Origin of the sequence: Emticicia sp. SJ17W-69, assembly GCF_051209875.1 — a bacterium.
In the GTDB taxonomy this organism is placed as follows: Bacteria; Bacteroidota; Bacteroidia; order Cytophagales; family Spirosomataceae; genus Emticicia.
Window position 1 is genome coordinate 3,517,960 of sequence record NZ_JBNTQY010000001.1, and the last position, 57,671, is coordinate 3,575,630.

44 protein-coding genes (2 of these 44 only partly in view) are annotated in these 57,671 nt (G+C 34.2%); 32 read left to right on the top strand and 12 right to left on the bottom strand.

What is annotated here, in order from left to right:
* The 3 genes from ACQUQZ_RS14340 to ACQUQZ_RS14350 form a co-directional block, all read left to right on the top strand.
* On the top strand, nucleotides 1-753 hold the 3' portion of the coding sequence (locus tag ACQUQZ_RS14340) for an OmpA family protein (RefSeq protein ID WP_435355687.1). Its footprint begins 483 nt before the window's first position; the window shows 753 of its 1,236 coding nt (coding positions 484-1,236); its start codon lies off the left edge, out of view; the stop codon is at nucleotides 751-753.
* Nucleotides 754-828: 75 nt separating this feature from the next.
* On the top strand, nucleotides 829-1,560 hold the full coding sequence (locus tag ACQUQZ_RS14345; RefSeq protein ID WP_435355689.1) for a carbon-nitrogen hydrolase family protein: 732 nt from the start codon (nucleotides 829-831) through the stop codon (nucleotides 1,558-1,560).
* Between the two features lie 17 nt (nucleotides 1,561-1,577).
* Nucleotides 1,578-2,057 carry a GyrI-like domain-containing protein gene (locus ACQUQZ_RS14350; RefSeq protein WP_435355690.1) on the top strand — a complete coding sequence of 160 codons (480 nt, stop codon included), beginning with the start codon at nucleotides 1,578-1,580 and terminating at the stop codon, nucleotides 2,055-2,057.
* 26 nt (nucleotides 2,058-2,083) lie between these two features.
* On the opposite strand, the gene ACQUQZ_RS14355 is transcribed toward ACQUQZ_RS14350, so the two are convergent.
* Nucleotides 2,084-3,601: an NAD(P)H-hydrate dehydratase gene (locus tag ACQUQZ_RS14355; RefSeq protein ID WP_435355691.1), complete on the bottom strand. Its 1,518-nt coding sequence runs from the start codon at nucleotides 3,599-3,601 to the stop codon at nucleotides 2,084-2,086.
* Nucleotides 3,602-3,680: 79 nt separating this feature from the next.
* Between ACQUQZ_RS14355 and ACQUQZ_RS14360 the strand changes: the two genes are divergently transcribed.
* The 8 genes from ACQUQZ_RS14360 (at nucleotide 3,681) to arsM (ending at nucleotide 10,423) form a co-directional block, all read left to right on the top strand.
* Complete coding sequence (locus tag ACQUQZ_RS14360; RefSeq protein ID WP_435355693.1) at nucleotides 3,681-4,376, top strand: TIGR04283 family arsenosugar biosynthesis glycosyltransferase; 696 nt, start codon at nucleotides 3,681-3,683, stop codon at nucleotides 4,374-4,376.
* A gap of 73 nt (nucleotides 4,377-4,449) precedes the next feature.
* Nucleotides 4,450-5,496, top strand: a complete 1,047-nt coding sequence (locus ACQUQZ_RS14365; RefSeq protein ID WP_435355694.1) for a VOC family protein — start codon at nucleotides 4,450-4,452, stop codon at nucleotides 5,494-5,496.
* A gap of 148 nt (nucleotides 5,497-5,644) precedes the next feature.
* Complete coding sequence (locus ACQUQZ_RS14370; RefSeq protein WP_435355695.1) at nucleotides 5,645-5,944, top strand: DUF952 domain-containing protein; 300 nt, start codon at nucleotides 5,645-5,647, stop codon at nucleotides 5,942-5,944.
* 79 nt (nucleotides 5,945-6,023) lie between these two features.
* A complete protein-coding gene (locus tag ACQUQZ_RS14375; protein WP_435355696.1) occupies nucleotides 6,024-6,701 on the top strand; it encodes a DUF2064 domain-containing protein in 678 nt (225 codons plus the stop codon).
* Nucleotides 6,702-6,809: 108 nt separating this feature from the next.
* Nucleotides 6,810-7,799: a phosphotransferase gene (locus tag ACQUQZ_RS14380; RefSeq protein WP_435355698.1), complete on the top strand. Its 990-nt coding sequence runs from the start codon at nucleotides 6,810-6,812 to the stop codon at nucleotides 7,797-7,799.
* A 44-nt stretch (nucleotides 7,800-7,843) separates the two neighbouring features.
* On the top strand, nucleotides 7,844-8,179 hold the full coding sequence (locus tag ACQUQZ_RS14385; RefSeq protein WP_435355699.1) for an arsenosugar biosynthesis-associated peroxidase-like protein: 336 nt from the start codon (nucleotides 7,844-7,846) through the stop codon (nucleotides 8,177-8,179).
* Between the two features lie 109 nt (nucleotides 8,180-8,288).
* Nucleotides 8,289-9,350, top strand: a complete 1,062-nt coding sequence (gene arsS, locus ACQUQZ_RS14390) for an arsenosugar biosynthesis radical SAM (seleno)protein ArsS (RefSeq protein WP_435355700.1) — start codon at nucleotides 8,289-8,291, stop codon at nucleotides 9,348-9,350.
* A gap of 101 nt (nucleotides 9,351-9,451) precedes the next feature.
* On the top strand, nucleotides 9,452-10,423 hold the full coding sequence (gene arsM, locus ACQUQZ_RS14395; protein ID WP_435355701.1) for an arsenosugar biosynthesis arsenite methyltransferase ArsM: 972 nt from the start codon (nucleotides 9,452-9,454) through the stop codon (nucleotides 10,421-10,423).
* Nucleotides 10,424-10,485: 62 nt separating this feature from the next.
* Here arsM and ACQUQZ_RS14400 read toward each other — a convergent pair whose 3' ends face one another.
* The 5 genes from ACQUQZ_RS14400 to ACQUQZ_RS14420 all read right to left on the bottom strand — a co-directional run bounded on the left by ACQUQZ_RS14400 (nucleotide 10,486) and on the right by ACQUQZ_RS14420 (nucleotide 17,429).
* The gene (locus tag ACQUQZ_RS14400; protein ID WP_435355703.1) at nucleotides 10,486-11,418 is read right to left on the bottom strand and encodes a dihydrodipicolinate synthase family protein; all 933 of its coding nucleotides are present in this window, start codon (nucleotides 11,416-11,418) and stop codon (nucleotides 10,486-10,488) included.
* A 49-nt stretch (nucleotides 11,419-11,467) separates the two neighbouring features.
* Entirely contained in the window at nucleotides 11,468-12,844 is a 1,377-nt protein-coding gene (locus ACQUQZ_RS14405) for a DUF3748 domain-containing protein (protein ID WP_435355704.1), read from the bottom strand.
* A gap of 16 nt (nucleotides 12,845-12,860) precedes the next feature.
* Nucleotides 12,861-15,086, bottom strand: coding sequence for a hypothetical protein (locus tag ACQUQZ_RS14410; RefSeq protein WP_435355705.1), 2,226 nt, complete (start codon nucleotides 15,084-15,086; stop codon nucleotides 12,861-12,863).
* Between the two features lie 71 nt (nucleotides 15,087-15,157).
* A complete protein-coding gene (locus ACQUQZ_RS14415; RefSeq protein ID WP_435355706.1) occupies nucleotides 15,158-16,342 on the bottom strand; it encodes a sialidase family protein in 1,185 nt (394 codons plus the stop codon).
* Between the two features lie 7 nt (nucleotides 16,343-16,349).
* Nucleotides 16,350-17,429 carry a polysaccharide deacetylase family protein gene (locus tag ACQUQZ_RS14420; protein WP_435355708.1) on the bottom strand — a complete coding sequence of 360 codons (1,080 nt, stop codon included), beginning with the start codon at nucleotides 17,427-17,429 and terminating at the stop codon, nucleotides 16,350-16,352.
* A gap of 168 nt (nucleotides 17,430-17,597) precedes the next feature.
* Here ACQUQZ_RS14420 and ACQUQZ_RS14425 point away from each other — a divergent pair, with 168 nt between their 5' ends.
* From ACQUQZ_RS14425 to ACQUQZ_RS14460, 8 genes are all read left to right on the top strand, one after another.
* On the top strand, nucleotides 17,598-18,488 hold the full coding sequence (locus tag ACQUQZ_RS14425) for an alpha/beta hydrolase fold domain-containing protein (protein ID WP_435355710.1): 891 nt from the start codon (nucleotides 17,598-17,600) through the stop codon (nucleotides 18,486-18,488).
* Nucleotides 18,489-18,879: 391 nt separating this feature from the next.
* A complete protein-coding gene (locus ACQUQZ_RS14430; RefSeq protein WP_435355711.1) occupies nucleotides 18,880-19,419 on the top strand; it encodes an RNA polymerase sigma factor in 540 nt (179 codons plus the stop codon).
* Between the two features lie 281 nt (nucleotides 19,420-19,700).
* Nucleotides 19,701-23,114: a SusC/RagA family TonB-linked outer membrane protein gene (locus ACQUQZ_RS14435; protein WP_435355712.1), complete on the top strand. Its 3,414-nt coding sequence runs from the start codon at nucleotides 19,701-19,703 to the stop codon at nucleotides 23,112-23,114.
* A 23-nt stretch (nucleotides 23,115-23,137) separates the two neighbouring features.
* Nucleotides 23,138-24,778, top strand: coding sequence for a SusD/RagB family nutrient-binding outer membrane lipoprotein (locus ACQUQZ_RS14440; protein ID WP_435355714.1), 1,641 nt, complete (start codon nucleotides 23,138-23,140; stop codon nucleotides 24,776-24,778).
* A gap of 70 nt (nucleotides 24,779-24,848) precedes the next feature.
* On the top strand, nucleotides 24,849-26,132 hold the full coding sequence (locus tag ACQUQZ_RS14445; RefSeq protein ID WP_435355716.1) for a hypothetical protein: 1,284 nt from the start codon (nucleotides 24,849-24,851) through the stop codon (nucleotides 26,130-26,132).
* A gap of 153 nt (nucleotides 26,133-26,285) precedes the next feature.
* The gene (locus tag ACQUQZ_RS14450; protein WP_435355718.1) at nucleotides 26,286-27,668 is read left to right on the top strand and encodes a PhoPQ-activated pathogenicity-related family protein; all 1,383 of its coding nucleotides are present in this window, start codon (nucleotides 26,286-26,288) and stop codon (nucleotides 27,666-27,668) included.
* 60 nt (nucleotides 27,669-27,728) lie between these two features.
* Nucleotides 27,729-27,917: a hypothetical protein gene (locus tag ACQUQZ_RS14455; RefSeq protein ID WP_435355720.1), complete on the top strand. Its 189-nt coding sequence runs from the start codon at nucleotides 27,729-27,731 to the stop codon at nucleotides 27,915-27,917.
* Nucleotides 27,914-28,789: a glycerophosphodiester phosphodiesterase gene (locus tag ACQUQZ_RS14460; RefSeq protein WP_435355721.1), complete on the top strand. Its 876-nt coding sequence runs from the start codon at nucleotides 27,914-27,916 to the stop codon at nucleotides 28,787-28,789. Before ACQUQZ_RS14455 ends, ACQUQZ_RS14460 begins: the two co-directional genes overlap by 4 nt.
* A 2-nt stretch (nucleotides 28,790-28,791) precedes the next feature.
* Here the strand turns inward: ACQUQZ_RS14460 and ACQUQZ_RS14465 are convergent, their stop codons facing one another.
* Together ACQUQZ_RS14465 and ACQUQZ_RS14470 are read right to left on the bottom strand one after the other, a co-directional pair.
* Nucleotides 28,792-29,955, bottom strand: a complete 1,164-nt coding sequence (locus ACQUQZ_RS14465) for a CPBP family glutamic-type intramembrane protease (protein ID WP_435355722.1) — start codon at nucleotides 29,953-29,955, stop codon at nucleotides 28,792-28,794.
* A 14-nt stretch (nucleotides 29,956-29,969) separates the two neighbouring features.
* A complete protein-coding gene (locus tag ACQUQZ_RS14470; protein WP_435355723.1) occupies nucleotides 29,970-31,256 on the bottom strand; it encodes a photosystem II biosynthesis protein in 1,287 nt (428 codons plus the stop codon).
* Nucleotides 31,257-31,476: 220 nt separating this feature from the next.
* On the opposite strand from ACQUQZ_RS14470, the gene ACQUQZ_RS14475 reads away from it, so the two are divergent.
* Nucleotides 31,477-34,146: a glycosyl hydrolase 2 galactose-binding domain-containing protein gene (locus ACQUQZ_RS14475; RefSeq protein ID WP_435355725.1), complete on the top strand. Its 2,670-nt coding sequence runs from the start codon at nucleotides 31,477-31,479 to the stop codon at nucleotides 34,144-34,146.
* Between the two features lie 5 nt (nucleotides 34,147-34,151).
* Here ACQUQZ_RS14475 and ACQUQZ_RS14480 read toward each other — a convergent pair whose 3' ends face one another.
* The 3 genes from ACQUQZ_RS14480 to ACQUQZ_RS14490 are packed head-to-tail and all read right to left on the bottom strand — an operon-like array spanning nucleotide 34,152 to nucleotide 37,425.
* On the bottom strand, nucleotides 34,152-35,309 hold the full coding sequence (locus tag ACQUQZ_RS14480; RefSeq protein WP_435355726.1) for a substrate-binding domain-containing protein: 1,158 nt from the start codon (nucleotides 35,307-35,309) through the stop codon (nucleotides 34,152-34,154).
* A 10-nt stretch (nucleotides 35,310-35,319) separates the two neighbouring features.
* Nucleotides 35,320-36,573, bottom strand: a complete 1,254-nt coding sequence (locus tag ACQUQZ_RS14485) for an MFS transporter (protein ID WP_435355727.1) — start codon at nucleotides 36,571-36,573, stop codon at nucleotides 35,320-35,322.
* A gap of 24 nt (nucleotides 36,574-36,597) precedes the next feature.
* The gene (locus ACQUQZ_RS14490) at nucleotides 36,598-37,425 is read right to left on the bottom strand and encodes an ROK family protein (protein WP_435355728.1); all 828 of its coding nucleotides are present in this window, start codon (nucleotides 37,423-37,425) and stop codon (nucleotides 36,598-36,600) included.
* A gap of 765 nt (nucleotides 37,426-38,190) precedes the next feature.
* Between ACQUQZ_RS14490 and ACQUQZ_RS14495 the strand changes: the two genes are divergently transcribed.
* Together ACQUQZ_RS14495 and ACQUQZ_RS14500 are read left to right on the top strand one after the other, a co-directional pair.
* Entirely contained in the window at nucleotides 38,191-42,576 is a 4,386-nt protein-coding gene (locus tag ACQUQZ_RS14495; RefSeq protein WP_435355730.1) for a 3-coathanger stack domain-containing protein, read from the top strand.
* 368 nt (nucleotides 42,577-42,944) lie between these two features.
* The gene (locus ACQUQZ_RS14500; RefSeq protein WP_435355732.1) at nucleotides 42,945-47,813 is read left to right on the top strand and encodes a T9SS type A sorting domain-containing protein; all 4,869 of its coding nucleotides are present in this window, start codon (nucleotides 42,945-42,947) and stop codon (nucleotides 47,811-47,813) included.
* Nucleotides 47,814-47,857: 44 nt separating this feature from the next.
* Here ACQUQZ_RS14500 and ACQUQZ_RS14505 read toward each other — a convergent pair whose 3' ends face one another.
* Entirely contained in the window at nucleotides 47,858-49,573 is a 1,716-nt protein-coding gene (locus tag ACQUQZ_RS14505) for a GMC oxidoreductase (protein WP_435355733.1), read from the bottom strand.
* Nucleotides 49,574-49,960: 387 nt separating this feature from the next.
* Here ACQUQZ_RS14505 and rlmF point away from each other — a divergent pair, with 387 nt between their 5' ends.
* The 10 genes from rlmF to ACQUQZ_RS14555 all read left to right on the top strand — a co-directional run.
* Complete coding sequence (gene rlmF / locus ACQUQZ_RS14510) at nucleotides 49,961-50,935, top strand: 23S rRNA (adenine(1618)-N(6))-methyltransferase RlmF (protein WP_435355734.1); 975 nt, start codon at nucleotides 49,961-49,963, stop codon at nucleotides 50,933-50,935.
* 95 nt (nucleotides 50,936-51,030) lie between these two features.
* A complete protein-coding gene (locus ACQUQZ_RS14515; RefSeq protein ID WP_435355735.1) occupies nucleotides 51,031-51,351 on the top strand; it encodes an ArsR/SmtB family transcription factor in 321 nt (106 codons plus the stop codon).
* A gap of 49 nt (nucleotides 51,352-51,400) precedes the next feature.
* Nucleotides 51,401-51,871 carry a DUF6428 family protein gene (locus ACQUQZ_RS14520; protein ID WP_435355737.1) on the top strand — a complete coding sequence of 157 codons (471 nt, stop codon included), beginning with the start codon at nucleotides 51,401-51,403 and terminating at the stop codon, nucleotides 51,869-51,871.
* A 63-nt stretch (nucleotides 51,872-51,934) separates the two neighbouring features.
* Nucleotides 51,935-52,354, top strand: coding sequence for an arsenate reductase ArsC (locus ACQUQZ_RS14525; RefSeq protein ID WP_435355738.1), 420 nt, complete (start codon nucleotides 51,935-51,937; stop codon nucleotides 52,352-52,354).
* Nucleotides 52,351-52,989 carry an MIP/aquaporin family protein gene (locus ACQUQZ_RS14530; RefSeq protein ID WP_435355740.1) on the top strand — a complete coding sequence of 213 codons (639 nt, stop codon included), beginning with the start codon at nucleotides 52,351-52,353 and terminating at the stop codon, nucleotides 52,987-52,989. The genes ACQUQZ_RS14525 and ACQUQZ_RS14530 overlap by 4 nt, the downstream gene beginning before the upstream one ends.
* Nucleotides 52,990-53,194: 205 nt before the next feature.
* Entirely contained in the window at nucleotides 53,195-53,551 is a 357-nt protein-coding gene (gene rplS, locus ACQUQZ_RS14535; protein WP_435355741.1) for a 50S ribosomal protein L19, read from the top strand.
* 212 nt (nucleotides 53,552-53,763) lie between these two features.
* A complete protein-coding gene (gene dapF / locus ACQUQZ_RS14540) occupies nucleotides 53,764-54,528 on the top strand; it encodes a diaminopimelate epimerase (protein WP_435355742.1) in 765 nt (254 codons plus the stop codon).
* Between the two features lie 147 nt (nucleotides 54,529-54,675).
* A complete protein-coding gene (locus tag ACQUQZ_RS14545) occupies nucleotides 54,676-56,223 on the top strand; it encodes a maltokinase N-terminal cap-like domain-containing protein (protein WP_435355744.1) in 1,548 nt (515 codons plus the stop codon).
* Between the two features lie 103 nt (nucleotides 56,224-56,326).
* The gene (locus ACQUQZ_RS14550) at nucleotides 56,327-56,767 is read left to right on the top strand and encodes a DinB family protein (RefSeq protein WP_435355745.1); all 441 of its coding nucleotides are present in this window, start codon (nucleotides 56,327-56,329) and stop codon (nucleotides 56,765-56,767) included.
* Between the two features lie 36 nt (nucleotides 56,768-56,803).
* A protein-coding gene (locus tag ACQUQZ_RS14555; RefSeq protein ID WP_435355746.1) for a threonine ammonia-lyase crosses the window boundary here: on the top strand, nucleotides 56,804-57,671 show its 5' portion. 80 nt of this gene lie beyond the right edge of the window; 868 of the gene's 948 nt are visible here — the first part of the coding sequence; its start codon is at nucleotides 56,804-56,806; its stop codon lies off the right edge, out of view.

The following is a 57,671-nucleotide window of genomic DNA, read 5'->3' on the forward strand; positions in this document are numbered from 1 at the left end:
TTAGTAAAAAAACCTATTACAGCCCCTCCAGTTGAGAAGAAAGAAGAAGTTTCTAACGATGAAGAAGTAGTGGTGACTATTAAAGGTAAAATTTTAGATGCTAAAACCAATAAACCAATTGCTGGAAAAGTTTTGTATCGTTTTGATTATGATGTACAAAAAACTGATTCTGTAAAAACCAATAATTTAGGCGAATATTCATTTAAAATAAAGCCAGATGCCTACACATTTATTGCCTCTGCTAATGGTTATGAAAACTCTCAGGAAAGTATGGATTTATCAAAAATCAGTAAAAATCAGCAGTTTTCGCAGAATATTTACTTAAATCCTGCTGCAAAAAAAGAAGAGCCTAAGATAGAAGAAAAGAAAGAAAAAGAAATTATAAAAACAGAAACTTCACCCCTCAAAATAGAAGAAAATAAATTTAGGCTTGATAAAGTTTTCTTCGAAATCGGTGAATCAAGACTTTTGCCTGATTCGTATGAACAGCTTGATGGGCTTTTGAAAATGCTTAAAGACGATCCAAAAATGACTATCATAGTTGAAGGACACACCGATAACGTGGGCGATCCAACACAAAATAAACGCCTTTCGCTTGAACGTGCCTATAATGTTCGTGAGTATTTGATAAGTAAAGGTATTGCAGGCTTCCGAATTCAATTCAAAGGTTATGGAGATACGAAACCTATTGCTGACAACAACACCGAAGAAGGTCGCAAAATGAATCGTCGAGTTGAGTTTGTAATCTTGTAAAAATTAAAATAATATTTTACTTTAGCTTCCCGAATGTATTTATTCGGGAAGCTTTTTTATATAAACTTATGAACAATGAAATTATGCTCTGCTCAAATACAAGCAATCAAGGGTGATATTGAAGGTAATATTCAAAAACATATTAATTTCATTAATTTAGCTGCGGAAAATGGTGCTGAACTAATCTTTTTTCCAGAACTTTCATTAACTGGCTACGAACCAAAACTCGCTAAAAACTTAGCAACGACGCAAGAAGATAAACGTTTTGATATTTTTCAAGAAATATGCGACACAAAACAGCTAATTATTTGTGTTGGAGTTCCAACAAAGCAAAGTATGGGTATTGCTATAAGCATGGTTATTTTTCAACCACATATTCCAAGGCAAACTTATTCTAAACAAATCCTGCACTCCGACGAATATCCTTATTTTGTTGGTGGAGATAATCAAGTTTTTATTTCCTTCAATAATCATCAAATAGCTCCTGCAGTTTGTTTTGAATCACTTCAAATGACACATTCAACTAATGCTTCAGCAAATGGGGCAAATATTTATTTAGCAAGTGTGGCAAAATCGGCAAAAGGTATTGAAAAAGCGAAGGTGCATTATCCTGAAATTGCCAAGAATCTAAGTATGACCGTTATGATGTCAAATTCGATAGGTATTGCAGATGACTTTTTAAGTGTAGGAAATTCGGCCGTTTGGAATAATGAGGGAGTTTTAGTGACTCAACTTGAGCAATTTGAAGAAGCCATTCTTATTTATGATACAGAAACAAAAAGCAGTCAATTTTATTATTTCAACTAAATTATCCTTTTTAGCCCATGACCCCAAGAATTGAATTATTAACCGAAAAAAAACTGATTGGCAAAAAACTGGAGATGTCTTATGCTAATAATAAAACGCCTGAGTTATGGCGAAGTTTTATGCCAAGAAGAAATGAAATTAGCAATAATATTGGTACAGAACTTTTTTCATTACAAGTTTTTGAAACATCACATTTCGATAATTTTAATCCCAATAAAAATTTTGAAAAATGGGCTTTGATTGAGGTTTCAAACTTTGATATAGTACCGACAGATATGGAAACCTTTGTATTAAAAAGTGGTTTATACGCTGTTTTTTTTTATAAAGGCTTAAATACTGATACTAGCATTTTTCAATATATCTTTACTTCATGGCTACCAAATTCAAAGTATTCTTTAGATGAAAGACCTCATTTTGAGATTTTAGGAGAAAAATACAAGAATAATGACCCAAGTTCGGAAGAAGAAATTTGGATACCCATCAAATTAAAAGAATAAGTACAATTATTAGATAATATCAGAAGTCAAAACCTTATATACTCGACAATATCACTCGCAATCATATTCGTTATACTTCTATTTTCGGCAGCTTTATCACCTGCCGAACCATGTTGATAAACACCAAAAATGGCTGCTTCTTGTGGTGCATATCCTTGAGCCAAAAGAGCTAATATCATACCAGTGAGTACATCACCGCTTCCAGCAGTGGCCATCCCGGCATTTCCTGAAGAATTAAAATGTATTGTTCCATCGGGTAAAGCAATAGCTGTATTTGCACCTTTTAGGCAAACAATAACTTCCTGATTTACAGCAAATTGCACCAATAAGGACAACTTTTCGTAGTCATTTTTCCAAGTTTTATTAATTAACTTTTGGAATTCTTTTGGGTGAGGTGTAAGGATAGCATTCTTAGGGATTTTCTTCATGACATCTCTGTTTTCTGCATTAGAAATATTATTAAGAGCATCTGCATCAATAACCATGGGAATTTTCAATTCATAACAAACTTCAAAAAGTTTTTCGACACCAATTTTTATATCTTGATGTACTCCTATTCCTGGGCCAATTCCAACAGCCTGATAAGGTGCAAGTATTTCTCTATCCCAAGATTTTGTGGCAATAAAATTATTATTTCCCAAAGACTCCCAATACATCGCTTCAGGCAAAAGCATTTGCATGATTTGTAAACCAGTAGGAACTGAATGAACAGTAAGTTTGCCAACCCCCGATCGCATACATGCACGTGCCGCAAGCACCGCTGCACCCATCATTCCATAGCTTCCTGCAATCAGTAAACCATGTCCAAAAGTCCCTTTATGAGAAAACTTTTTTCGAGGCCTAACTAATTTCTCAACTTCTTTTGGTGTAGAATAAAAGTATTTTGTTTCAGCATTTTGAATGAAATTTTGGTCTAAACCTATATCAACAAGATGCCAATCACCCACAAATTCGGCATTTTGAGGAAGCATAAAAGCTAATTTGGGCAATTGAAAACTAATCGTATGTGAAGCATGAATAATCACATCAGCAACATTATTTGATTGATCAGCAAATAACCCTGTTGGCATATCAACTGAAATAATTTGAGCTTCACTCCTATTTAATTGATCGACAATCCTTTTTACTAAACCTTCTAAAGGCCGAGATAAACCCGAACCAAAAATAGCATCAATGATCAAATCACTTGGCAATAATTCAACCCCAATTGCCTCACTATCAATTACTTGCACATTTAATTGTCGTTCTAATCTTCCAAGATTTATTTCAAAATTTTCTGATTTTTTTTCTGAGTACCTCACTACAAAAACTTCCAAATCATAACCTAATGGATGCAACATTCGGGCAATTGCCAGACCATCACCACCATTATCGCCAAGACCACAAAAGATTTTAATTAGCTGATTTCTATCTGTGAAGTTTTCACAAAACCAATCAACAAAAGCCCTTGATGCCCTTTCCATCAAAACAATCGAAGCAATTGGTTCGTTTTTAATCGTAAAAGCATCTGCTTCTCGAATTTGTTCAACGGATAATATTTTCATATATATTTGTTCAAAAAAATAATTTGTACTTACAAATAACACCATTCAAGTCATTGTTTTACTTAAATTATATAAATCATTGAAAATTAGTGTTATTATTCCTACCAAGAATGAAGCTCAAAATATAGCTATTTTAATCGAATCTTTAAAAAAATATGGTGGTGCAAATTTGCAAGAAATCATCGTCATTGATGCTCCCGATTCGATTGATCGTACCTTTACTATCGCTGAAAACTTAGGTGTTAAGGCTGTAAAATCCCCCCAAACTGGGCGGGCTACTCAGATGAATTATGGAGCTGATATGGCTAAAGGCGATATTCTATATTTTGTTCACGCCGATACTCAAATCCATCCTGATTATTCGTTTGATATTTTGCAAGCGTTAAAGCAAGGTTACGATTTTGGTTGTTACCGTTATCAATTCGATTCAGCTCAATTTTTACTTAAAGTAAATGCTTTTTTTACTCGATTTCCATTTATTTGGTGCAGGGGTGGCGATCAAACCCTCTTTATTCGGAAAAAAGATTTCATAAAGATAGGATGTTTTCGGCAAGATTTTCAAATCATGGAAGATTATGAATTCATAATGAGAGCAAACAAAAGTTTAAAATTTAAGATAATACCTAAAAATGTAATTGTTTCTGCCAGAAAATACAAAACAAATTCATATCTTCGGGTTCAAAAAGCAAATTTTACTATCATGCAAATGTTTCTAAGAGGAAATGTTTCTCAGCAAAAAATGGTAGAAACTTATCGCAAAATGTTAAATCCTTAATTTTATAAATAGGGGTTTATATGATTTAAATTGTCGTCAAAATAAATCCCAAAAATCATTACACACATTAAATATGTCAGAATTAATAAGTGGTATTCAGCAAGTAGGAATTGGTGTAAAAAATGCACAAGATGCATTTAGTTGGTATAATCGAACATTTGGCTTAAATGTGCCTCTTTTCGATGATGTTGCCGAAGCAACTTTAATGACTCGCTACACCAAAGGAAATATTCGTCAAAGAAGAGCAATTTTAGCACTGAATATGGCTGGAGGTGGTGGTGCAGAGATTTGGCAATCGAATAGTCCAGCACCTCTTGCAGCCAATTTTGAACCTCAAATCGGCGATTTAGGAATCTTTGCTGTAAAAATAAAATGCTCAAATATCGAACAATTTGCTGATAAACAACAAATTAAGACCAGTATTTCACCTGAAAATAAAACTTTTTCTTGGATCAAAGATAGCTACGGCAATCAACTACAAGTCGTACAAGACGACTCATGGTTTCGTCCAAAAGGCAGTATAACAGGTGGTGTTTTGGGTGTTGTCATTGGCGTAAGTGATATTGACAAAGCATTAAATTTGTATCAAAATGTGTTACAAATCAGTGAGTTGGTTTATGATAAATCAGGCATTTTTGAAGATTTAAAAGAATTAAACGCTGATAAAAAACATTTTCGTAGGGTTTTACTACGTAAACCAATGAATAATAATGGTGCTTTTAGCCGTTTGCTTGGGAATGTTGAAATTGAACTTATCCAAGCACTTGACAGTACACCAAAAACAATATTTGAAGATAGAAGCTGGGGCGATTTAGGTTTTATTCATGTGTGTTTTGATACACTCGACATGGATGCTTTGAAACAAAAATGCACTGAAAATGGTTTTCCATTTACTGTTGATAGCAAAGTGAATGGTGAAACCTTTGATATGGGTGAAGCTGGCGGAAGATTCACGTATTTAGAAGACCCTGATGGTACGCTCATTGAATTTGTAGAAACGCATAGAGTGCCTATTTTGAAAAAAATTGGTTGGTATTTAAACCTTAAAAAGCGTAAGACACAAAGACCACTACCCGACTGGATGGTATCAACAATGGGTTGGGGCAAAGTGAAAGCATGAGTGGGAATTTTGAATGACAAGGTACAGCTTATTGGTAACTGAGCGTAACCGAAGTTATGAGATAAAAGAAAAAAAACGTCCATTTTGGACGTTTTTTTGTAACACAAAACTCCATTTTGTGCATCGTTGAAGAATAAAAAACAATAAAATGGCAATTATTTATCATATTACGAGCAAAGATTGGTGGCAAAAATGGGAAAATGTCGATTATTATGAAAGTCCAACCCTCCACCAAGAAACATTTATTCACCTAAGTACCGCCGAGCAAGTGGATGGTGTCTTAGCACGTTATTATGCTGGCCAGACCAATTTATTGAAACTTCATGTCAATACAGAAGCATTGACTGCTGAATTGAAATACGAATTAGCAACCAACAATGAACTTTTTCCACATTTATTTGGGAGGTTGTATAAAGAAGCTATACTGAAAGTTGAAGATATAGGTTAATTTATTTTTGTATGTATTATTTTTTATTTGCATCCAAATAACGCTAATAATCGTATATATGTGAAAACTTACTAATTGTTTGAAAAACGCTACTTCCATATTGATTTTTATCCAAGATGTGTCGAAAGATGCTTCTCTAAAAACGCTTACTCCTTCCAAAAACACAGGAGTTAATCGTTTGGTATTCAATCAATTAAATAGTTTTGTTGGGCGAACCGCTCGTTCTACAGGCTTGTCAGTTTTTTATTCCAACCAATTAATTGATGATCATAAAAATGGCTTTGGTAAGCAACTTTCATTATCCATTCAAGCAGTTTTTGAGAAAGGCTTTGAATATGTAATTTGTATAGGGAATGATTGCCCCGCACTTAGTAAAGTACAAATTCTAGATGCGGCCGAAAAACTTAAAACGGTCAATACTGTTCTTGGTCCCGACCAACGTGGTGGTGTATATCTACTCGCTGTATCAAAAAATACTTTTGATGCCCAAGTCTTTGAGAATCTTGCTTGGAAAAGTGGAATGATGTTGACGAGTTATCTCAAACAATTTGCTCAACAAAAAATCTTTTTTCTTGAATCCCTCTCTGATATTCATACTTTTGAAGAATTACAAAACTATTCTTTATCAAGGTATTTTATTAGATTTTTACTTCAACTTATTGAAAAATCTACTGCAAAAAAAATATCCATATTCTCCTACTTATTTGACAATCAAGTAATTAGACTGTCATCTCTTAGAGCTCCCCCGGCCTATTGATATTTTAGATTAACAATTCTTAAAATTTTCGATCATTATTGGTTAGGCACAACTTGCCTATTCCAGTTTGAGGCGTGGTATGTTTTATTTTTTTGACAAATACCTCTAATGTTACTATCCGATAATTTAAATATACTCAAAACATATCTTCATTCTAAAAACTGGATTTCGGAAAATGAAGAAGTGATCAAAGCAGAAAAGCCTGGCAATGGGAATATGAACTTTACACTTCGGGTTTATATATCAACAGGTAAAACTTTTATTATCAAACAATCAAGAGATTATGTAGAAAAATATCCTTCGATTGCTGCTCCAGTCGAAAGAGCCATAACCGAAGGCAAATTCTATGAATTTACTCAAACGAACAAAAAACTACATTCTTTTATGCCAGACATTTTTGGCATAGATGAAGTGAATAATATCATCGTCACGCAAGATCTTGGTTTAGCAAATGACTTTACAAATTTATACAAGTCCAAGCAGCAAATTTCAACAGATGAGATTACTTCAATAATTGAATATCTCAGTGAATTACATCGCAGTTTTAGAAGTGAAACTCCGAATCCGATATTTGCGAATCGGGCAATGCGTGCCTTAAATCATGAACATATTTTTATCTATCCATTGATGGAAGAAAATGGTTTTGATCTTGATAATATATTAAAAGGCTTGCAAAAAGTAGCAATGGAATATAAAACCGATAGAGATTTTAAGAATATTGTAAAGAATTTAGGTGAAGTTTATTTGTCTGATGGCAATTACTTATTGCACGGCGATTATTATTTAGGAAGTTTTTTGAGATCCAATCGTGGAGTAAAAATAATCGACCCAGAATTTTGTTTTTATGGCTACGCAGAATTTGATTTAGGTGTTTTGATTGCTCACTTAAAAATGAGTGAACAAAGCCAAAAAACGATTGAATTGGCAATTACTAATTATAAAAAATCGGATGATTTTAATGAAATACTACTAAATCAATTCATCGGAGTAGAAATCATGCGAAGAATTATAGGTATAGCACAATTACCACTAACTCTTTCTCTTGAGAAAAGAGTTGATTTATTAAAAGAAGCAAAATCACTCATAACAAATGCTTAATAGAAGCATTTAAAATAACTCAAAAATATCTAAAAAAAACACTTATGAACACATATTATAACCCTGAAGATTTAGCGAAGTTTGGTAAAATTGGCGAATTTGGTGGCAAGGATTTAGCAGCAAAATTTTTCAATTACTATGGAGAAACCTTCAAAGATGGAGCATTGAGCGAACGAGAAAAATCTTTGATTGCCCTTGCCGTAGCTCATGCTCTTAAATGTCCTTATTGTATTGATGCCTATACAGCCGACACTATTTCAAAAGGTTGCTCGGAAGATGAATTGATGGAAGCTGTTCATGTAACCGCTGCACTTGCTGCTGGTGTAACACTCGTACATAGCGTCCAAATGATCAACAAGGCTAAAGAATTGATGATGTAAAAAAATATTTTTTTGATGAGTCAGTAATAGAATGAATAATAAAATTCGCCACAGTTAAAGAACAATTCTATTTCAAGTTTTCACTTATTCTATCATTCAACATTAATTAATGAATCCAGTAAAATCACTTAAAGCTCAAAAAAATGAATTGGGCGACTCGGCATTTCAATTAAAAATATTGAATGACGATGAAAAAATTGGCAAGAAACTACCGCTTTTTCGTGAAAAATTAGAGGATATTGGTTTATTTCCATTAAAACCAACAAAACTGGAGATTTTTCAGATAAACGTTGGCAAAATGTGTAACCAAGTTTGCAAACACTGCCACGTAGATGCTGGGCCTGACCGCAAGGAAATAATGACACAAGAAACGATGCAACTTTGCATTGACATTTTGAAAAAACACAAGTTTACAACCTTAGATTTGACTGGTGGAGCTCCTGAAATGAACAATGATTTTCGTTGGTTTATTGAAAATATTCGTGCGGTTGATAATGAGATTAAAATTATTGTTCGTTGTAATTTGACTATTATTTTGGCAAATCCAAAGTATCATGATTTACCTCAATTCTTCAAAAAACACAAAATAGAAGTGGTTTCTTCTTTACCTGCCACAAGTGCTTCTCGTACTGATTCTCAACGTGGTGATGGTGTTTTTGATGACTCAATTAAGGCTTTGCAAATGCTCAACGAAGTAGGTTATGGCAAAGAAGGAAGTGGGTTGATTCTCAATTTAGTTTATAATCCGTCGGGTGCTTTTTTACCTTCTGGGCAAGCTGGTTTGGAGAAGGAATTTAAAAGAGTTTTGAAAACCAAATTCAATATCGAGTTCAATTCACTTTTTGCAATTACCAATATTCCTGTCAGTCGTTTTCTCGACTATTTGCTTGTTAGTGGCAATTATGGGGCTTATATGGACAAACTTGTAGAAGCCTACAATCCTGTGGCAGCGGCAAATGTGATGTGCCGAAATACCCTTTCAATTGGTTGGGATGGCTATCTTTACGATTGTGATTTCAATCAAATGCTTGATTTGAAAGTAGATGCAAAAGCCAAACATTTAAGAGATTTTGACTTCGATGAACTTAGTAATCGTTCGGTAATAATCAATCAACATTGTTATGCCTGTACGGCAGGAGCAGGAAGTTCTTGTGGTGGTGAAGTAGCTTAAATGCTGTTAGCTTTTAGCGATTGGCTATTTGAATCACTTTAAATAAATTATTATTCTAAAAAAAGCTAATAGCTAAATGCTAAAAGCCTAAATCTAATAAAATGGAAAGTTATTTAGAAACAACTATTGATGTTTATAAACAAGCAGCCGAAAAGCCAGATGTAGGTTTGTGTTGCACTACTACTCCTGTTTGGGCATTACCAGGTTTGACAATGCCTAAAATTATGGAACAAATGAACTATGGTTGTGGTAGCACGGTCAATCCTCGTGATTTGGTCAATAACCCAACTGTATTATATGTCGGTATTGGCGGAGGGATGGAATTATTACAATTTTCTTATTTTAGTCGCCAAAAAGGTGGTGTTGTAGGAATTGACATTGTGGACGAAATGTTGGCGGCTTGCAAAGAGAACATGAATGAGGCTGAACGTTTGAACGACTGGTTTAGCAAAGATTTTATTGATATTCGCAAAGGAAATGCTCTTCATTTGCCAGTAGAAGATGAAACAATTGATGTAGCAGCTCAAAACTGTTTATTCAATATTTTCAAGACCGAAGATCTAAAATTAGCTTTAGCAGAAATGTACAGAGTGTTAAAGCCACGAGGAAGGCTTGTAATGTCTGACCCAATCTGTGACTATGAAATGTCTGATGAACTTCGCAACGATGAACGATTGCGAGCTTTGTGCCTCACTGGCTCAATTCCCTTAAAAGATTATATTAAAATGATTACAGATGTAGGCTTTGGTACAGTTGAAATTCGGGCCAAACGTGCTTATCGTGTCCTTTCGCCTAATCATTATCCAACTAACGAGTTGATATTTATCGAATCAGTAGAAGTTTGTGCCATCAAAGACCCAATGCCTGATGATGGCCCTTGTGTATTTACTGGTAAAACCGCTATTTATTTCGGCAATGAAGATTGTTTTGATGATCAAAAAGGGCATATACTACTTCAGAATCAACCATTGGCAGTTTGTGATAAAACCGCTGGTGCATTAGCCGCTTTGAGCCGTGACGATATTTATATTTCCAATTCTACTTGGTTTTATGATGGTGGTGGCTGTTGTTAAAAAAGTTGATGAAATTGAGAAGAATATTGCGAGATATTCTTCTCAATCTCATCAGCCTACTTTTATAAAACCAACTTAAAATCATACATTTCAGCCAATGCTTTGAAAGAATCCATCAAAGCATTTATTCGAATATTATCTACATTGGTCAAAGTTTCCGTTGGAATACGAGTATTTGTTTCGATTTTTAAGCCTCTTTTTTGCAAGAAAAGCTTGGCAGCGTAAGGGTAAAATGAATGCGTAACCCTATCCATCATGGTTAAAAATGCGTGTAAACGATTCAATTCTTTTGTTCGGCCATTAGTAAAATATTCTTTCAATAAATAAGAATAAGGCTCAGGGTAAAAATTTGCTGAAATGGGTGAAATACCCCTCGAACCAGAATCCAGCGAATCAAGTGCTGTGGAAGTATCGGCATTATAAACACCAAAGTTAGTACCCTCAACAGCAGAAGCTTTTTTTGCTAATGATAGAGAATTACAACTGGTATCTTTATGGTAAATAAATCTTTCAGTAGAAGCCATCCATTGCATGATTGCTGGGCTTAACAATCGTTTATAAGGCACAGGACATTCATAAACTCCTAAAGGAATATTGCCAGTTTCGGCCATTATTTGCTCCAAACGAGCCTTCAAAATATCCTCATTTTCATCAGGTTCTACTAAAAGACTGGTGATTAAAATAACAGCATCTACACCTGTATCGTAAATTTTTTTAATAAATTCGCTATTTGTAGTAATATCTCTACTGAATGTCCCTGTGGCAACAACTGGCACTTTGTCTTCACATAACTTTACCACATTACTTGTCAAAAACAGGCGTTCTTCGGAAGTAAGTTGGTACATTTCACTCGACAAACAATTGGCAAACATACCATTAGCACCTGCTTCCAAATACATATTTGTCAAGCTTTCTAAACCTTCTAAGTCAATGTGATTACTTGTGGTAAAAGGCGTAATCATTACCGGCCATAATCCTTTGGGTAATTTGTTCATGTAATAAATTTTTATAATTAAGGCTGAATATTACTACTTTAAAAATGTACTATTTAGACACGTCTACAACAAAGATTTGCTTTGATGTTTTATTATTGTCAATGGTTAGAACTCGATTAAATGCGATTATTTTACCATCATGCGAAACAACTAAGTTAGATGGAGCAGGAATGCTTGGCTTAGTAATTTGCTTAAATCTTTTTTCAAAGGTTTCGTTTCCAATATCACAACGATTGATACTCCCATTCCAAATATAAAATACACTTTTGCCATTTGGATGCCAACGAATACTTCCATCCACATCAGTTCGATGAAAAGTAAGCTGAGTTAAACCTTCGCCTTTTGGAGATATTGTAAATACTTGCCGAATGCCATATTTGTCTTTGGCAAGAAAAGCTAACAAATCACCATCAGGTGATGAACGAACAATTCCTACGCAACCCGCTTGTGGCGTTTCGGCAGTAAAAGTAAGCCTTTGCTGACTTGCACCTTTGGGTGGCATTGGCAAATCTGTTTTTGTTCCTTCCAAAGCTCCAAAATCGCCTTCAATTTCTATTTTTTCTGGAATGTCAACAATATAAACTTCATCAACACTTTTGCCATTTTTATCTCTTACTGTTCCTATAAATGCTCTGGCTATTTGTCGAGTGCCATTTTCTTTTAAATAACCATTTTTCCCAACCCAACTATCGCCTGCCGCATGGCTAATTTCATCCGAACCTAATTTTGGATTTGCTACAACTCGAACAACCAAAGCACTGAACCATTCTCCTGAAACTTTCTCACCATTTTCGTCTGATTTTACATTGACTTGGCTTATTTTTTTTGAAACACCAATGGTTCGTAAATTATGCTTTTCACGAGTAGAATCTTCCAAGGCTTTCATAATGGCATCATTGTAGGTAAAACCAATCCATTTGCCATCTCCACTAAATTCGTGACGGTGCGTACCTCCACGCAAAGCTCCTCTGATATAGGGAAAATCAATATCACGAGCATCCATGAAAATAGGCTTTTCAATATTGGTTTCATCAATAATTACGCCTGTACGTCGCCATTGTTGATAAGGATTTTTCTCTGTGATATTTTTTAATCCATGAATAAAAACTACCGCATTTTCAACGGGTGAATAACTCACCGCCCCTACTCCTGGCCCCCAAATTTGATTGTTTTTGATTTGATAAAGTACTTTTTTTTCACCTGTTTTGATGTTTACTTTCTCAATTTTAGCTGATGCAGCTATTCCCTCATCATCGGTACGAGTATCATAGACCAACCATTGATTATCAGGCGAAAAATTATCATTATTATCTAAATCATGGTTATAAGTCAAATCATGTGTGATTTGCTTTTCTGGAAACTCTTTCATTGTTTTACAGCCAAAAATCAAAAATTGAAAAGCGATACCTAAAAGTACATATTTCATTGTTTTATTAAAAAAATCATTTCATCGGTGGACTGATAACACCTAAATATCTTCCGAGCCAATAAGGTAAAAGCCAAATATCACCAGCACTATGTTCGGAAGTACCATTGCTTCCTTTACGGTCTAAATTAAACATGTTTCCATTATGTCGCTGAATCGGTCTTTCATCGGGTGGCAAAACTTCTCTGATGGTTTGACTACGGAAATTAGTGACTAATTTATCAATATCTTTGCGATGGCTATTCATAATTTGCCAATCAATCAAATCGAGGGGATGCTCACGCAAATACCAAGCAGCTTCGTTTAAATCAAAATTGTTTGTTCCTGTCAATGCCGTGAAAATATTCCACGCCCCTTCTTTTTCTGGGCGTTCAGCCTCCCAATGATCAATAATGGCTTTTTTGAAATGTGCTTTGAGCGTATCATTCAAAGCATAACGATATAAGCCCCAATAGCCTACAAAATACATTTCATCATCAGAATGATTCCAAGCATCTGACATTTTTTTGCTATGTTCATCGGCGTCGGCAGGAGCATAACCAATTTGTTTCATCGAACGCATTAAGTTTTCAAAATAGCCGTATTTTTTCATTAATTCAAAAGCTTTCTCTTTATAAATTGGCTTTTTAGTAAAATGATAGGCCGTTTGGAGCATCGCAATAATATTAGAAGAATTGAGTTTTCGGTCGCCCACGTTGGTTGGGAAAGCATTCACATATTCAGGATTCCAACGCCCCCAAGTAGTTGGTTTTCCATCATAATCAATCATGTAATAATTGTTTTTGACAATATGAGCCATCAAAGTATCAATCAGAGTAATCGAGCGTTTTTTAATGGTTGGGTCATTGATTAATTCTGCCATTGCTCCAAAAGCAAAAATATGTCCGATTACCTCATCACTACTGGTCGTAGATTTCCAATCCCATTCGCCTTCAGGTGAATGTTGCCAACGCTCAGGGTCAGAAAGTTTCTCAATAAATCCTCTTCTTTCAAACGACCTTGAAGGGAAGCCAGGAATGCCATTCACAGTATAAAGTCGCTCCATCGCATCCAAAGCTTCACGGCAATTTTGCAAGGCATCAGGTTCTTTTGTAACAGCATATCTAAAAATTTCACCACCCAAGTACATGGAAGTCCAAAGGCCATCATTGTCCGAATCAGCCAAATAGCCTGTTGAAAGATTCCCTTTTTCCATATTATCCAAAGAAGCATTGAATCCATTTCTGATATGCCTACTTCTTACCTGTTCTTCAAAAAACATTGCTTTTTCATGAAGTGTCATACTTTTGAAGTTAATTTGAGCCAAACCTGCTTTTGTCAAAATCAAAACTGAATTATTTGGTCCTTCTGAAATATGTTTTACTTTATTGCTTGGCAACCAACGTTCGCCATTGTAATAATCAAATTTGCCATCAGTCCGCAAAGCAAAAGCACCATTGCTTGTGCCAAACCAAACTTTATCATTGATCGTTTTTATAGCTGTTATTTCGGTCACTGGAAGTTTTAGATGCTTCTCCCCTATTTGTTTTTTTGTGGTAATATCGAATTCTAAATAACCATCTTTTGTACCTATAAGTGCTTTTTTATTATCAAAAGAAAGGTCAAATGCCGTTAGATTTGAGCCTTCAAACACTTTTGTGATTTTTTGAGTAATTGGAGAAAAACTGTAAAGCGATTGTTTTCCTAAAACCCAGAAAAGATTAGCAGATTTTTGAAATCTAATTTCTTGTATCTCATCGCCCGACAAATCACCATTCCAAAGTGTTTTAGAATCTTTTAATAAATGAATACTTTTTCCATCTGAAATTAAAAAGGTAAAGTTTTCGCCACCAACAAAAAGTTTTGCACTGGGCAATTCATGCTTTGAAAACAATGTCCCTGCCCAAGCATTGCTAAAAACTGTTTTATTGTCTAAAAACACAAATTGGTTTTCATAACTACCAATCGAACTTATTTTTTTGTCCTGAATAGTACGATAAGTTTTATCAGGAAGCAAAGTACCAGCATATAAAAACTGTCCATCATGCGGGACTAATAAACCTGCTGATGAATAGATTTTAATATTTCCATTTCGGTCAGCATAGGCTTCATTTAATTGAGTATTGACATCTTTTGAGTAGTATTTTATGCTAAAATCTTGTAAATATGGCTTATCTTGATAAACGGGTTGCTTGGTTTGCCCGAAAGTTTGACTAAGAGCAACACATAATAAGATAATTAATTGGTATTGAGCGGTTTTCATTCTTGTAGCTATGATGATAGTGTATTTTTAAATCTTGCAATTGAACAGATTCGAAAATCCGTTCTACTTTATTATTCTACTTCAATTTTTTGAGGATTTACTACGACATATTTAATAGATTTTTTATCTTTTTCGGCATGATACGAGTAAGTGATATGCAGCAACCCATCTTTTGTTTGAATCAAACATGGGTAAGAAAAACTACCCTTATTTGGCTCTACATTTTCGAGACGAGTTTTCCATTTCCACGTTTTACCTTCATCATCAGAAAGAAAAAGGCTCAAACGATAACGTCCATCATCAATATCATTTCCCAGAAAAGCCCAACGACCATCTTGTAAAACTAAGAGTTCTACACTCGCTGTATTTGGAATTGTTGTTTTTGTTGTAGCCGACCAACTTTCACCTTTATCGCTTGATTCACTATAATGTACCCGAGAGGGTTCATCACCACTGTCTCGCATCAGTGCAACCAAATTCCCATTCTTTTTCTGAACAACTGCTGGCTGAATTGGGCCACGTCCAACAACAGGTAAACTTGGTCGCCATGAAATTCCATTATCGTCAGAAATGGCCATCAATGACATATTAAAACCATCAGAATACAATGGTAAAACAATTCTTCCATTCTCCATTAAAAGAGGCTTTATTCTTGTCATCCAACCAATACTTCTTTTGGTTGCATCATTGGAAGCTGTAATAATCATATCATCATATTTTTGTGCATAACCAGCCCAACCTTTCTTGCTTTCTGGTAAGTCTTTGAATTTTTTGGTTACTTCCTTACCAAAATTATCTTCGGGTTTGAGCAAAATATTGTCTTGCCAATTCCAAACTGGGGAGCCTGATTTCAAATAATCAGTTGAAGTTCTGAAACGTAAAATAGATTGTTCCCATTTATTTGCTTGTACAGCAATCCAAACCAAGAAAAGTTTATTTTCTTTATTCAAAAAAAGTACAGGATTACAGTCAGGAATATTGGGTGTATCGGCCATCAAAAAAGGTTCACTCCAAGTAGTTTTACCTTTTTCGAGTCTTGCTCCCATCAGTTTTACATCATCAGAAGTTCGTTCACCACTGCCATAAAACCAAACTGTCAAAAAATCTCCATTAGGCAAACTCACAATACTACTGGCATGAACATGTTTTTCTTGGACAGGAAAAATAAGTATTGAATTAATAATTGCTTTGTTTTGAGCAAAAATGACTGGTAAAGTCAACAAATGAATGATTAAAATTAAAAATATTTTCTTCATAATGTCTTTATTTAACGTTTTTACGTCTTTCCATCAATTCACGGAAAGTTGTAAGAATGATTCCTTCTGATTCAATATATGCTTTCAATTCAGGGTTGAGCATCGAATTCATATCGGCCAATCGTGAGCCTCCCGAAGCACTGATTTGCTTGAATTCTTCGGTAATATCGCTGCTATGTACAATCATCATTGCTACACCAGGTTGCATACTTTTGAGTGTTTCAATAAATTTTTGAGCTTTATATTTTCCCCATTCTTCGGGAGTTGGATTTCCTTCTGGTCTCCAATCTCCACTAATCGAATGCAAATCATCGAGAACTGGCAAACCCGCATTCCATAACCTTTCGCCAATTTTCTTTGATTCCGTAGCCATATTTGTCAGTCCATAAGAAGTTTGTGGCAATTTCATGCCTTCTACCCATTTGCCTTCAGCTTTCATTTTTTTTATAAAAGGCTGATTGATACATTCATACAATAATTTATTATTTCCACCGGGAAACATCACAGGTATGCCATATTCAATGCCAACTTTAATATATTTTTCAACAAAAGGTGGATAGGCAAAAAGTGTCCCCATGTGCGAATCAAGGTGTGTTGGTTTTAGGCCCATTCGCAAAGCTCGTTCTACCTGCGTTCTAATTTCTTTCTCAATTTCATCAGGATTCGAGTTTTTGATAACTTCTTCAACTCCACGCCACATACAACCTTCTTTATCGCAAAGTCCTGGCACATTCATAAAACCTGAAAGAGGCGTCCAACGATATTCTTTCCATTCAGAAGTTAGTGTTAGATGAAGTCCAGCATCGGTATTAGGTCTATTTTTTTGAATATAATTGATAAAACTCGCTGCCCACGGACAAGGCATCATAATGCTACATGAGGTAGCGATGCCTTTTTCAAGCGATTTGATTGCACCTTGATTAGAAGAATATGACATTCCGCAATCATCTACGTGAAAAATGACAACCTTTTTTCCTTTAGGAAAACCTAATTTTTCGGCATAGGTTTGTTCGGTTTGTGCTTGAACTTGCCAAGATTTGAAAATAAACAGAACAACTATTAATAATTGTAATTTAAAGCTTTTCATTGATTAACTGTTTATAAGATTAAAATTGTAAGGTGTTTTTATAAATACTCAATTTTAATGATTCAGTACTATTGAGTGAAAATAATTTATTAAATAAATCTGAGCCATCAGTAGTACAAAGTAAGATTTAGTAAGTATGATTTTTGAATTCATTTAGAGCATTGACTTATGAAAATTAATTTATCCAAAGTAGCAATAATTATCGTCTTAGTATTGTTTTTTCTCAGTAATTCGGCGTATTGTTTAAATACTTCATTAAAAAATAAGTGTTTACCAGATTCTCTTTATGATTCATACCTCAACCTTTCCTATGGAAATGCTTCAGAAAATGCTAATTTATTAGACATTTATCTACCTAAAAATCATAGTTCTTCAACAAAACTTATTATATTCATTCATGGTGGTTTTTGGAGTAAAGGTGGTAAAAATCAATTACCCAAACCGTTGATAAATATGTTAGTTACTCAAAAAGGATATGGTATGGTTTCAATCAATTATCGCTTAGTGAAAGAAAATGACAACCGTTTTCCTGCTCAAATCGAAGATGTATCAAAAGCCATTGAGTTTTTAAGTAAAAAAGGAGACAGTTTAGCTTATAATCAAAACGAATTTGCCTTATTGGGGGCAAGTGCAGGAGCTCATTTGGCATTGCTTTATGCCTATGCGTTTGATACAAAGAAACAAATCAAAACAGTTATAGATATTGTTGGGCCAACTGATTTGTCTGATTCGCTTGTTCGGAATAATAATGAGTTGGCAAATATAACAATTACCAAATTTTTGGGAGAATCGAATCCAAAAGCCAAAATCGCCCATGATGCCAGTCCCATTTTTCAATTAAGTAAAGAATCAGGTGTTCCTACTATCATTTTTCATGGTGAGAACGATGAAGTTGTGCATGTCAATCAAGCTAAAGCTTTGTACCAAAAGCTAACTTCTTTGGGAATCCAAACCCAAATAGAATTATATCCCAATGAAACCCACGAAATGAAGAAAAGCTTAATGAGTGTATTTTCAACAATGAGTCAATGGTTAGAAAAAGTTTATCCTGCAAAATAATATTCTCCTAAACTTCTGTCAAAAAAGCAAATCTTAATAAATTCAGTTTTTTTTGCATATGATTTTATCAAATCATTACCAATTCAAGGTCTAATTTAAGCTAAAAGTTAATATTTTAAGCCTTTGCGTGATTTGAGGATTATTTTACGTAATATGCGAATGTTGTCTAAATAAAATCCCTGTATATTTATTTCATAATTATATACAAATGTATTTTTTGCATATAATTGCTTCCAATCAAAGATTCAGTTTTCCAGCAATCAAGCTTTTTCAAAAATTAACGAATACGAATTGGAAGGATTTTAGTATTTTAATTTTTGCACTATTAGATGATTTATTTAAATTATTAAACGATTTCTCTTTTTCAATAACCAACTATTTTATATTACTCATGGAAGCATTAGACAATATCATTGCAAAAGTAGCCCAAGGTGATAGTAATGCCTTTACTCAACTATACAATTATTATAAAGAGCCAGGTATTAGATTCACGATGTCTATTGTAAAAGATGAGGAAGAAGCTGAAAATATGCTTCATGAGGTATTTATTAAGATTTGGAATCGTCGTGAACAAATTAAACCAGAATTAAATTTTAATTCTTATTTATTTACCTGTCTAAGAAACATGGCATTCGACCATTTGAAAAAAATAGAGCGTAGTCAACAAATGCAGGTTCACTATTTACAACAAATGCAAAATCATGATGATCATGAGTCTGACGCTGAAGAAGTAAAAATTCTTTTGCTCAGAACAGCAATGGCAACACTTCCTGCAAAACGTAAAATGATTCTGAAACTTAATGTTGAAGAAGGTAAATCATACCAAGAAATAGCCGAAATGATGCGAATATCAAAAAATACTGTAAAAAATCAATTAGTGAAAGCAAAGCAGTTTTTGCGTTGTAGAGTTGATTTATCTTTAACACTTTGAAATAAATTTAAAAAATAACGTTCAAAAGTAAGTTCCCAAGTTTTAATTGATTTCCTGTAAGTAAGCGGAAGTATTTATTTGATAATATTAAAAAAAACTTAATATTAAAAGACACTTGTAATCAAATAATTAATTACCCGCTTTTCTTTACATTATTCAATTTTACATTAATTTACCTATCTACATTCACAATCCACACGATTTATTTTTTCTAAGAAATAGCCTATTCTTTCAATCTTTTAGTATTAGCATTACAAACAATCCTTTAATTATTAAAAACCATGATAATAAGCTTTACTCTTCATCGAATGCTGCGGCGTTTACTAACAACTGCTGTAGTGATAGGATTATGTTTTTCAACGGTTTTGGCACAAACTCGAACTGTAAAAGGTAGAATCACCTCAAAAGAAGATGGTTCTGCTATTCCAGGTGTCAATGTTGTGTTAAAAGGTTCACAAAAAGGTACAGGTAGCAATGCTTCGGGAAATTATACAATTGAAGTCAGTGGTACTAATCCTGTCTTGATTTTTTCTTTTGTAGGTTTTGAGGCTCAAGAAGTGCCAGTTGGTGCTCGAAGTGTAGTAGATGTCTCATTGGCTTTGAGTACCGAAACATTGAACGAAGTAGTAGTTACTGCTCTTGGTATCAAGAGAGAAGAAAAATCGCTTGGATATTCGGTTGCAAAAGTTGAGGGCAAAGAGCTGAATCGTGTTGCCCAAGAAAACGTTCTGAATGCGATGGCGGGTAAAATGGCAGGCGTTAGCATAAGTTCGACAGGTGGAACAGGCTCTTCAGTGAGTATGGTTATTCGTGGAGCAACTTCATTGAGTAGCGATAACCAACCACTTTTTGTGGTTGATGGTGTACCAATTGCCAATACACTCAATAATATTAGTCAAGTAGGAAATGATAACCGAGCTGACTTTGGTAACTCGATTTCCAACCTAAATCCTGATGACATTGAAAATGTTTCAATTTTGAAAGGACCAAGTGCCGCCGCTTTATACGGATCACGTGCAGGGAATGGCGTGGTGCTAATTACTACTAAAAATGGTTCTAAAGCTAAAAAAATGACAATTTCTGTCAATTCAAGTACTGTTTTTGATAAACCTTACAAGTTTTTGAAATGGCAAACCAAATTTGGGCCAGGTCAATTTTCTGCAATTCCAGTTTCTATTACTGGTAATCCATTATCGAATGCTTTTGGAAAATTGATTCAAGAAGAAGTGGGTGCCACTTACGGAGCTGAATTAGACAAAGGCTATTCAGAAGTACAATGGAATAGTCCACTCGATGCCAATGGTAAACCCATCGCCATGCCTTTGGTTTCTCATCCAAATAATGTTAAAAACTTTGTTCAAACGGGTATCACCACCACCAACGGTATTTCATTGGCCAATAGTTCTGATATTTATTCATATCGTTTGTCATACTCAAATATGCAAAATAAGGGTATAATTCCTAATGCAGATTTATTCAGAAATACCATCAATTTGAATACATCCATCAAAGTAAATAATAAACTTCGCTTGAGTAATAGTCTTGATTTCAGCCGTTCAAACTCTAACAATCGTCCTGCTGGCAATCGTGGAACAAATCCATTGCAATGGGCATACAATGTTTCACCACACATTGATATTCTTGAATTAAAAAATTATTGGTTGCCTGGTCAAGAAGGTTTACAACAACGTACCCAGTCGAAAGGAGTATATAACAACCCTTATTTCTTGGCAAATGAAGTAAATAATAGTTTTGTAAGAGATCGTATTTTTGGAAATATCAGAGCCGATTATCAAATTACTCCTGCATTTAGCTTGATGGGACGGTATTCATTAGATACGTATAATGAAACCCGTGAAATGAAAATAGCCAATAGCTATACCAATGACCCACGTGGAGCTTATGGAATCATCAAACTTGCCAACTTTGAAAGCAATGCTGATTTCTTGGGAACATATAAAAAAGATATTAGTCATTTTAGTGTATCGCTCTCGGCTGGTGGAAATGCTCGTTATCAAAGGGGTTCAAATATTACAACTGCAAGCAAAAGCGGCACAGGTCTTATCGTTCCAGGAAGTTTCAATATTCAAAACATTGCTCCTGCCAATTTAGATTATAATAGCACATGGTTTCAAAGAGCTATTTATAGTGTTTATGGTTTAGCCAATTTTGGTTTCAAAGACATGATATTTTTGGATGTTACTGCTCGTAATGACTGGTCAAGCACGCTTCCTGCGGCAAATCGCTCTTATTTTTACCCATCTGCATCCTTGAGTTTATTGGTCAATGAAATGGTCAAATTGCCTAATCAAGTAAATATGCTGAAATTAAGAGGCGGTATTGCACAAGTAGGTAATGATGCGAATCCTTATCAATTGCTCGGAACGCTCGGTAATGCTGGAACTTGGGATGGAATTCCTCGCCTTTCCACACCTGGGACATTGTTAATTCCAGACTTAAAACCTGAAATTGTCACTTCTTATGAGGCTGGTTTAGACTTAACTATGTTTAAAAATCGTCTTCGCTTTTCAGGGACATATTATATGGTAGAGAACAGAAACCAGATTTTAAGCACCAAACTTCCGCCATCATCAGGGTATTCTTTAAAAAACATCAATGCTGGTTTATTGGTTAGCAAAGGTTGGGAATTTAATTTAGGTGGTACGCCAATTAGTACACCCAATTGGCGATGGGATATCAATGCCAATTTAACTCGTAACCGAACAACGATTAAAGAATTATCAGACGACCTTCCTTATTATACACTTTGGCAAGATGCCAAAGGTGGAGCTTGGACTTATGTTGGTGACCAAATTGGTGACATTTACGATGCAAAAATTGTAACAGTTGAAGACAAAGAATCACCTTACTATGGTTATCCGATTTTGGATAAAACAGGTAAATGGCAATCAATTGATGCAATAAATACAAAAAATAAGATTGGAAATTTCAATCCTAAATTTGTAATGGGTATGCAGACTTCTATTTCTTACAAAGGATTTAGCTTAAATATGTCGTTCGATTGGAGGAACGGTGGTGATTTTGTATCGCAAACTTACCGTTATGGCGAAGAAGATGGTCGTTCACAATTATTCTTAGATAAACTCATCAATCCAAATGGTTTAACAGGTGCAGCTCTTCGTGATTATTTAGTAGAAAATCAAGAAAAGCTAATCAAAATCACAGGAAATTATTTCCCGTTGGTGGGTGGTCCTACACCTGAATATGGCCCTTATGGATTCGTTTATGGCCCTTATACTTTTCCTCATGGTGGCGTATTTATTCCAGGCGTAATTGCGACTGGTTTTGATGCACAAGGCAAACCAACTGGTTATAAAGAAAACTTAGGAGGTCCTGGCACAACAACATTGCCATTTGCAGGAAGTACCGCTTGGTCGTTTACAAGAGCTTTTACTTATGATGCTTCATATCTAAAGCTTCGTGAAATTTCTTTGGGAATGGATTTACCACAAAAATTCATGAAAAAATTGGGTATTCAGAGTGGTAATCTTTCAGTTTATAGTAGAAACTTTATTCTTTGGACAAAAGCAAAAATTAATATCGACCCTGAAACTGCTTTCCAATTAGAGTCAAGTTTGCAAGGTGGTGGTTCGCAGTTCAAACAAGGAATCGAGCGATATAATGTAACTCCTTGGGTTATCCCTGTTGGTGTGAAACTTGGTTTAACTTTTTAAGAAATTTTAAACGAAATAATTTTATGAAGAATAATCAATTCAAAATATTCAGCTTAATTGTTCTCTTTTCTTGTAGTGTTTTTTCTTGCAAGGATTTAACCGAACTAAACGCTAATCCCAATGGCGTAAACCCATTGACAGCTAATCCAAACTTAGTTTTATCAACAGTTTTGACTGAGGCTGGAAAAGTGTTTGTTACCTTAGGTTATCAAGACATGGCTGGTGTAATGCAGCATACGCAAAAAGATGGTTTTAGCGGTAGTCATAATAGCTATGAATGGGGTGGCAGTCAAAGTTGGGCAACGCACTATGATATTTTGCGTAACAATCAATATGTATATGACCGTGCAGTTGAGTTAAACCTCGAATTGCATCAAGGAATTTCATTGGTGATGAAATCAATGATGTTTGGACTCATCACTGATCTTTGGGGCGATGCACCCTATACGAGTGCATTGAAAGGTGCGGTAGGTGGAGCAAACAATACATTCCCATCTTATGATTCGCAAGAAGCAATTTATACAGGTATTTTGGCAGATTTAGAAAAAGCAAATACTTTGCTTTCAAAAAATGCAGTCGAATATACAGGAGCTCCAGGTACAGCCGATGTATATTATCAAGGAAATCCAGCTAAATGGAGAAAATTGGCAAATTCGCTCGCCTTACGTTATTATATGAGAATTTCGAGCAAAAAGCCAGATGTTGCCAAAGCAGGTATTGAAAAAATTGTTGGTAATGCCACATTATATCCAATCATAACAGCCATTGCTGATGATGCTGCAATGCCATTTGCAGGAAATAGTAACGACGATTCTTGGCCAGCCAATGCAGTTTATGATGCCAGTGCCACCAATTATAGAAGACTAAAAATGTGTGCAACTTTTGTCAATAAATTATTAGATTTGAAAGACCCACGTATTGGCGTTTGGGCGAATAAAGTACAAATCCCATTGGTCATTGATGCGAATTTACCCAAAGGAACTGACAAAATTGAAAATGGCAAGCGTTATTTATCGCCCGATAAAGTGCTTGGAAAAGAAGTAAATACAAACCCTGATTATGTGGGCCTTCCAGTGGCTATTATTGGCGGAGCAACGTATAATTTGAGTCCAACGGCTGAACAAGCAGCCAATAATCCGCACGTTTCGTGGCTTAATGATATTTATAAACAAGCCAAAGGCCCTTTATTAAAATCTCGTTTGATGTCAGCAGCAGAAGTACGTTTCATCTTAGCCGAAGCAGCTTGGAAAGGCTGGGCAGTAGGTGATGCAAAAACGCATTATGATGCAGCTATAAAAGCATCATTTGATACATGGGGAGTTGGTAGTAGTTATGCAAGTTATATCACTGGAAAAGATGTTGTTTATAACGGAACACAAAAACAAATCATTGAACAAAAATGGATTTCAAGTTGGACAGCCGCTGCTGAAGCTTGGTTTGATTACAGACGAACAGGTTTTCCTGAGCTAACAACTGGGCCAGCTTCTATCAGAAAAGTACTTCCTGTAAGATTCTACTACATGCTTGATGAAAGAAACCTCAACAGAATTAATGCCGAAGCAGCGATGGGAAAACTTGAAACAACAACTTATTCAGAAGCTGATGGCAAAAATAGTCCTTGGTCAAAACCTTGGGTTTTGCAAGGAACTGGTAAGCCTTGGTAATATAAATTTCAATTAGAAAAAGGATATTTATTTAAGTATCCTTTTTCTTTCAACCCTCTCTGATTGTAACATGAAAAGAAAAGTCGTTTTACTACTTACACTACTAATATCCACATTATCAATTACTTATGCTCAAACTTTGAAAGTCGGAGCAGCCATTCGAGTCATCACCCCCAATCCATTATTGCCTGTATCTGGGGGTATCGGAACACCCAAAGCCGTGCAAGAAAAGAAAGGCGATTTATTTGCCAGAGCAATGGTTTTTGAGCGAGGTAATACCCGAATTGCCATTGTCAATGTTGATAATTTAGGTTGGTCATCAATTTTAGGAAATAAATCACGGGCTTTAATCAAAGGTATTCCTCCTGAAAACATTCTCATCGGAGCAACGCACACACACAGTGCTCCTGATGCTTACGGTTTTCCTGATATGTCGGGCAAATCATTTGCAGATCTGAATTATTTAGATTGGTGTGTCAAACAAATTGCAGATGCAGTTAATGAAGCCACGTCAAAATTAGAACCAGCTTCTTTAAAAATTGCCGTTGATGAGGCCAAAGGGAAAATAGCTTATAACTATTACGCTCCACAGCTTTACGACCCTCGTTGTGGTGTCATACAGGCAGTGGCAACAAGTGGAATTAATAAAGGAAAGCCGATTGCTACTTTAGTCAATTATGCCATTCATCCAGAGGTATTAGGTTCGGGAAGAGGAATTCTAAGTCCAGATCTAATTGGGCCATTATACGACAGAATTGAATCAAAAGTAGGTGGTATTGCTCTTTTCATGAATGGAGCTCAAGGTGGAATGGTAACTGCTGACACCCGACTAGAATTGGGTAAAGAAGGCATGGGCGGTAAAGAAGACAATACATGGAATGAATGTATCAGGATTGGTGAATTATTGGCCGATGAAGCTCTGAGAATCATCGAAAAAGCACCTATTCTTGAAAATCCACCAATTTATTGTACTTCTCGCAACCTTGAATTACCTATTGATTCAGAGATTATGCGGTATATTCTTAAAAAATCTCCTTTGAAATATGAATTCAAAAAAGAAAATTATGTAACTACGCAACTCAATTTGTTGAATATTGGGCCTGCTCAAATTCTAACAATTCCTGGGGAAGCTTTGCCCAATATTGGTTTCTATGTCAAACGCAATATGCCAACAAAATTTCCTTTCTTGTTTGGGCTTACCAACGATGCTTTTGGCTATATGCTTACCAAAGTTGATTTCAATAGCTTTAAAAGATATGACTATGTAAGTCGAACAAGTTTGGGAGAAATGACTGCTGAAATTTATATGGAACAAGCTCTGAAATTAGTAAAAGAAAGTCCAAAACCTGAATAAATTACGAATTTGGAATGATGAGTTAGGAATGACGAATATAGAATTACATATAAAAATCAATTACAAATTACTGATAATCAGATATTTAAATAAAATATAATTAAAAAATAGTGTTGCAATCAACTTCATTTAATAAAACTAAATACAAAATCTATGAAAAGTAGTCTATTAAAATTCGTAATAATCTGTGCAACTTTTTTTGTAACAAATTCATTCGCTCAAAAATCGGTAGCTCCAACAAAAGCAGTTTCAAAAACTGTCATCACTCCCGAAACGGCTTTGAAAAGTTATATTTCAAACGGGGATGCCAGTTATCAATGGGAATTGAAAGATTCAACGATGGTGGGCGATGTAATGGCCTACCATTTACTGCTCACTTCCCAAAAATGGAGAGAATCAATTTGGAGACATCAATTGACCATTTTTGTTCCGAAAGAAAAAATTTATGACGGTGCATTATTGTTTATTACTGGTGGTTCAAACAAAAACGAACAACCCAATTGGAGTAAAGAAGATGGTTTATGGCCAACATTGGCTGGAGCCGCCAAGAAAAACAAAGCAATTGTAGCTTTAATTAAACAAGCACCTAATCAGCCATTGTATGGCAATTTGACTGAGGATGCTTTAATTTCTTATACACTTCATCAATTCAAACAAGACAAAGATTATAGTTGGCCTTTGCTTTTCCCGATGGTGAAAAGTGCAGTAAGGGCAATGGATGCTGTGCAAGAATTTACCAAACAAAAAATCAAATATGATGTTAATAGTTTTGTGATTTCGGGTGCATCAAAACGTGGTTGGACAACTTGGCTTTCAGCAGCGATTGATGACAAACGTGTAAAAGCTATCGGACCAATGGTAATTGACATGCTAAATATGCCTGCAACTCTCAATTATCAATATACAACTTATGGCGAATACAGCATTCAGATTGAAGATTATGTAAAATTAGGTATTCCACAAGGTACTGATACCGAAGATGGAAAAGCCATTACTGCCATGATTGACCCATATTCGTATCGCAGTAAATTGACCGTACCAAAAATTATTTTTATCGGTACAAATGACGAATATTGGACAGTTGATGCTATTAAGCATTATTATGACCAAATTCCTGGAAAAAATATGATTCATTATGTACCAAATGCTGGACATAATTTAGCAGGTGGAAAACAAGCATTTGAAGCTTTGAGTGCTTTTTTTGCAAATACAATCATGAACAAAGAATACCCTGTTTGTACTTGGAATATGGTTGAAACAAGAATCTCTGCTGACCTAACTATTAATGCCAACACCACTGATTTGGTAGAAGCAACGCTTTGGACAACTACTTCTTCAGATAGAGATTTTAGAAATAATTTATGGCTAAGTAGAGGAATAAAATTGAAAGATTTACCACAAATTAAGATTTCACAAGCATTTCCTGCTAAAGGTTATCAAGCGTTTTATGTGGATTTAAAGTACAAAGACCCAAATGGAGGCACATATACAGTTAGTACAAGGGTATTTACAACAGATACAGGAAAAGTGCTATAATTTTAGCATTTTTAGGAATTTTGAGCATATTTTGATGAAAATACTTACCTAAAATTTAAAATGTCAAGCTCACGTCCTGAATATTTAATGGATAAATTAATCAAAAATACGCTCACGAAAGATGAGTTGGAAGAACTATTGGCGGGCATTGGTGAAAATGAAATGTCAAGCGATTATTCCGAAATTCTTGAGCGTTTTTTTAAGCAATTATTAATAGAAAATTCTGTAAAAAAAGATTTGTTTCAATGAAATTTAACACAAAATCCTCACACTTTTTAATTCTTTCAATTTTACTTATTGAAATATCTTCTTGTAAAAGTTCCTCTTTTTCTCATAAAAACAGCTTTGAATCAAAAGTCGATTCAAACGCTTTATTAAAAGAAAAATTTCATCTCGCAGTTTCGGCACATCGTGGTAACTCTAAAATTGCTCCAGAAAATACGCTTGCTACTTTTCAGAAAGTTTTAGAAATAGGCGTTGATTATATCGAAATTGATGTACGTACAAGCAAAGATGGACAATTACTTATTTTGCATGATGGAACCCTCAACCGAACAACAAATGGCATGGGAGCAATGAAGAATTTCAATTTGGCAGAACTCAAAAACTTATCTGCAGGAAAAGGTTTTGGAGAAGCATTTCAAAATGAAAAGATACCTACGCTTGAGGAAACACTTGTGCTAATTTCTGAGTGGAATGCTAAGCATCAAAGAAAAACAAACTTATATGTTGATTGCAAAGATGTACAAGCGAAACCTCTAATTGAGCAACTTTCAAAACATCAAATGCTCAAAAATGCCGTTTTTTATGGCTCGGATGATTTCCTTTTTTCTTTGAAAAAAATCTATTCAAAAGCAAAACTTTTGCCTGCCCTTGATAGTCCAAAAGAGATAATTACAAAGGTAGAAAAGCTAAAACCTTATGCTTTTGATGTACGCTGGACAATTATTAATGATTCTTTAGTAAATGTCATTCACCAACAAAAAATCAAAGTTTTCTCAGATGTTTTAGGCTTTATTGATACTCCTCAAACTTATCAAAAAGCAGTAAAAATGAAAGTTGATGTCATTCAAACGGATCATGTAAGAAAAGTTTATCAAACGCTTTTGAAAGAAAAATAATCTTATTTCAAACCATCCAAAACAAATAAAAACTCACAGGTATTGACCAAAGTATGTACCAAAGCAGCATAAAAAACATTCTTTGTCTTGAGATATGTAAAACCATAAGCCCAACCGGCCACACTGGCTAAACCTACAAAAATAATCGAACCTGCATGGTAATGCACCAAGCCAAAAAAGATACTTGTGATTGCCATTGCAGTATAAATTCCATAGTTACTTACTTGTTTTTTCTCAATAAAGTATGCTGCTGCAAATAAAAGGATGCAAATTAGACTGGGAAACCAAAAGAGTTCTTTGTTGAGGGCATAGCCAGTAATCAATGATAAAATTAAAAAAATACCTAAACCTACGAACCAATATTTTTGCCAATTTCCTTGTTGACCAATCTTTTTTGCCAACATATTTTGTATCAAACCTCTAAAAAAAAGTTCTTCAAATAAGGCCGTTCCGATAAAAACTCTAATCAACTCTTTCACAGCAGAAGGAATGCCTCCGACCGAAAAAGACTCAAAAGGATTTGGGACGATAAAATCATAGACTAAGCCAATAATAAAGACAAATCCTAAAAAAGAAAGCCATGAAAAAACAGCAATTCCGAGAAATTTTAGATTAAAAATTGGATAAAATCCAATGTCTTGAATTCTTCTGACAACCCCAAAAGCATAAGCGGCAGAAAGTATCAAAGTAATTTTGTAAATCGAACTGAAACCATTGCCTTTGTATGGAAGGCTTGTATTTCCTTTGTAAGAAACAATTGTTGCGGGAATCAAGAAAAGCAATAAAATCACGAAATCTGACCAAACAATTTTTGTTTTTTTGAAGGAAAGAAACATTAAAACTGGAAACAATAATAGAAAGGCAAACAAACCAGCAGAACCTTCAAAAGGTGTTTCTCCATGAATGATTAGGTAAGAAAACAATAAAAAAAGCAGAAAAACAGGAAAAATCAAGACTTTTTCATTGCCTAAATGCAAATATTCACGGATATGTTGATTAACTTCAGGCTGCCCTAAATTGAAAATCAAAAAATAAATAACAATAAAATAAGGTGTTGCAATCAACAACTCACAGGTGGATTCTTTCCAATTAAAAAAAAGAAAAAATACCAAAAAAACAGTGGTCAAAGCACTACCAAACAATAGCTGTCGAGTAAGGGTTTTCATAAGATTAGGGTCTATTATTGGGGTGTAACAATGTCATTATTAAATCTCTTATTTGCTCCTTTTAGTTCGCCATGAGAATTTACAGCAATGATTGCTAAAATTGCAATTATTGCTATTACAGCAGCCATATGTAGTGACCAATTTTTTGGTAAGCTACTAACATTTAAAAACTTAGGCTCAGTTTTTCTAATAAAATAGAGAATAAGGATAAAATTGACCACATATAAATACTGTTCGATACGATAGGTACTTAAAAATGCTCCAGTGATGAGGAAACTAAAAACAATGTAAAGTAAAAAAAGTCCAACAAAAAGCATTCGTATTTCTACTAAAGAATTGACATTATCATTATTGTATTTCATTACAGAAAATCCTGCCAAAATAACCACTAAAAACAACGCTCCCCATCGAGTAAAATTTAAAGTGTTTTCATTAAAAACTTCAATTTTGTTGAGCATTTCAGTAATACGTTCAACTTCAAATGTTTGTTGCCAAACAATAAAAGGAATAATCAAAACAAGCATCAATAGCGGGAAAAGTTGGCTTAATTTAGGCTGAGAATTTACATCCTCTTCCCATTTTGAAGTGAGTGTTCCATAAGCCATTCCAATTCCGCCAAAAAATCCCAAGGAATATTCCATGACATTCCAGAAATTGAAATGAATTTCTGAGACTTGCCCTAAAACTTGTAAAAAATTACCAAATGCAAAGCCAAATCCACCACCGATACCTGAAAAAATGGCCACTCTTAAAGCAGATAAGTGCTTGTTTCGTATCATATTCCAAGTAAGTGCAACGGCCATTCCGAAGCAGCCTGCCCATACTTCCGAGCGTGGAGGTGTCATTAACCATTCAAATTCTTCAATCAAAAAATAATAGAAAATCAATCCACCAACGACCATTTCTATTATCAAACTATGCCATTTTATAGGATTTTTTGCAGTATTTGTCAATGAAAGTCCAAAAAGACCACCACCGATAAAACCATATAATCCACCAATGACAAACAACATCAATAAGCCATAATAAACATTTACAAAATCGGACGCTCGACCATATCCTACAACCATTCCGTAGCTCATAATGCCACCTATGCCCCAACCCAATGCTCCTGCTAAGGTTACACTGATTGCTTTAGATAGCCAATCTGCTCTTTTTACGACCAATAAAACGCTTAAAGAACCAATTGCACCTGCCCAAGCAGCTCCTTGCTCATGTCCGAATTGACCTCTAATCGCCCAAGCCGTTCCCATCGAAATTGCTACCATGAGCATACTAAAATATAATTGTCTATTTTTCATTAAAATTTATATGGGAATATCATTTGACAAGCCTACATTTGATATATTACTTGGATTGCTTTTAGAAAGGCTATTTTTTATCTAAGATTTTATTTTTTGAAGTAGTCAGTTGTTTTCTTTTTTAAGTATTAAATGTGGCACCTCTGACATATTAATTCAAGATTCAAGTAATCCAAAAGACTTGCCACATTATTTACGCTTTTTTTGAAATTTAATTAACATGAATAAAGTTATAACCGCTTTTATTACCCTGATAATCAGTTTGTTACTATCAAATTGTAGCTCTAAGATAAAAGTTGAAGAGCAAGTTTTAAATCAAAATTGGCTGATTGCCTCATCGAAAGACTTAAAAGAGGATGCAAAAATGATTTCATCAGAAAGCATCAATCTTGATAAATGGACTAAAGCGTCAGTGCCTACAACCGTCTTGGGAGCCTTGGTTGAAGCAGGTGTTTATAAAGACCCATTTATGGGGAATAATTTAGAGAAAATTCCAAGAAAGCCTTTTGAAAATACTTGGTGGTTTAGAAATAGTTTTGATATGGATGGTTTTGATGAAGCTAAAGAAAACCTGAGTTTATTGATTGATGGTGTAAATTATCGGGCAAATTTTTGGTTAAATGGTAAACAAATTGCTTCAAAAGATACTGTTTTTGGTGCTTTCCGACAATTTGAGTTAAATATTACAAATGCTGCAAAAAATGGCAAAAACATCCTTTTAGTAGAAGTCTTTCCTCCAAAAGTAAGAGATTTTTATATGGGTTTTGTGGATTGGGCTCCAACCCCACCCGACCATTATATGGGAATTTATAGAGAAATTCGCTTAAAAAGGTCTGGAAAAATATCAATAAATGCCAGTTTTGTTGCTCCTGATGTCGATACAAAAGATTTAACGAAAGCTACCTTAATTATCACTACCGAGCTTACAAATCATCACAATGAAACCAAAACTGTGGAAATTATCGGTCAAATTGAAGAAATTAAGTTTTCTAAAAAAGTTACGATCGCTCCTCATCAAAAAATCGAGATTAAGTTTTCTCCTTCTGAATTTAAACAGTTGAATATTAAAAATCCAAGATTATGGTGGTCAAATGGTTTGGGTAAACCTAATCTTTATACCTTAAATTTAGAAGTAAGAGAAAATGATATTTCGCAAGATAGGCAAGCAACAAAATTTGGAATCAGAAAGATAGAAACTTATTTAAACGCAAAAAATGTCAGAGGGTATAAACTCAATGGGCGAGAAGTTTTAATCAAAAGTGCAGGCTGGGTCGATGACCTTTTCTTGCGATATATGCCTGAAAAAGATGCGGCACAGATTCGATATGTAAAAGAAATGAATCTTAATTCTTTGCGTTTTGAAGGTATTTGGGGCAATAATCAGCACATTTATGACCTTTGTGATGAAAATGGCATTTTATTGATGATTGGTTGGAGCTGTCAATGGGAATGGCCAGATTATTTGGGTCAAGAACTCAAAATAAAACCTGGCGATGAAAATTTACCAATCAATGTTGGCGTAGATTTGTATGCCGTAAAACTTACGCCTTCAGAAGAAACATTACTTTCAGACTATTTTAGGGATCAAGTAAAATGGTTGCGAAATCATCCAAGTATTTTTACTTGGGCTGGTGGAAGTGATGCCATGCCAAAACCTTCTTTAGAAAAACGTTATTTAGAAACGCTCCAAAAATATGACCCTACTCGGCCATTCTTGACTTCTTCGGGGGAATTTGAAAGTACTTTAACTGGCAAATCGGGGATGAAAATGAACGGCCCTTATGAATATGTACCACCAGTTTATTGGTATGAAGATAAAAAATTAGGTGGAGCTTATGGTTTTAATTCAGAAACGGGGCCTGGCCCACAAATTCCACCGATAGAAGGCATCAAGAAAATGATTCCTACCGCAGAACTTTGGCCACCTGAAAATAAAACTTGGAATTACCACTCTGGACGAAAGGATTTCAATACAATGGGTATTTATTTGAAAGCTTTAAATACTAAATATGGCACGCCTAAAGACTTGGAAGATTTAGCTTTTAAAGCTCAATTGATGAATTACGAAGCAATCAGACCCATGTTTGAAGCTCACGTTATTAATCGACCAACTTCAACTGGCGTAGTTCAATGGATGCTCAATTCGCCGTGGCCAGAGTTTTATTGGCAATTGTACGACTATTATTTAATGCCAACTGGAGCCTATTATGGCACTAAAAAAGCAGCAAATCCAATCAATATTATCTATAATTATTTTGATAATTCTGTTCATTTGAGCAACGATACCCGTGAAAAATTGAAGCATTTTAAAGCTGAAATCAAATTACTCGACCAAAATTCAACAGTAGTTTTTGAGAAAACTACCAACATTGATTTGGCAGAAAACGCCACCAAAGAATGGTTAAAACTTCCTCAATTGAAAGACAAGAATCAAGTATATTTCTTAGATTTAAAACTTAAAAATACTTCAGGAACAATCATTGCCGACAATTTTTATTGGTTGTCAACCCAGACAGACAAATTAGATTGGTCGAAGTATTTTTGGTTTTATACACCACAAAAACAATACGCTGATTTTACGCCGCTCAATCATTTACCAACTACAAAAATCAAGGCTGAAAAAAGTATAATATCATCAGAAAATGAGTATGAAATCACTTTAAAATTAAGTAATTTTTCAGAAAAGATGACATTTTTTATTGAAACTGAATTAGCTAATTCAAGTACTGACACAGCTATTTTACCTGTTTTTTGGTCAGATAATTATGTTTCACTTTTGCCACATGAGAGTAAAATATTGACAGTAAAATGTTTTAAAAAAGATGCAGGAAATAAAGAGCCAATTATCAGAATTAGAGGTTATAATCTTTCAGAGAAAATGAAGTTGTAGAAAGGTTAAGCCAAAAATTGATTACGATATTCGATAGGCGTACAACCTTTGATTTGTTTGAATTGCCGAGCAATATTTTTACTATCGGTCAAGCCCATTTCGAGGGCAATTTCAAAAACTGTCAAGTCAGTTTCTAAAAGTTTTTGACTCAATTTTTCGATACGAAGATTGAAAATATATTTGTAAATGGGGTAACCGGTGATGTCCAAAAAGCGTTTTTCCAAAGCCCTTCTGGAAAGAGGGACTTGTTTGACAACATCATCAACTTGAAGATTTTTATCAATATTCTGATGAATATACTTCAATGAAGTGGCAATATAAGCATCATTGGTAGCATAAATATCGGTCGATTGCCTTGTAATGACTTGCGTAGGTCGCACAATAATGTCATAAAAATCGGCTGTGCCATTTTTAATCATTTCGTGGAGCAATTTAGCAGCATCATAGCCACCTTTTTCGGCATCTTGACCAATACTTGATAAGGGTGGGTCAGAAAATTCACAAACCATTTCGTCATTATCAACTCCCAAAACAGCCACTTCTTCGGGAATTCTGATTTTTGAATGACGGCAAGCCTCAGTGATATGCTGACCTTGGTTATCATCGCATGCCATCAAAGCAATAGGTTTGGGCAATGATTTGAGCCATTGACTTAGTGAACTTGGCTTATAGTACCAAATTTCAGTCGAACGAGCCATGACATGTTCAAAATAATGCACTTTATGCCCTGCTTTAGCAATTCGTTCTTCAAAACCTTCTGCTCGCTCTCTCGACCAAACTATATCTTTGAATCCATAAAAGGCAAAGTTTTTAAAGCCTTTCTTCAAAAAATAATCTGCACCCATTTCGCCAGCTTCTTTATGAGCACCTGTAATATTAGGTACTTCCTTGAATCGTTCTTTGAAATCTTGAGCAATCACTGGAATACCCGCTTCAATGAATTTTTCAATGCCTGCATCGTTATAAAGCTGCCCGATGATTCCATCTGCCCCCCATTCCAAAGCCCACTCCAAAATTCCATCCAAACCAATGGTTTCTCTCTGAAAAAGAGGCATTCGACAGAATATCCAAGGGCCATGTTCCTTTGAATATTTGGCGATACCTTTCAAGAGAGCCTTGCTGTATTCCTCAGCAAAATCAATGAGTAAAATGATTTTGTACATTTTTTAGAAATTATTGAAACAACTCTTTCCAGCTTTTAATAGTCGCATTTGTTACCAAAGGCTTTGCCCAAATTCCGATGCTCAATATATAACCTAAAGTTATCAATAAAAATAGCATTGCCAACCTAAGTCCGAAAATTTCACCCAAACCACCAATAATCAAAGGCACAAAAGCTCCGCCAGCGATGCCTGTACATAAGATTCCTGAAAATGTTCCGTGATGATTTTTTACTGAATTGAGGGCTAAAGAAACAATGATTGACCACATGACAGAAGCAAAAAAGCCAGTAAGAGGAAAAGCTATCAAAGCCAATTGTAGAGAGCCAAACAAACCAATCAATAAAGAAATGATTGCTCCAACGGTAAATATAATTAGCACCCAACGGCTATCGAATATTTTTAGTAGAATTAGCCCTAAAAAGCAACCAATTGTTAATAAACCCCAAAAATAAGAAATGATTGAGGCTCCAAGTGTTGCTGGGTCAACGCCATGATAAACTTGTAAGAATTTTGATGTCCAGTTAGCAATGCCTTGTTCTGTCCCAACATAAGCAAATATTCCGAGGAAAAACAAAAGCACGTATTTGTTTTTCAGCAATTCACTGAATGATTTTCCTGTGTCGATGCGTTCATCTTCTTTGAGTTCTACTTCTGGAAATTTCACCATTTTTATAATCAAAACCATCAACAAAGCAACTAAGGCAAATACCCAATAAAGCGATACCCATTTCAAAGATTGTGGTACAATTTTATTCATTATTTCGATTATAAAATTGGAAGTTTTTCCGGAATGAACATTAATCACAAAATAACTATACAGCATCGGACTTAGAAAAGAGGCTCCGCCAAAGAAAAGTTGAGCTAAAACCGAATTGAAAGCAAAATTTGTGTCTCCGCCAGCTACTCGCAACAATGGATTAATTACCACTTGTAGCATTGCCATACCAATTCCGATGATAAATAAGGATAGCAAAGCAACCGCAAAAGTTGGTATGAAGGCAAAAAGTAAAGCTCCAACAAAAGCCAAGGAAAAAGCTAAAAGAAGGATTCGTTTTTCATGGTATTTTTCAACCAAAACACCCGATGGAATTGACGCAACACCATAAGAGACAAAGAAAGCAAATGGTAGAAAACCAGCCAAACCTATGCTCAAATCAAAACTATTGAGAATATCAGGAATGATTGGTCCAAGAATATTGCTAAGAAAAGAAATGACAAAAAAGATAAAAAAAATAAGAATTACGATAAAAGTATTGCTTTTCATATATGGTTTAGAGAAAAAATTTTCTTATGAATTTAATGCTGCTGCTCCCAGAATCGAAATATTATTATCTTGAGATTGAAAGATTTTAAGGCGTTTCAAAGATTCAGGAAAAGCAAAATCACGCAAAGATTCAAACATTGATGCTTGAAAATATGGGTAAGCTTTGCTTATTGAACCACCTAAAATAATGGTTTCTGGGTCATAAACATACATAATTGCTTTGATAGCAGCACCTAAATGTCTGCCAAATTCATCCCAAATTTCCAATGCTTTAAAATTTCCATCAATTGCAGCTTCATTGGTAGCTAAAGCACTGACACCAAATTGTGTTTCAAAAAAACTATTACTGACAAAATATTCAAAGTTTTTGTCTAAATAGGGTAAAAGTCCAATTTCTCCAGCTCCACAATTGTGTCCGACATACAATTTATCGTTGATGATAATTCCAGCCCCCAGCCCTGTTCCGATTGTAACACCAACAACTGAATTAAAGCCTTTAGCCAAACCAAAACGATGTTCGCCTAATGTAAAGCAATTGACATCATTATTGACAAATGTTGGCAAGTTAAACTCCTCTTCCAGAATATCCTTTAGAGCCACTTCTTTCCAAGATGGAATATTGGTTACATTATAGACAATTCCTTTTTCAGTATCAACCACCGAAGGAACACCAATACCAATTCTATTGACCGAATAAGAGATGAGTGGTCTTATAAGCTCAATTAATTGGTCTAAAGTGGATGTTAATGATTCTTTTTGTTGTAGAAAAGTCGTATTTTGCTTTGTAATCAAACCATTTAGTTCGATACCAGCCCTTATTTTAGTCCCGCCCAAATCAACCCCTATATTCATAAAAATTATTTTATTTTCATCTTTTTCAGCAAAAGTTATAGTAGCGAACAGATGAATTTATTTAATGATATAAATCTTTTATTCGATTCTAAATACTGACAAGTTTCATAGAAATACTATTATGAGTTTAAGTATTTTTTTAATTATTTTTAAACAGAGTCTATGTACTCACCCATTTCGTTTGCAAGGAGGAGAAGTTTGCAAAACATCAAGTAGATCAACAGTATGTATCTCCATTATCTAATAAAACTGTTAAAAAAAGAAGAAAGTGAAAAAGACATCTTCATTAAACATAATATCATTAAAAGACTCAGTGACTGTAGAATATTACCAAACTCGTCTTTTTTAATCTTGAACACTGAGAAAACGATTATTTCATGTAATCATCATTCTCTTATTCTACCAACAACAATGGATTTTAATAGAACAAAAACAACTAAAATACAACAAGATAACATATTTATTTGTTAGTTTCTTTGCTGCCATTACTTTTGCAATATTAAGTCTTTGATGAAAATTTGTTTTTCAAACTTGATTTAAAAGACAGCATTTATCTCATATAAATCTTTTACAAATTTGTAATAACACAGGAATCCACAACTTACCTAACTTAAGTTAAATCAAAAATACATTCTGTCTAATTGAAGTCAGCCGAAAAATAAACTCGCCAATTTATTTTAGAATAATTTTAAATTAGCTTATCTTAGATTGGAGAGATAGAGAACGAGCTTAAAACCATTAATAATAGTAAGTACTTAAAAATTTATGAATTGGGAAAATGCAAGATTTAAAGAAATGTTTCCATTCTTATCTGGTTTTTTATGCAGTGTGAAAAGAAACAGCGATGTAAGGAAAATAAAAACATACAATACTAAATCATTTCTACTAACTTTTATTTTTATATGGGGTTTCAAAGTTTTATTTGCTCAAAATATCACTTTGACACAAGCACAGTACACCAACTATTGCGTGGGAACCACAATTTCGATTCAAGGGTATCTTTCTAATGGTGGCTTTAATTCAAATAATGTTTTTCGAGCAAGTTTCCGACAGGTTTATAATGATTCTATCCACTATGATCTGCCAGCAAGATTTGAAAACGGCACCTTTCAGGTAGAAATACCAGTCAAATATGCTTCTAATGAGAATCTCAATTATTTAAATGTTAGTATTTATTCGTCCAGTCCATACAAGGTAAGTAATGAAATTAATGTTTTAATAAAGTATTTACCTCGAGTAAAATTCGAGGGCTTTTACCAATATGTAATAACTCAATATTCTGAATACATAAAAACAAATTATATTGCTCCTAATCAGTCTTTATTTATAAGACTCAAAAGTAATGGTTATAATTTTAGCTCTAACAGCATAAAAGTTATATTCAATTCAGGGGCAATTATTCAGCCTACATACGGCGAGATATATTTTAATCCTAAACAGGAAAATTACACTTACAAAGTTGATTCTGTAAGAAACGAATGTGGTTATGGACTAATTGAGCCAGCAGAACATACCTTAAATGTGATGCCGTATGGGTTAGAAATTACAAACTTTTCAAGCATGGATATATGTAAAGGTCAAAAAATTTACATCAACTATAATTCAAGTTACAAATTTGAAGACCATACTAACTGGAAACTTGAAATACTAAATAATGAAGGAATAAATGTAAAGACTCTTGATTTAGCTTACGAAAATTCACAATTATCAACAATTATTCCAACAGATATTACTCCTAATGGGTATTTCGCAAGAATAATAACTTCTACTCCAAACATTTACAGCAATATTTTTGGTAAATTAAATATCTATGAGCAATCAGATATACAAATATTTACACCAAATTTAGAAGTATATCCTCAAGAAAAAGTACAACTTGTTTACAATTATACAGGAGCTAAACCTAATAGTTATATACTTAATGATAGTCTTCATGTTGTTCCTTTTGGTGGCAACACAGGTCTAAATTACTATTACCAATTCAAGCCAACTTATCAGGGAATTTATAGATTTACCAATGTACTATCAAATTGTGGTAATAAAGAAATAAATAGAGAGTTCAACATCAGAATCAAGGACGATTTAGAACTTTTTGACTTACCAAATAAGTCATTTTGTGTTGGCGAAAAATTTAAAGTTCGGTTCAAAGCAAAATCATACGTAAATTTATCATCTCTTGAAGTTCGAGCATACAATTACAATACCCATAGTAACTACACAATATTTGCTCACACAATAATTGGTGATTCACTTGAAATTCAAATTCCGAGTGAATATTACTATTCAGATGGGACTCAATTTAGGTTAGTAACCAGCAATAACGAATATCAAAGTAATTTCACAACAAACAATATACGAATTAAGAGTATTCCTTCTGCCAATATTTCTTACACGGGGAATTACCAAATTTCGAATCCAGAGTATGTAAGTATTTATTTGAATTTGAATGGTGGATGGCCTTATTATGTCAAATCAACTAATGATACAATAACTAATATCATTGAGTCAGGAAATTCGAGTTTTAGCACATTTATCAAAAATCCAGTATCAATAAAACTTCAATCTATTAAAAACCAATGCGGTGTAGGAATTATTGGTCAGGAAGTAAATAATTATACTTTATATAGTCGTCCGAATAGTCTAAGAATAGTTACGCTAAACAAGAATATCTTCTGCTTGAATGACCCAATTATAGTTCAAATAGATACCATTGGGAAATATAATTCTGACAATGAATTTCAATTATTCTTAGCAACCAGTTATCGAAGTGACTCTCTTCTCGGTAAGTCTAAAAGTATCAATTTAAGTGGAAGAATGACAAATAAGATAAGTATGTCTGAAACATTTTATGTTAAAGTTTGCTCTACTTCTCCTGCGAGTTGCACGTACGGTACATATATAAAATTAAACGCCTTTCCAGTTGGAGGTGTAACATCCGCTTATGTTTATAATAACGATTTATTACCTTATGGTGAATCGGTAAATACAAATATTGCATCATTGATAAAAAATCAGCAAATAAGCTTAATAAGTAGTTTTTATGGAAGTGGCACACTGTATTACCGCATTAACAATAGTAAAATTTATACAATTGGAGCGGAGACTTATGATTTATCCACTTATGGAGGATCCGATTTAATCAGAATCCAAAAAGATACCACATTCTCAATTACTGAGGTAAAAAATGAATGTGGAATAAATACAAATTCAAGTCCACCATTTAATGTTAAAGTTGTAAAATTTAAGATCTATACAAGCGAGTTGCTTTCCTATAGAAATTGTGTTGGTGGAGCCTTGTCAGTCACCTATAGATTAGAAGGAGAAGTTCCGACTGATGCAAATTTTGCTGTACAAATGAAATCTAATAATGAAGAATTCAGAACCATTGAAACTTTGCAAAATGGTAATCCAATGGTTGTAAAAATTCCCGAAGACATCAAAGATGGTGCTGCTTACAACTTTAGGGTTATCTGCACAAATTACTCAGACTTTGAAAGTACACGATTCTCAAGTACATATCTTTATAAAAGACCATCAGCAAAATTGGTATCAGCAAATGGAACCGACTCGGTTTTTGTTTATAAAGGTGGCGAAAGTATATCTTTAAAAGTACAACTAAAAGGAGATAATGGAAAAGGGGTTGTTTTCAATCCTTCGAACCGATATGTGCCATTTAGCGATAGTGTAGGCTATTTCCCAGTTATAGCCAAGCCAGGCGATATTTATTCTCTAAAAAGTGTGCAAAATAGTGCTTGCGGATATGGTGATGTATTAGGAATAGTCAAAGTATATGAACGTCCGAGCATCATAATTAATAATATTGTTTTTTCGTCCCTTTGTGTTGGATCTTCTGTCAGTATAAATTTTCAAACAACTGGAGAGTTTGGTAAAAATAATGTAATAAAGGCTATACTTGTTGATACTTATAATAATCAATACACAGTAGCAACAACAACGCAGAGCAATGGTGACATTGTTTTTAATACGCCAAATAATATTAGACATGGGTACTACCAAATTTTTTTAAGAGCAACAAACCCAAATCTGACAACCACATTTTCAGGCTATCATTACCTCTCGGAGCCTCCAAATCTTAATTTAACTGGTACAACATACATAAACCCTGGTCAAAATTCCGAAATCATCTTTAAAGTTTCTAAAGGTACATCTCCAATAACAGTTACTTTTGAAGATAATAGCCAAGCTACACTTTCTTACTATAATAACTCTATTAATTATGAACCTATAAGCATTTCAAAACCACTTGCTCCAACGATTACAAGTGTATATAAAGTTAAATCGGTTTCTAATATTTGCGGTGATGGAATAGGTTCAGGGCAAGCTGTAATCAATGTAAATACCGCCACAGGAAATTATATAAACACCAAAAGTGTACCTTTAGTCTGTTCAGGAAAAAACTTGAAAATACCATTTCAAAAAATTGGAAATATACCGAATACCTTAACCTACTGGGCGGAAATGTCCGATGAAAATTCCGAGAATTATCAAATTATTCCTTCGAAACTGCTCACAGATACAATATCTGCTATCATTCCTCAGAATCTTGCGGTTGGAAGTAATTATCGTTTTAGAGTAAGAGTGAATGATAATAATATACAAAGTAGTTCAAGTCCTAATGGTGTAGCCCTCTATTTCCCAAATCAAGTTTCATTTGAAGATTCTGTCATTCTGAAACAAAAACAGTCCTATGTAATAGTTCCGATTAAAATAACAGGCACATTGCCCGTAGATTTAATTTTTAAGCATAATAATGTGCTTACCTACTCATCTGTTTATAGTAATACATTTAGTTATTTCTATTATCCTGATAATTTTGAAAAAAGTGATTCACTACAAATTATCTCAGCAACAAATATTTGTGGAGTAGGTACAAATTTAAATCCAAATAAGGCGAGAATAGTTTTTTGTAAAAATAATGCGGATTTAATACCCAATATTATAGAAAATCAACAGAGATACTTTGAAGTTAATGGTGAGATCATATCAACCAATAAAATAAAAAATCTATCCAAAATCAATTTTGATAGTGGTAAAACAATCATTTTAAATCCAGGGTTTGAGGTACAAAGTGGAAGTGTATTTAAGGCTATCATTGATGGATGTCCAGGCAAAATAAACGCCGAAAATTAAACTTCAAATTAAAAAAATATCCTTTTTGGAAAACTTACTCAACGATAGTTTTGCTTAGAATTTGAGAGAGATTATACTTTTTTCTTTGAAATCGTCAGATATTTTTCAATCAAGAATCCTTGGTGCTACATAAGTTTATTTAGTTGTTTTATCTCATTTATGTTCACCTCAAGATCACCTTACAGTATGTTGTACTAAAAAAAACTAAATCAAAACAGTTGTATTTATAAATTTCAAACGATGATAAGAGAAGAATTAAACAGGCTAAACAAAAGAAACAATATCGTATTTTAAATTGAGAAAGATTTAATTTTATCTTCAAAAAAATATTTAATTTTGGCATTTAAAATAAACAACTTAGCAACAATATGAAATTAAACTCTACACTATTCTTTTTTCTTTTCTGCCTCAATACCATCCTTCAAGCACAAACAACTCAAGAGTACGCTTATGCAAATTTTTATTCTCCGCAAGGTTCAAGTTTTCTTTGTGGTGGAAAGACAATTATTGGTCAGCTTTACCAAAACTATTACCAAAATGGAAATTCAGCAAGTGTTGTATATGCAGAAGACAACAAATTCTATCTTGAAATCGCTTCAGTAGGTTCAAAAAAATACACTAAAATTCTCGCCCAAAAGGTTGATATTGGCAATTCGGGTAAAGCTCAATTTCAACTACCTGACACATTAAAAGCAGGTAGAACTTATCTCTTGAGGATGAGTTCTACAAATCCAGCATCCATAACAAATTCTGATTTTCCAATCAGATTCGGTTTAGGTAATTTACCATTTGTTATTGATTTTCAACAAGAAACTACCTACTATCGAGATTCACCCAAAGTTTATTTGAATTACAGTTTAAAATTAAAAGATAAAAATTCGAGTACAGATTCTGTATATCAATATTTGTATGAAAACTTTCAGTTGAATGTAAAACTTTCTGATAATGCTAATTACAGTGCTAATTATAATTTTAGTCTCTATAGCCTTCCTTATTCCTCAAGTTTTGCAGTATCTCCAAAAGACTCTATCTCCATTTATAAAATTGACGAAGCGATTAATCAATGTGGTGTAAAAGGTGAAATTATTGGTGAAGCAAAAGCTGTAAGAAAAAATTTTATTGATAAAATTATTATTCAGTCTGATCCTAATCAGAGTACATTTTGTAAAAACTCAAAAATTAGTATCAATGTAAGTTCTAAATCCTTCACACCTAATACCACCTTTAAAGTTGAGTTTTCGCAAGATTCTAATTTTACCTCTGGTAAATCAACATTTATTGATGCAAAATTGGAAAATAATGTTTTAGTAGTTGATATTCCTTCTAACGCTTTTGAATCACAATACACGTATTATCGAGTTGTCAGTCAACAACCCCGATTAACAAGTAATTATCTTAATTTTTACCTTACTAAAAAAACAGATATTGTTTATACCTACACATTTTTGGACGCAAATGGTATATATATAGGTTTTGACTCTTATAATTCAACTGATAGACAATATTATTATTCAAACTTGTCACAGGTAATTGTGAATGGAAAAGATATTGTTAGTTCTGGAGATTTAGTTGGAAGTGCTTGGCGACTTCCTGTCCTCAAAAAAGACACTGTTTTTAATTTTACAAAAATCAGTAACTCCTGTGGGAATCTAACGATTAATACGCCTTCGATAGCAATTAATCTGAATGATTATGTATTTGTAAACTTTCAATCAAAAAACGAATCAGTTTGTCAGGGAAAAACTGTTGAATACAGTTATGAATTATCCAATCCTTCCAGAGCAAATAATGTTGTCATGTCGGCATCAATTTATGTGTATGGCTATGAATATTCCGAAGCAACAAAGTCTTACAGTGGTACAAGTCAATCATTTGGAATTTTCAACTTAAAATATAGCATCAATCAAGAAAAGAAAACCATTTCGATAACGATACCTTCCGATTTGAATCAGCAAATAAAAAAGCTATTTGGTTCAAGAAAAATCAATATCGAAACTTTATTTGTTAGACCCAACGCATATAGTAATAGTAATCAGGTAAAAGTTGGTTATCAAGGTAATTCAACAGAACTAAAATTGATACCTGAATTAAAACTAACCACTCCGAAAATAACATTAAATAATCCAGGCTATACTGATATTCCACTTGAATTTTTAGGGGGAAGCGAAATTAGCTATACACTATCAAATGGGCAAAAAGGGGTTATTAATCATAGTCGCTTAAATTGTTCAAGCTGTCAGCCAGCTAATGGCGGTGAAAATACCCTCCGTGTATTTGTTGATAAAAATACAACTTTTAGAGTTGTTTCAGCTGAAAATGAATGTGCATTGGCATCCATTTCAGGAGAAACAAATGTTGCTATCAACGCAAGCACAAGCGACCCAATTCTCGTTATTGATGAATCCAAAATACCAACGACGATTTGTGGTGGAACAAATATTGAAATACCCATTCAAAAGATGCTCAACATTCCTGCAAATACTCAACTTACTTTATATAAAAAATATTACTATTATGGTTCAGGTACTTATACCGAACAACTTTTTGTAACTGCTCCAGTTATTTTGAAATCAAGTAGTAGCAATAGTTATAAAAAAGTAGAAATTTGGCTTGAAGGGGTAGGTAAAAATATTAAATCAAACGTTGTTACCATTAACATAGAATACAAACCAAACAACTTTTATATAGAGTCGCAAAATTATACAAGGAGTTATCAAGATAATTTAGAGATCATCAATACTGTCATTGATAGAAATAATCAAAACCCATATATTAGAATATATGGGTACGGTGGCAATTTGAATTTTATGATGAATGGGAAAAAGTTTGCCAATACCTATAACACGAATAGTTTTTCTGAATATTGGAAACCTATCAGCTTTCAAAAAGATACATTAATTACCTTCAATAGTGCTTCTAATACTTGTGGAAGCGTTGAAATCAATAAACAGGTTAAGTTTGTTAAAGTCACCTCTGGTATTTATGGGTATGACCAATCCGAGCAATATTTTCTTCCTAATACTCAATGTACTGGCTCAAAACGAATCATTACTTATAATTATTATGGTGAAAAACCGGCCAAAGATTCATTAACCGTTCAATTGGCAAAATATAATCCGTATTCCAAAGTCGAGCCACTAAAACTATCTTTTTTTGATGTTCCAACGCAAAAAAATAAAAATGATCTCAGCTATACTATACCTGATACACTCGGAGGATATTATGTTTATCGAATAAAGTCTTTTAACAGTGGCCAAGTTTCCAATTTTAATTACGGATTATATGCCATAAGTCAAAAACCCCAAGTAAAATTAAGTACACACACTTCAAAATCAGAAGTGTTAGGGATTCCAGGTGCAGCACTTTATTTAGATTCAAACTATGATAAAGCATCAGACTTTAATGTTGTTTTAAATGATGGCAGTTCATTTTCGTCTTTTGACTTTGGCATTAGAACTTACATTAAATACGATAGTAGTTATAATGTCGAAAAAACGAATTTAATCAATGATGGAAGGTATTTTGCACCGAAACAAAACACCACATATAGTATAAAGTCAGTTTTTAACCAATGTGGCTATGGAACTGCTGAAGGAACAGCCACGATTAAAGTTCAACCAGCAATCTATAATAAGATAAAGAATTCAGAATTCAGCAGTACTTTTTGTAGCGGTGATAGTCTAACACTCGATTTGAGCTACATTGGTGATTTCCCAAAAGATACTTTAATGGGTGTTTACCTCCATACCAATGCCAAGGCATCTTTTAATCAAGAATTGGTAACTTTTAAAAATAATCCCAATAGTTTAAAAGTTAAACTGCCCCAAGATGTAAACACAGGCTATTATTCTATTCAAATTCGTAAAAAAAGTAGAAGTAAGATTTATAATTCCGTTTCTAAAAGTGACTCTCTCACCCGAGTCAACGCTAAGCTTAATTTCGATTCTGATTTTACCCCATTGATTATCTCAACACCTTTAAATATCAACCTAAGCGGAAGTACAGAAATTTTTGTTGGAGAGTCAGCAACACTTATTACAAATTTACTAAATAAAGATGGTGTAGATCCTGCGATTTCTAAAGATACGATTTTATTTATTGAAGGAATGCCTTATTATTATGACCTTAGTGATGGAAATAGCTACGCTTCAAACAGAAAAAGTATAATTGTTTCTCCTCTTAAATCGGCGACATACTCCATTACCTCAGTAAAAAATGCTTGTGGAGTGGGAAAATCAACTGGTTCGGCTACAATTACCGTTTATCCAAAATCAGATAAACGAATAGAAAGTATCGGGTATTTTAGAAATTTCTATTACAAAGAATCTAATTTGAATTACTATTACGATAATAATTACAGGTATTGTGCAGGAAGTAAGGATTCTTTAGATATTAAAGTATATGGATTTGATAATACCACTGATTTTTCAAAATTTAAAGTCGTACTTTCAAATAAAGATGGATTAAATTATTCTGCCATAAAAACCACAAAAACGGCATTAGTGACAGATACTTCCACTTTTAAAATTGTCAGATTATGGCATGAAATACCTGATAATTTAACAACTGGTAATAATTATCGCATAAAAGGTATTTCTGAAGATGAAAGTATTTGGAGTACGCCACTTTCTAATCCAATCGAAATTCGTGAATTGGCCACAGCTTTACTTACAGGAAATGCCTCAATAGCAATGGGTGATAAAATCAATGCTACTGTCAAATTAACAGGTGATGCCCCTTGGCTATTATCCGTTGTTGATAAAGACAATAAATTTATCTATAACACGATACCAACCAAAAAAGACTCGACAGAGAAATTTAAAAACTTTGAGCCAAAATTCATAAATACCAATGAATTTAAATTAGAATTATCGACAGATAAATCAAATACTTATAAAGTTACACAAGTATATAATAATTGTGGAGTTGGCAAGGTCTTACAAGGTGAATTTTCGGTAGATTTAGTTTTAGCAAACGAAAACTCTGTAAATAGATTAATTCAAATCTATCCAAATCCTACTGCCAACCAAATAACCATTGATTTAACAAGTCTCAATGAAAACACAAATATTGAGGTTTTAGATATGAATGGCCAATTAATCAATGCTCAATCGTTTAATAAAAGCCAAATCCAACAGAAACAAAATTTGGATTTTAGTCAACATCCAACGGGAGTATATTTTCTAAAAATTCGAAGTGACAAATTTTTACAAACTTATAGAGTCGTAAAATTCTAAATAAAAAAAACTCGTGGCGTTTTCTACCACGAGTTTTTTTATGCTTACAAATTCATCCTCTTCAATTCCTCCACCGCATAATTGGCAGCCCGAGCCGAAAGAGCCATATATGTCAATGATGGATTTTGGCAAGGTGAAGAGGTCATCGCAGCTCCATCAGTACAAAAGACATTTTTCACCACATGGTGTTGGTTAAATTTATTAAAAACTGAGGTTTTTGGGTCATTTCCCATGCGAGCGGTTCCCATTTCGTGAATGCTCAAGCCAATGGTTGCTTTGGCATCAAAACCTTCTATATTTTTAAAACCAGATGCTTCCATCATGGCTACTGCTTGTTCTTGGGCATCTTTTCGCATAGCGATTTCGTTGTCTCGGTGCTGTGCATCAAACTTTAAAATGGGCTGTCCCCATTTATCTTTCCCTTCATCAGTAAGCGAAACTTTATTTTCATAATATGGCAAACATTCACCAAAAGCATCCAAAATCATCTTCCAATTGCCAAATTGGGTATTTTTTTCCTTATAATCAGCTCCAAAACCTTGCATTTCTGCGGCACTCCCCCAGCCCTCTCGCCAAGTATAAACCTCAAAACCATAGCCACGCTTGAAACCTTGCTTATCTCCATTCACATTTCTGAAACGTGGTATATAAAGTCCCGCAGGATGACGACCATAATAAACTTTGTCTAAATCTCCGTCATAATCAGCATTAGCTCCCACATGAAAATGATGATCCATCAAATTATGTCCCAACTGACCACTATCATCCATTCCATTAGGAAAACGTGTTGATTTAGAATTCATCAAAATATAGGTCGAACCCATTGCAGAGGCATTCAAAAAAATCACTTTTGCATGAAATTCGAGCCATTCATTGGTTTTTTCATCAATCACTCGAACACCCGAAGCTTTACCAGTTTTTTCATCATAAACAATAGCATTGACAATAGAATGTGGTCTTATGGTTAAATTTCCAGTCTTTCGAGCAGCAGGAATCGTTGCTGATTGACTACTAAAATAGGCTCCAAATGGACAACCACGCATACAAAGGTTACGGTATTGGCACTTTCCACGCCCCAAAGCCAATTGTTCTTCTGTTGGCTCAGTCAAATGTGCAGCACGAGCCGAAATCACTTTTCTATCATCAAATTTTCCATTCACTGTTTGCCTAAAATGGCTTTCAATACAATTATCAGGCATAGCAGGTTGAAAAATCCCATCTGGCAGTTGGTGTAGTCCATCACGATTACCAGCAATTCCTGCAAAACGTTCTACATGGTCATACCACGGAGCAATATCTTTATATCTAATTGGCCAATCTACAGCAATGCCTTCTTTGGCATTTGCTTCAAAATCTAAATCTGAAAAACGAAACGAATATCTTCCCCACATCAGGGAACGACCGCCAACATGATAGCCACGAATCCAATCAAAAGGCTTTTCTTCGATATAAGGATTTTCTAAATCATTCACAAAATGATGGGCTGTTGCCTCTGTAATAGCAAAGCCAGTGCGGTTTTGTATGGGATATTTTTCAAGTTCTTTCTTTGATAATTGAAGATTTCGATGTTCAAATTCCCACGGAGCTTTCATGGCTGTATGGTAATCTTTTACATGTTCAATCATTCGCCCTCTTTCGAGCATCAATACCTTTAAACCTTTTTCAGCTAATTCTTTTGCCGACCATCCTCCCGAAATTCCAGAACCTACCACAATGGCATCATACGTCATTTGCTCTTTAGCTTTGCCTTGAATATTCATTGATTAATTTTTGTTTGTTGCTTCCATTTATTTTGTTGTGAATATACGAATATATGACTATTGCCCAAAAATTGGTTAGATTTCTTCGCATTAAATTTAAAAATCAAGTAAAAACCCCTAGTGATTATCGTATTTTAACGCTTTGACTTGGATGTAGATTGTCTTAATTTTGTCCCAACTAATAGCCATGAAAAAAGCAGCAAGACCGAAAGGCTGGCTAACCAAGTCAGCCTACTTGCTTTTCTTTAGGAATACTGAGACAAAGATTTGAAAATTCATATAGTTTAGGGTTAGTTAAACTCATAGCACACCTCTACCTTAGGGAGTGTGCTATTTTTTTGATTCTATCAATTATAGGTTTACTTTTGCTAACAAAAGTAACTTTTCATGCAATCAAAAAATAAGTCAAAAACAATAAAAAATCTTGTAACCTCAGAAAAAAGTAGCTTACATCCTCGCAATCCACATAGATTCCGTTATGATTTTAAGCAATTGATCATTGCTTGCCCAGACTTATCTCCTTTTGTTTCTGTTAATCAATACAATAGCGAAACCATTGACTTTGTCAATCCAGAGGCTGTAAAAATGCTTAATAAAGCTATTTTAAAGCATTTCTATCATATTAATCTATGGGATATTCCCAAAAACTATCTTTGTCCACCTATTCCAGGTAGAGCTGATTATATTCATTATATTGCCGATTTACTTGCTTCATGTAATAATGAAACAATTCCGAAAGGAAAAACCGTCAAAATACTTGATATTGGGGTTGGAGCAAATTGTATTTACCCAATCATTGGTACTCAGGCTTATGATTGGCAATTTCTAGGGTCGGATATTGACTCTATTGCAATCAAATCGGCTCAAAATATTATTTCTGCCAATAAAGTTCTTACGGGAAAAATTGATTGTCGCTTACAAACATCGACTTCCAATATTTTCAAAGGCATACTCTCTCCCGATGAAATTTTCGATGTTTCGATATGTAATCCACCTTTTCATTCATCTTCGGAAGAAGCTACTGCTGGTACCCAAAGAAAAAATAAGAATTTAGGTTTAAAAGATACAAACAAGCTGAATTTTGGTGGACAAAATACTGAGCTTTGGTGTGAAGGAGGCGAAGAATCTTTTGTTCGGAAAATAGTTTTGGAGAGTAAAACAATAGCTAAACAATGTTTTTGGTTTACCAGTTTAATTGCAAAAAAAGAACATTTACCCAGTATTTATCATGCACTTCGCCAAGCAAAAGCTACTGAAGTACGTACAATCGAAATGGCACAAGGTCAAAAAGTGAGCAGAATTATAGCTTGGACATTCTTAAATCCTGAACAACAAAAAGAATGGCAAGAAAAACGTTGGTAAAACTAAGTTTATACTCATCAAAAGAGAAAAGTAAATTTTTTCTTTTTTTATTTAAAACTATATCGTAATATTGCAATATAAAAATATTAAATTCAATGGGAATTACAAAAACAGACCTTTTTACCGAAAATCAAAATGAAATTGCAACACTCGCTAAAGCAATTGCCCATCCTGCAAGAGTTGCAATCATTGAATATTTATTAAAAGTAGATGCTTGCATTTGTAATGACATAGTAAATGAATTGCCTTTGGCACAACCAACGATTTCACAGCATTTAAAAGAGTTAAAAAATGCAGGAATAATCAAAGGAAATATCGAAGGAAACGCCATTTGTTATTGCATTGATGAAAAAACTTTCAGTAAAATTCAAGGATTGTTTGCAACAACACCAGTTTTAAAAAGTAATTGTTGCTAAAATTGTCATTAAAAGCAAAAATCTTAAACAAACTAAAACATCAGTAGATATGAAACTGTCAGAAATAAAACAACATTTAAGCACTGCCGAAAGTGTAAATTTTGAACTCGAAAATGGTACAAGCGTACCTGAGCATTTCCACGTTACTGAAGTTGGGGTGATTAGTAAACACTTCATTGATTGTGGCGGCACTGTTCGCAACGAAAAAGTAGCTAATTTTCAATTGTGGGATGCAAATGATTTCGACCACCGTTTAAAACCTAAAAAATTACTTGATATTATTGCACTTTCTGAAAAGGTTTTAGGCTTGGAAGATTTAGAAATCGAAGTAGAATACCAAGCCGAAACAATTGGTAAATATGAGTTGGGCTTTAATGGAAAAGATTTTTTGTTGTTGAGCAAACAAACTAATTGTTTAGCCCAAGATAAATGCGGTATTCCAGCTGAAAAGTTAAAGGTAAATCTATCAAATTTACAAACGCAAACAGCTTGTTGTACGCCTGGTGGTGGCTGCTGCTAAAAAATATTTCTACAAATACTTTTAAAACATAAACATCTAATAATCAATTCTTTATATTCATTAATGAAAAATATTTTAGTATTATGCACAGGCAACAGTTGTCGTAGTCAAATCGCACATGGATACTTTGAACATTTTACCGACGATAAAAAAGTAAAAGTTTATAGTGCAGGTATTACTACCCACGGTGTCAATCCAAGAGCAATTGAAACCATGAAACAAGATGGTATCGATATCTCACACCACACATCAAACAATGTAGCTGAATATGAAAACATTGATTTTGATTATGTTTTAACTGTCTGCGACAATGCCAATGAAAGTTGTCCTGTTTGGGTTGGAAAATCAATCAAGTTTCACCATAATTTTCCAGATCCTCCCAAATTTAAAGGAACAGAAGAAGAAATCGTTGCTGAATTTGCAAGAGTACGAGACATGATAAAAGTTTATGTTCAAAACTTTGTCAAAGAACAAAATTTATGAGAAAATACCTCGCCGAACTTATTGGTACATTCGGGCTTGTTTTTTGTGGTACTGGAGCAATTGTCATCAATGAAGTAAGCAGTGGTTCTATTTCACATGTGGGCATAGCCATTACTTTCGGATTAATTGTAATGGCTATGATTTATACTTTTGGAGGTATTTCTGGTTCACATCTCAACCCAGCCGTAACAATCGCTTTCGCTTTCATTCATAAGATTAAGGTTGTTGAAGCAAGCAAATATATCGTTAGTCAAATCATCGGTGCGATATTGGCTTCATTGGTATTACATTTATTATTTCCCACAAACCAAAATCTTGGAGCAACTCTACCTGCTGGTAGCGAAATGCAGTCATTTATTTTAGAATTGATACTTACATTTTTCTTGATGCTGGTGATTGTTCATACATCTCAAGGTAAAAAAGAAGTGCAAAATTTGGCTGGCATCATTATTGGGGCAACAGTTTTATTAGAAGCGATGTTTGCTGGGCCAATTTGCGGAGCCTCAATGAATCCTGCTCGTTCGCTTGCTCCTGCCTTGATTTCGGGTAATTTACGATCCCTTTGGTTGTATATTTTTGCTCCGATTTTGGGGGGAATTTTGGCTGCTTTGAGTTGGCAAAAAATATTTTCTTAATTTTTTTTATCAAAATTATACAAGTAATATTTTTTTTTATACATTAGCACTTACAAATACAACAAAGTAAAATTTTATTCGTTGTTTGGGATTTACAAATAAGAATTATTATCTTTGCAGTCCGATTAGGAGAATGCTGGATTTGTACAGTTCAGCCGCTTCACTAAACGATTAAACATTTGATAATCAAGTAAATAACAAAACAATGGATTTGATTAAATTGGTCGAGGCTGAATTTGCCGGAAAACGACAAACACAACCCGATTTCAAAGCAGGTGATACCGTAAACGTTCACGTAAAGATTTCAGAAGGTAATAAAGAACGTATTCAGGTTTACACTGGTACAGTAATTCAACGCCGTAATACTGGCACCAATGGTGAAACTTTCACTGTTCGTAAGATTTCTAATGGTATTGGTGTTGAGCGTATTTTCCCAATCTTATCACCAAGTGTTGATAAAATTGAAGTAGTACGTTACGGTAAAGTACGCCGTGCAAGATTATTCTATCTACGAGGCAAACAAGGTAAAGCTGCCCGTATCAAAGAATTAAAGAAGAAATAAAAAGCGTTTTGAAAAAAAAGTTAGGAATTTTTAGAACTTTTTTAATTCAAAATTGTCTAAAGATAAAAGTAATAGCTTTTTCATAATTTTGTGTAGGAAAAGGCCGCCCCATTGGAGCGGCTTTTTTTATATATGCCAATGCTAAACTCAGCAGCAACGGAACTCTCCGAAACAAAATATGTTATCTATTAAAGTTGTTAATAAAAAAGAAAATGAGTTATAAATTCTATAAATATCAAGGCACTGGAAATGATTTCGTGATGATTGATAATCGTAATGAAACCTTTCCAGTAGGTCAAAAATATATTGAGCATTTATGCCACCGACGTTTTGGGATTGGAGCAGATGGATTAATATTGCTACAAAATGACCCCAATTACGACTTCAGAATGGTATATTTCAATGCTGACGGTCGTGAGGGAAGTATGTGTGGAAATGGTGGTCGCTGCACGGTTCGTTTTGCTGAAGATTTAGGAATTTTCAAAAATGAAACAAAATTTATTGCTGTTGATGGAGAGCATACTGCTCAAGCAAACACAGAAGTTATTTCTCTAAAAATGGGAGAAGTACATAGTTTAGGACGCCATGATGAATATGATTTTATGAATACAGGTTCGCCTCATTATGTGGCGTATGTATCTGATATTGAGTCATTTGATGTTTATTCAGCAGGAAAGAAAATTAGATATTCTGAAGAATGGGTCAAACGTGGAGGTACAAACGTAAATTTCGTTGAAGTGATTGACGAAGAAACAATTTATGTTCGTACGTATGAGCGTGGTGTAGAAGATGAAACTTACTCATGCGGAACAGGCGTAACTGCCTCTGCCCTATCAGCCAATCTTCGATTAGGAATGAAGAGTCCAATAAAAGTGATTACTAAAGGAGGAAATTTACAAGTTTCTTTCGATGAAAATTTTCAAAATATTCATTTGATTGGCCCAGCTGTAAGGGTTTTTGAAGGAACTTTAGTTTAAAACATATCCTATTTTTCCGAAAAGCCTTGACATTTTTACATGATGTCAAGGCTTTTTTTATTCTTCTGAAAACATTTAACTCAAATGTTTGCATAATCAGTTAGACCTTCCTAATTTTCGACAACCTAATTTATAAACGAAAATACAATGACCGAGTTTGTATTAGCCATTGAATGGAATGGCTTTGAAAAAGACAAGTATGTTCATACAGTTTTAGAAGATAATATTTTGCCCCCTTATATTGCTCAATGCCGATGGTTTGCAGGAAAAGCTCGCCAAATTAAGCAATTGAAAGTGCGAAATGCGGTGCATTTGGGCGAATTTATTTTCATGATATTTGAAGCCAAATACGAAGAAGGAGATAGTGAGTTTTATCTTTTACCGCTCTCATTTATTGCTGATGGTACCCAAGAAATTCCAGAGAAAGGAATTTTGAGCAAAGCCAGCATGGACGATAAAAATGGCTTTTTAGTAGATGCTATCTATGACAAAAACTTCAGAAATGCCTTATTTTCAGGCATTTATAATCAAAATGAGGTCAAGCAAGTCAATGGAAATAAATTGGTATTTGCAAAAGGCAAAGCACTGATTGCTGAATCAGCGGTAATTGATTCTTTTTTGCCAAATGTCGATTCTTCCAACTCTGCCATGATTTTTGGCGGCAAATATTTTCTCAAACTTTATCGTAAAATCTTTGCTGAGACCAATCCCGAAGCTGAAATGGTAGAGTTTATTACTCAAAATTCAGATTTTAAAAATATACCTCGCTTTGCTGGAAGCATTACATGGAAACGCACCGACGAACCAGAAATAACTTTTGGCGTGATGGTTGAAGTTATCGAAAGTTTAAAAGATGATTGGAGCATGACGGGTGATTACCTCAATGATTTTTTAGAGGCATTTGTCGATGGAAATTTTCAAATAAAGGAGTCAGTTTTTGATAAAGTGGCACAACTGGCGGTTCGAACTGCCGAAATGCACAAAGCACTTTTTGCTTTACGTGGAGCAGAAGCATTCAATGCCGAACCTTTCGACCGTCAATATAGGCGATATTTACATGAGAAATTTGAAATATTGCTCGAAAAAAGGTATAATTTACTTACAGATAATTACTTAAATCTTGATGAACAAGCTCAGGCTTTGGCGTGGCGTTTCATGGAAGCCAAAGATTTAATACTTGATTTTATTGACCAAGTACTAACTCGGCCATTATTTTCTTTCAGAACACGAATTCATGGAGATTACCATTTGGGGCAAGTTTTGGCAACAGAGGACGATTTAGTAATCATTGATTTTGAAGGAGAACCTGAAAGTACGATTACACAACGCAAAATAAAACATTCTCCATTGAAAGATGTGGCAGGAATGATTCGTTCTTATCACTATGCAGTTTCGGCAAAACTTTTCAATTCGGCAGAAACAAGTGATATTGACCCTTTCGTATTGCAACGTGCAGCCGACCGATGGTATAAACTCATCAAAGATACTTATTTAGAAGAATATCTGGCCGTTTTTGGTACTCCTCACCCACTTTTCAAAGATACAAACGAAATCAATTATTTACTACTTTTCCACTTACTCGAAAAAGCTGTTTATGAAATTGGTTACGAAGTAAATTATCGTCCATCATGGGTAAAAATTCCATTAAAGGGTATTGCTGAGGTTTTGGCTGAAGTAGAAAAATTGAGAAGGTGAGTGGGGAAATAGGAATTAGGGTTAGGAATTAGGTATAGAGATTAGAAAATGGAGCTTGGTAAATTTCTCCAATTAAATACTGATAAGCAATAATTTAGCTGTAATGAAAGCGTATTTTAAACAACTTTTTGAACACGAACATTGGGCAAATTTGAAAGTTTTAGAAACTTTAATTCTTACGAAAGAGCCACCACAACGAGCAATTGAGATTTTTTCTCATACAATTGCTGCACAACGAATTTGGCTTGATCGTATAATGGGCAATAAAACTGAGCTAAAAGTATGGGAAGTTTTTGATACTAAAATCATGCTTGAATTATTAGAAATAAATTATTCAGATCTTAACAAATTACTTGATAATCAAGACATTAACCAATTAATAAATTATCAAAATTCACAAGGAGAGCCTTTTACCAATACTATCAATCAGATTCTAACTCACCTTGCTTTACATGCCTCTTATCATCGTGGGCAGGTGGTTTTACTTTTAAAAAATCAAGTTGATAGTTTGCCCACAACCGATTATATTTTTTACATCCGATAATTTTTGTACAATTTTGAAAAATGTACCACAAAATCAATGAATCATATTCCGAGTCTTCAAGATATACAAGCGGTTCATGAACGAATAAAACCTTTTATTCATCAAACGCCAGTGCTAAGTTCCCAGAGTATCAATGAATTGGCAGGTTGTGAAATTTATTTTAAATGCGAAAATTTTCAAAAAATTGGAGCATTTAAAGCTCGTGGGGGGATGAATGCCGTCTTGTCATTATCAAAAAAAGAACAACAGAAAGGGATTACCACTCATTCTTCTGGTAATCATGCTCAGGCGATTGCTTTAGCAGCAAAGACTGTTGGTACAAAAGCTTATATCGTCATGCCAAATAATGCCCCACAAATCAAGAAAAAAGGTGTTTTAGCTTTGGGAGGTGAAATTATTGAGTGTGAACCAACTTTGGAGGCTCGTGAAACGACTGTCCAACAGGTAATTGACAGAACTGGAGCAACGTTTATTCACCCATTCAATAATTATGATGTCATTGCAGGTCAAGCTACTGCAACTGTTGAATTAATTGCAGAAATACCTGATTTGCAAGTAGTTATGGCTCCAGTTGGTGGTGGTGGCTTATTGAGTGGTACTGCTTTAGCAACGCATTATTTGTTACCAAATGCAGCAATAATCGCTGGTGAACCCGAAGGAGCTGCTGATGCGATTCTTTCCTTTAAAAGTGGTAAAATCGAAAAAGCCCCTTATATAAAGACTATTGCCGATGGACTGATGACAAGCTTGGGGGACAAAACTTTAGAAATTATCAGAATGTATGTCAAAGACATCATTACTGTAAGTGATGAAGAAATTATTGCTGCTATGCGTTTGATTTGGGAAAGATTAAAAATTGTTATTGAACCTTCTTGTGCAGTACCTTTTGCCGCTCTTTTGAAAC

Excerpts from the sequence above, each read along its gene's own strand:
- ACQUQZ_RS14345 (WP_435355689.1), top strand. The coding sequence starts at position 829 with ATGAAATTATGCTCTGCTCAAATACAAGCAATCAAGGGTGATATTGAA.
- ACQUQZ_RS14350 (WP_435355690.1), top strand. The coding sequence starts at position 1,578 with ATGACCCCAAGAATTGAATTATTAACCGAAAAAAAACTGATTGGCAAA.
- ACQUQZ_RS14355 (WP_435355691.1), bottom strand. The coding sequence starts at position 3,601 with ATGAAAATATTATCCGTTGAACAAATTCGAGAAGCAGATGCTTTTACG.
- ACQUQZ_RS14365 (WP_435355694.1), top strand. The coding sequence starts at position 4,450 with ATGTCAGAATTAATAAGTGGTATTCAGCAAGTAGGAATTGGTGTAAAA.
- ACQUQZ_RS14370 (WP_435355695.1), top strand. The coding sequence starts at position 5,645 with ATGGCAATTATTTATCATATTACGAGCAAAGATTGGTGGCAAAAATGG.
- ACQUQZ_RS14380 (WP_435355698.1), top strand. The coding sequence starts at position 6,810 with ATGTTACTATCCGATAATTTAAATATACTCAAAACATATCTTCATTCT.
- ACQUQZ_RS14385 (WP_435355699.1), top strand. The coding sequence starts at position 7,844 with ATGAACACATATTATAACCCTGAAGATTTAGCGAAGTTTGGTAAAATT.
- arsS (WP_435355700.1), top strand. The coding sequence starts at position 8,289 with ATGAATCCAGTAAAATCACTTAAAGCTCAAAAAAATGAATTGGGCGAC.
- arsM (WP_435355701.1), top strand. The coding sequence starts at position 9,452 with ATGGAAAGTTATTTAGAAACAACTATTGATGTTTATAAACAAGCAGCC.
- ACQUQZ_RS14400 (WP_435355703.1), bottom strand. The coding sequence starts at position 11,418 with ATGAACAAATTACCCAAAGGATTATGGCCGGTAATGATTACGCCTTTT.
- ACQUQZ_RS14405 (WP_435355704.1), bottom strand. The coding sequence starts at position 12,844 with ATGAAATATGTACTTTTAGGTATCGCTTTTCAATTTTTGATTTTTGGC.
- ACQUQZ_RS14410 (WP_435355705.1), bottom strand. The coding sequence starts at position 15,086 with ATGAAAACCGCTCAATACCAATTAATTATCTTATTATGTGTTGCTCTT.
- ACQUQZ_RS14415 (WP_435355706.1), bottom strand. The coding sequence starts at position 16,342 with ATGAAGAAAATATTTTTAATTTTAATCATTCATTTGTTGACTTTACCA.
- ACQUQZ_RS14420 (WP_435355708.1), bottom strand. The coding sequence starts at position 17,429 with ATGAAAAGCTTTAAATTACAATTATTAATAGTTGTTCTGTTTATTTTC.
- ACQUQZ_RS14425 (WP_435355710.1), top strand. The coding sequence starts at position 17,598 with ATGAAAATTAATTTATCCAAAGTAGCAATAATTATCGTCTTAGTATTG.
- ACQUQZ_RS14430 (WP_435355711.1), top strand. The coding sequence starts at position 18,880 with ATGGAAGCATTAGACAATATCATTGCAAAAGTAGCCCAAGGTGATAGT.
- ACQUQZ_RS14435 (WP_435355712.1), top strand. The coding sequence starts at position 19,701 with ATGATAATAAGCTTTACTCTTCATCGAATGCTGCGGCGTTTACTAACA.
- ACQUQZ_RS14440 (WP_435355714.1), top strand. The coding sequence starts at position 23,138 with ATGAAGAATAATCAATTCAAAATATTCAGCTTAATTGTTCTCTTTTCT.
- ACQUQZ_RS14445 (WP_435355716.1), top strand. The coding sequence starts at position 24,849 with ATGAAAAGAAAAGTCGTTTTACTACTTACACTACTAATATCCACATTA.
- ACQUQZ_RS14450 (WP_435355718.1), top strand. The coding sequence starts at position 26,286 with ATGAAAAGTAGTCTATTAAAATTCGTAATAATCTGTGCAACTTTTTTT.
- ACQUQZ_RS14455 (WP_435355720.1), top strand. The coding sequence starts at position 27,729 with ATGTCAAGCTCACGTCCTGAATATTTAATGGATAAATTAATCAAAAAT.
- ACQUQZ_RS14460 (WP_435355721.1), top strand. The coding sequence starts at position 27,914 with ATGAAATTTAACACAAAATCCTCACACTTTTTAATTCTTTCAATTTTA.
- ACQUQZ_RS14465 (WP_435355722.1), bottom strand. The coding sequence starts at position 29,955 with ATGAAAACCCTTACTCGACAGCTATTGTTTGGTAGTGCTTTGACCACT.
- ACQUQZ_RS14470 (WP_435355723.1), bottom strand. The coding sequence starts at position 31,256 with ATGAAAAATAGACAATTATATTTTAGTATGCTCATGGTAGCAATTTCG.
- ACQUQZ_RS14475 (WP_435355725.1), top strand. The coding sequence starts at position 31,477 with ATGAATAAAGTTATAACCGCTTTTATTACCCTGATAATCAGTTTGTTA.
- ACQUQZ_RS14480 (WP_435355726.1), bottom strand. The coding sequence starts at position 35,309 with ATGTACAAAATCATTTTACTCATTGATTTTGCTGAGGAATACAGCAAG.
- ACQUQZ_RS14485 (WP_435355727.1), bottom strand. The coding sequence starts at position 36,573 with ATGAAAAGCAATACTTTTATCGTAATTCTTATTTTTTTTATCTTTTTT.
- ACQUQZ_RS14490 (WP_435355728.1), bottom strand. The coding sequence starts at position 37,425 with ATGAATATAGGGGTTGATTTGGGCGGGACTAAAATAAGGGCTGGTATC.
- ACQUQZ_RS14495 (WP_435355730.1), top strand. The coding sequence starts at position 38,191 with ATGAATTGGGAAAATGCAAGATTTAAAGAAATGTTTCCATTCTTATCT.
- ACQUQZ_RS14500 (WP_435355732.1), top strand. The coding sequence starts at position 42,945 with ATGAAATTAAACTCTACACTATTCTTTTTTCTTTTCTGCCTCAATACC.
- ACQUQZ_RS14505 (WP_435355733.1), bottom strand. The coding sequence starts at position 49,573 with ATGAATATTCAAGGCAAAGCTAAAGAGCAAATGACGTATGATGCCATT.
- rlmF (WP_435355734.1), top strand. The coding sequence starts at position 49,961 with ATGCAATCAAAAAATAAGTCAAAAACAATAAAAAATCTTGTAACCTCA.
- ACQUQZ_RS14515 (WP_435355735.1), top strand. The coding sequence starts at position 51,031 with ATGGGAATTACAAAAACAGACCTTTTTACCGAAAATCAAAATGAAATT.
- ACQUQZ_RS14520 (WP_435355737.1), top strand. The coding sequence starts at position 51,401 with ATGAAACTGTCAGAAATAAAACAACATTTAAGCACTGCCGAAAGTGTA.
- ACQUQZ_RS14525 (WP_435355738.1), top strand. The coding sequence starts at position 51,935 with ATGAAAAATATTTTAGTATTATGCACAGGCAACAGTTGTCGTAGTCAA.
- ACQUQZ_RS14530 (WP_435355740.1), top strand. The coding sequence starts at position 52,351 with ATGAGAAAATACCTCGCCGAACTTATTGGTACATTCGGGCTTGTTTTT.
- rplS (WP_435355741.1), top strand. The coding sequence starts at position 53,195 with ATGGATTTGATTAAATTGGTCGAGGCTGAATTTGCCGGAAAACGACAA.
- dapF (WP_435355742.1), top strand. The coding sequence starts at position 53,764 with ATGAGTTATAAATTCTATAAATATCAAGGCACTGGAAATGATTTCGTG.
- ACQUQZ_RS14545 (WP_435355744.1), top strand. The coding sequence starts at position 54,676 with ATGACCGAGTTTGTATTAGCCATTGAATGGAATGGCTTTGAAAAAGAC.
- ACQUQZ_RS14550 (WP_435355745.1), top strand. The coding sequence starts at position 56,327 with ATGAAAGCGTATTTTAAACAACTTTTTGAACACGAACATTGGGCAAAT.